Here is a 57,671-nt window from a genome sequence, read left to right as displayed (position 1 = left end):
TTATAATATTTATTTGCATTTTCTGTTAAAGAACATGCTGGATTAATGGGAATTTTTATTGAATTTACGGGTTCATGTAAAATATTATCAACGGTTATATGCGATTGATGTTGCCAGGGCATGGAAGCATATATCATTAATAAGTCTCCATATTCTCTATATACATCCATTTTGTTCGTTTCTTCCATTTCTATTTGCATACGATGTATTTTTTTCTTTTGTTTTTCTATACGTTTTTGAACTATTTTTTGTAATATCCGTTGTTCTCCGTTTAAGCTTTTACAATTCTCTTGAAATTTATTTAAATAGGTTTGAACATAAGGAACGTGAACAGGAGAAGAAGTAGATAAGCATTGTAAAAGCAAAGGGAATATGAGTTCTTTCGTTTTTTCATTTTCTTTATATACATAAACTCCATTTACTTGTTTTAATTCTATTCCCATTTGTTCTATTGCACGACACCACGTAAATCGATCACTTAACGATATTTCTGCTAATGTCTTGTTATGGTCAATTCCCGTCCGATAGGTCAATTCATTTAAAAGAATTGTACTCATGCCATTAAAATGACGCAACAACCATTTTCCTAACGTTTCTTCTACACTATTAGGAATCATGTCAGCCAATTCTTCTGAGGTAAATGAAAACGGATTCATCCTCATTGCATTAGGTGGAAAACCATAAGGTTCTTTTGGTGCAATTGTACGGAGTGCAGTAGTATTGCGTTTAGTTTTAATCAATGCTTCTAAAATAATATTATTTTCTGTAAAAATAACATTACTATACTTGCCCATTAATTCTATTTGAATTGTGCGTGTTATTAATTTTCCTGCTGCATTTAAAATATCAATATCAATAGATAATAAGCGATCTAAATACAATTGTTCAATAGAAGCAATTCTACCGTTTTCATAATACTTTCGTAAAAACATACAAAGTGCCGATGGCATATCAGGCATAGGTGGAATAACAGAAGAAAGATATATTCGTGGAGTAATATCTAATGTGATAATAAGATGATATGTTTTAGGCGTATTAAAAATACGAAAATATAAGGTACGTATATCAGGTTGATAAATTTTTGAAATTTGGCCACCGATTAATGCTTCTCGTAATTCATTGGTAATAACTTGTAAGGTAATACTATCTATATTCATATAAATCTCCTATTTTTTTATTTATTATATCATAATGAAAAGAACGACTAAATACATGAATTATGTTTCATTGTATGAAACAATTGCATTAAAATAATATAATATTAGTTATCATTATTTATTTTGTATAATGATACAATGTATCAAAATAAAAGATAAATAATAAACAATTTCAAAAATAAATAAAATAAAAAACTTGATTGTATAAAATTAAAATGGTATAATTCAACAAAACGTTATCTTTTTTTATACGTGAGGATAATGTTAATAAAATTATGATTTATAAAGAATAGAGGAAACAAGGGTACTCATTTTTTGTATTTCATATTGAAATAAGCAAGTAATCACGTATAAATATAAAAAAGAGGAGATTTTACCATGAAAAAAAGTAAAAATTATTGTCCGCTTTAGTGGCTACCATGGCTGTTGGCACGGCATGTGCTTTTGCTGCTAATCCATTCGTTGATGTACCAGCTAATAGCTGGGCATACCAATCCGTTGTAAGTATTGCCAATGCAGGTATCATTCAAGGTGTAGATGGTACGCATTTCGAAGGAAACCGCACGATCACTCGTTATGAAGCAGCTGAAATTACAGCAAAAGCAATGGCTAATTCACATAAAGCTAACGCACAACAACGTGCAGTTATCAATAAATTAGCTCAAGAGTTTGCAAATGAATTAAATGTATTAGGTGTTCGCGTATCTGAATTAGAAAATAAAGTAGGAAATGTAAAATTAGAAGGTAATGCACGTGTTCGTTACATTCATATCAAAGGACAGGTTGAAAAAGATGCTTCCTATGATTTAAAAACAGTACTTAAGGCTACTGCGAAAGTAAACGATAACGTTACTGCACAATATGGCGTTGAATACGTACAAGCTTTCAAAAGCACTGATAATGCTTCAGCAGCACATGCTGTAACTAAGGTCGCTAATTTGCAGGCTCAAGTCTGTCAAAAAGTAGGATTAACATTAGGTCGTCAGGATTTTACATTAGGTCAAGGATACTTATATGACAGCACATTAGATGGTGTAAAACTTACCTATAATCGTGATAATTTTGTTGCCACCGTGGGATATGGTAAATTAAAAGACGGCAATACTTTTGCTTTATTAAATCGTAAAGTGTCATTCCAACAAGTAGAAGGAACCGTCCAGAATAACACTTCCATTGGTGTATACCATGCAACGATTTTACCTAATCAAAATGGAATCGGACACAATGCATTAGGTGCATATGCTAAAGTAAAAGCAGATAAGATCACTGTATCTGGAAATTACGAACAGATAAAAAGTGATATCAAAGGTGCTAAAGCAACCAAAGTATGGTTAGGCAAAGTACAATATGGTACTGCTGATGTTCTCACCCCGAAATCTTGGGATGTATGGGTAGAATATATTAATGCTGATAACTATGCACTTGCTCCTAATAGCGGTTTATGGCGTGCTGCCGCATTAACAGCAAATGTTAAATCATGGGGTGCCGGCGTAGATTATGTCGTTGCCAAAAATATCAAATTCCAAGCGATGAGATCTTTTGCTTCTAAGAAAAAATCAAATAACGTAGGCTTAGAAGAAGAAACACGTGCACAAGTAGTATTTGCATTTTAATGATAAAAGATATAGCAGATCGTCTTTGACGGTCTGCTATATTTTTATGCCAAAAAATTGCTTTTTGATATTGCTATAAGTTGATAGAATAAGTGATATAGTGTATCATTAGAAATTAGATTAGTATATGTTGTAGTTTTTTGATAGATAGGATGAAATAGATGCTAGAATTTCCAATAAAACGAACTATTGTAATTGATGATACCAAAGCGAATAAGAAAAGTAAAAAAAGCAGCACAACTAAGAAAAAACTTATCATTCAAGGTACGGTAAAAAAAAGACCCGTAGCGAAATTAAAAAAACCTAAAGTGCCATCTAAGAATGCAAAAAATTTAGTTATTGTCGAATCTCCAGCTAAGGCCAAAACTATTGAACGATTTTTGGGAAAAGATTATAAAGTTTTGGCGAGTTGTGGACATTTATGTGACTTACCACGAAATCAATTAGGTATTGATCTGGAAAATGGATTTTTGCCTACGTATATAAATATGTGGGATAAACGCAAAATTATTGCTGAATTGCAAGCTGAATACGTAAAATCAAAGAATGTTTTTCTAGCGACTGACCCAGATAGAGAGGGTGAAGCCATTTCTTGGCATTTAGCTCATTTGTTAGAGATTGATCCAACTGCACCGTGCCGTATTATGTTTCATGAAATTACAGAAAAAGCAATTACGGCTAGTATTGCCAATCCGGCACCACTTAATTTGCCTAAAGTAGATGCCCAACAAGCAAGACGTGTACTAGATCGAATTGTAGGGTATTCATTAAGCCCCTTATTATGGAAAAAAGTGTGTAAGGGGCTAAGTGCTGGCCGTGTGCAATCTGTTGCAGTACGGCTTATTTGTGAACGGGAAGAAGAAATAAATGCATTTGTACCTGAAGAATATTGGAAAATTAGTGGTATTTATAAAACGGATGATAATATTTCTTTATCATGCGAATTGGTAAAGATCGATGGGAAAAAAGCGATTATTCAAAATAAAGAACAAGCTGATCAGATTACGCAAGCCTTATTATGGCAACAACATGGAGTTACTCATGCCACCCCTGATCGTATTGTAAAGATGGAAAAACGTCGTCGTCGCCGGCAACCACAGCCACCATTTGTCACGTCAACATTACAGCAAGAATGTATTGGAAAATTAAATTTTGGAGCAAAAAAAACGATGATGTTAGCCCAGCAGTTATATGAAGGATTAGAAATGGGGGAAGCTGGTCACGTTGGACTTATTACTTATATGCGAACGGATTCCACTCGTATTAATGAAGATATGATTCAAGCTGCTCGCACGTATATTCAACAAACTTATGGCGACAATTACGTGCCGGCTAAACCTCGTAATTTTAAAACAAAACAGGGAAGTCAAGACGCACATGAAGCTATTCGTCCAACCTCATTAGAATATACGCCTACGATGGTAAGTGCTTTTTTATCACGTGATCAATTACGTCTGTATACACTTATTTGGAATCGTTTTTTAGCTAGTCAAATGGAAGCAGTAGAAACAGAAAATATGACGCTTTCTATTCAAAGTGATATATATGAATTACGTGCTTCAGGTTATAAAGTTATTTTTAAAGGATTTACAGAATTATATGAAGATCAGAAAAAAGAAAAAGACGAAGAGTTGCCCGAATTAAAAAAAGAAACAATCGTGCAAGCCGTATCAATTACGCCAAGTCAACATTTCACGCAACCACCTGCAAGATATACGGAAGCGAGTTTAATTAAAACAATGGAAGAAAAAGGGATTGGTCGTCCTAGTACATATGCACCTATCATGGATACCATTCAACGGCGTAATTATGTTGAAAAAAAGGAAAAACAATTCATTCCAACGGAATTAGGTATAGTGACAATATCGTTATTAAAAAAATTTTTTGAACAAATCATTAATGTTGATTTTACAGCACATATGGAAAAAGAACTTGATGGAATTGAACAGGGGAATGTTTCATATACACAAGTAATAGGCGATTTTTATAATATTTTTAAACCTGAATTAAACATAGCTGAAAAAGAGATGGAAAAAGTGAAAGTTGCAGGCCAAGATTCAGGGCAACGTTGTGAAAAATGTGGGGCTCCCCTTGTGTATAAATTCGGTCGCTTCGGAAAATTTTTGGCATGCTCTAATTTTCCTACTTGTCGCAATACAAAGGCCATTATAGATGATCTCGGTATTTCTTGTCCGAAGTGTGGAAAAGGCACATTGATACGGCGTAAGTCAAAGCGAGGGCGTTTGTTTTATGGGTGCAGTGAATATCCCAATTGTGAATTTGTCCTTTGGAACGAACCTACTAATAAAAAATGTTCACTCTGTGGGTCTATGATGACTATTAAGCATTATAAGCGAGGGGCCGATAAGCTATTTTGTAGTAATGAAACTTGTGAAAATCATAAAAAAGGTGAAGTTATAAATGAAGAATAGTGTACTGGTTATAGGTGCCGGTTTGGCTGGTGTAGAAGCGGCATATCAATTGAGCAAACGTAATATTCCCGTAGAATTAGCAGAAATGCGTCCTTTACGTTCATCACCTGCACATCATACTGATTTATTTGCGGAATTAGTATGCAGTAATTCTTTTCGAGCTGCTAATGTCGAAAATGCTGTCGGTTTATTAAAAGAAGAAATGCGGCGGTTAGATTCATTAATTATGCAAGGTGCGGATAAACATCGTGTACCAGCAGGTGGGGCATTAGCTGTAGATCGCACGTCCTTTAGTCAATGGATTACAGATAAAATAACTAATAATCCATTTATCACCATTGTGCATGAAGAAGTAACGACGATTCCCACGGATCGTCTTTGTATCATTGCAACTGGCCCTTTAACAGACGGAGCAATGGCAGAACAAATTCAACAATTAACTGGAGAAGCGTATTTCCACTTTCATGATGCGGCCGCTCCGATTGTAACATTTGATTCATTAGATATGACTAAAATCTATCGAGCTGCTCGATATAATAAAGGTGGAGCCGATTATCTAAATTGTCCGTTTACTAAAGATGAATATGAAATTTTTTGGAAAAATTTGATAACTGCAGAATGTGCAGAATTACATGAATTTGAAAAAGATGATACCGTTTTTGAAGGATGTATGCCTATTGAAGTAATGGCAGGACGAGGGATGGAAACAATGCGTTTTGGCCCACTTAAACCAGTTGGTCTACCTTTACCAGAAACTCAAGAAATTCCTTATGCGGTAGTTCAATTACGTCAAGATAATAGCAAGGGCACCTTATACAATATAGTCGGTTTTCAAACCCATTTAAAATTCCCTGAACAAAAACGAGTCTTTTCACTTATTCCAGGATTAGAAAAGGCAGAATTTGTTCGGTATGGTGTTATGCATCGTAATTCATATATTAATTCACCAGTTGTATTATTACCAACATTACAATATAAAGAAAATCCATATTTATTTTTTGCAGGGCAGTTAACAGGAGTAGAAGGATATTTGGAATCTGCCGCAATGGGCTTATTAGCAGGAATTAATGCGGCACAGTTATATATGAAAAAAGACTGTATTCGTTTTTCTTCTCAAACAGCAATTGGTGGATTAAGTCATTATATTTCGCATCATCCTAATACTAATTTTCAACCCATGAATATTAATTTTGGTATCATAGAGCCATTAGGTGTGAAAAAGAAAATGAAGAAAAAAGAAAAAAATATGTTTTTAGCACAACGTGCATTACAAGAAATTGATACAATAAAGGGGAAGATATAAATAGTCCAATTGAAATGTTTCATTTCATGTACTACGATAATTTCTCTGTAATATAATAGGGAAATAGTCATCATTATGAATGGAAACGCTGATTGTCAAAGCCAGTGAATGTTTTAAAGATAAAAAACTAAAAAACATTGGATATAAATATGGATAGCGTTTGTGAAAAAGTCATTGAAACCGTAGAATACAAAGGAGATATATGAAAAATTTTACAAGATTACAAGTAAATCGAAAAGGTGAATTAGCGGCAAAACAAGGACATCCTTGGGTTTATGGGGCAGAAATAGTTAAGGTAGACGGTTCCTATCAAACGGGAGATTTAGTTCATGTATATTCTGAAAAAGGGAAATATATAGGAACGGGCTTTGTTAATGATATTTCTAAAATTCGTGTACGTTTAATTTCAAGTAATGCGAATGATATCTTTGATGAAGCCTTTTGGAAGCGCCGAGTAACCTATGCAATTGCTTATCGTGAAACTGTTATGGGGGAAGATTTTTCTTCTTGTCGCTTGATTTTTGGTGATGCCGATCAAATGCCTGGCTTGACAGTTGATTTATATACGGATATATTGGTTTGTCAATCCTTATGTTATGGTATGGATAAAATAAAGGATATTATTTTTAAAGCTATAATAGAAGTATTGCAAACAAAGGGCATTCACATCCGTGGAATTTATGAAAGAAATGATGTTAAAGTACGGGAATTAGATGGACTACCTATGTATAAAGGATGGTATAAAGCAGATTATATAGATACTCCTGATAGTACATTTATTTCCATTAAAGAAAATGACATTTTATATGAAGTAGATATTGAAAATGGTCAAAAAACTGGATTTTTTTTAGATCAAAAATATAATCGTCGCTGTGTTGCAAAATTAGCAAAAGGAAAACATGTATTAGACTGTTTCACCCATACCGGGGCCTTTGCTTTAAATATGGGGAAGGGTGGAGCAGCACGTGTTGACGCTATTGATGCTTCTGCGGAAGCCATTGCGATGACAATGAAAAACATTCAACAAAATCAGTTATCACACATCGTTTTTCCAAAACAAGCAAATGTATTTGAATTGTTATCTGAATTAGTAGAAACAAAAAATCATGATTATGATTTTATTATTTTAGATCCACCAGCATTTACTAAGTCAGGAAAAACCGTTGCTCATGCAATTCGTGGTTATAAAGAAATTAACATGAAAGCCATGCGGTTACTACCACGTGGAGGATACTTGGCTACTTGTTCTTGTTCGCATTTCATGAAAGAAGAATTATTTTGTCGCATGTTAAAAGATGCAGCTAAAGATGCACATGTGCATTTACGCCAAATAGAAGCACGTCAACAATCACCAGACCACCCTATTTTATGGAGTGTACCAGAAACGAACTATTTAAAATTTTATGTTTTTCAAGTGGTATAAATAAAAAAAAGACAACGTTAGGGGAAAACGTTGTCTTTTTTATAATTTTATATTAAAGAACAAATCGTTGACGTAATTGTTTTTTTAAATTGGCTATTTCTTGAGCTGCTTCTTGATAAATATCATGGGGATCTTTAGTTTGACGAGCTACAGTAGTTTCAATAGCCTTTTTGGCTACTGCAGCTGCAACGGCAGGTGCCACACGCAGATCAAAAGAGTCTGGAATAATATAATCACTACGTAATGTATTATCTGAAATTAATGATGCAATAGCATGTGCCGCAGCAAGTTTCATTTCTTCATTAATTTGCGTAGCACGCACAGCTAAAGCACCTCTGAAAATACCTGGAAAAGCCATGAGGTTATTAATTTGATTTGGTGCATCTGAACGCCCCGTACCTACAATCGTCGCACCTGCTTTTTTACCTTCTGCATAAGTAATTTCCGGGATGGGATTGGCTAAGGCAAAGACAATTGCATGACGATTCATTAAATGTATTCGTTTTGGGGTAAAAACACCTGGAGCAGAAGCCCCAATCAAAATATCTGCACCTACAAGAGCGTCTTCTAACGAACCGTGACGATTTATGGGATTGGTCTTTTGGGCTAATACTTTTTGCATAGCATGTAATCCAGGCATATTTTCATATAAAATACCATCTTTATCTACTAAGGTAATATTGGTTGCTCCTTCTAATAACAATAATTTCGTAATAGAGGCACCGGCAGCCCCAGCTCCATTTACTACAATATGAGCTTCTTGGATCGTTCGCTTTGTATAACGACAAGCACCCAATACACCTGCTAAAGCAACAATGGCTGTACCATGTTGATCATCATGAAAAACGGGAATAGTCATTTCTGCTTTCAATCGTTGCTCAATTTCATAGCATTTTGGAGAAGATATATCTTCTAAATTAATCCCGGCAAAAGAAGGTTCTAATAGTTTTACGGTTCTAATAAATTCTTCTGGATCTTTAGTATTTAAACAAAGGGGAACCGCATTAATTCCACCAAATAGTTTAAATAATAAAGCCTTTCCTTCCATAACAGGCATAGCTGCTTCTGCACCAATATCTCCAAGTCCTAAAACACGTGTACCATCAGAAATAACGGCAATTGTTGAACCGCGTCCCGTAAGCTCAAACGAAGCATCGGGATTAACCGCAATTTTTCTGCATGGTTCAGCTACACCTGGAGTATATAATACGCTTAAATCATCATGATTGTGTATATTCACACGAGGAACGATTTCCAAAATTCCTTTATTTTTAGTGCGAATTTGCATAGCTTTTTCATAAAACGTCATTATTTTCACCTCAATATTAGTTGAACAAACATAAAACATACAAAGATATCATATACCTGAATTGTTATTTCGTCTATTTATTTTATAAAAGAAACGCAACATATCCAATACGATATGTTGCGTTTTTATTTTATTTCCATTGGATTATCGAACGGCTAGGAATTTGAGCAGAAAAAATTCCTATTGTCATAAGGATACATCCGAACCATTCTAGGAGACTCATCCATTCACCGAGATACAATACTCCACCCATAGCACCAAAGATCATTTCAAGACTACAAATAAGCGAAGCTTCCGTAGGAGATACTCCTTTTTGTCCTAACATTTGTAAAGTAAAGCCAACGCCACTTGCTAATACACCAGAATAAAAAAGGGCGGGAGCAGCTGCGATTAAGGTGGGCAGGGTTATTATTTCTCCATGAAACCAAATTGCTACCATATTAATTAAACTACAACATAAAAATTGTCCTATTGCTAAATGAAGACCTGAAAAATAGCGAACAAAATATCCTACTAACAAAATATGGATTGACCAAAAAAATACACCTATTAATTGTAGCAGATCACCATAATTAATTGATGTAGAACTGCCACCATGAAAAGCTAATAAATATAGATCTATAACGGCAATGGGACAGCCTATAAGATGAGAAATGCGTAAAGGATGTTTTACACATAATCCTAAAATCGGCACAGTAATAATATATAAAGAAGTAATAAATCCAGCTTTACCAGCGGACGTATAAGAAAGACCAATTTGTTGTAACGCAGCACCACAAAACAAAATTATACTTAGGATGATAGATGCTTTATATAGGGAAAGTTTTTGTGGTAGTTTATCGAGCTGTTTCTTATTTTGGTTTGTCCACAAGATGAAGGGAAGTAATACACAAGTTCCGATAAGAAAACGAAATGCATTAAAGGTAAAAGGACCAATGCTTTCTGCTCCTAATCGTTGGGCTACAAAGCCACCACCCCAAACAATGGCTGTAATAAATAACATAAGTCGATATTTCATATATGAGTCCTTTCTTTGTATAATCAAATATATTATAACATATATTTTTTTGTATTTATAAATGATTTTTGTTACAACATTATATTTAATGAGAAAATTTTATCATAACTATATACGTACAAATAATGGACCGGTAAATATTGTTTAGAGCATATTAAATTTGTAAACATGAATTATATATATCATTATCAATATGTAGCATAATAAAAGAACACTATCTATATTAAAATATGGTATAATTAAATTAAACATTTATTTGGAGGCGAGCATCTTGTATACAAACGCATTAGTCACCGATTTATACCAACTAACCATGATGCAAGGATTATTTTTAGAAGGTAAGCATGAACAAATATGTATTTTTGATCGATTTTATCGAAAAAATCCTTTTCAAAATGGATATACGGTTATCGCTGGACTTAACCATGTAATTGACTTTGTAAAAAAATTACATTTTAATGAAGATGATCTTTCATATTTACGTAGTACGGGTTTATTTCAAGAATCATTTTTAACGTATTTAAAACAGTTTACTTTTACTGGTGATATCTATTCTATGCCAGAAGGTACTATCGCTTTTCCTCAAGAAGTACTACTTCGTATTCATGCCAAAAAAAGTGAAGCTATGTTATTAGAAACCTGTATTTCAATGATTTTAAATCACGAAAGCCTAATTGCTACAAAAGCACGACGTATACGCAGTGTTGCGGGAAAAGATACATTAATGGAATTTGGTCTACGCCGTGCTCAGGGAAAATCAGCGGGCGTATATGGAGCAAGAGCAGCTATGATTGGCGGTTTTAACGGTACGAGTAATGTTTTGGCAGGTGCTATGTTTCATATTCCTATTTTAGGCACTATGGCACATAGTTGGGTTATGAGTTTTCCTTCTGAACTAGAAGCATTTCGGGCTTATGCACGGCAATATCCTAATAATTTAATTTTATTAGTAGATACATATAATACATTGCGTCAAGGTGTTCCACATGCAATTGAAATTTTTCAGGAAATGCGTGCAGCAAATCGACTACCTAAAACATATGGTATTCGTTTGGATAGTGGTGATTTAGCATATCTTTCTAAAGAAGCACATAAACGATTAGCAGATGCAGGCTTTGCAGATGCTATTATTGCAGCTTCAAATGATTTAGATGAAAACCTTATTTCAGAATTAAAAATTCAAGGCAGCGTTATTAATTCATGGGGGATTGGGACTCATTTAATTACAGCTAAGGATGGTCCTTCATTAGGCGGGGTATTTAAACTAGTCGGACAATACGAAGGAAAAACATTTGTTCCTAAAATCAAAATGAGTGATAACGTAGAAAAAATATCGAATCCAGGAATTAAAAATGTCTATCGAATTTATGATAAAAAAAGCAGTAAAATGAAGGCAGATATTATTTCTTTAGAAGAGGAAATTATTGACCCTATGCAAGATTATGAATTAATACGTGATCGTGCCCCTTGGCGATTCCGTATGATTCATGGAGGAACATACGAAGTAAGGAAAATGCTCATACCTATTTTTCAACAGGGAAAATTAGTATATGAAACACCTAGTTTAGAAGAAGTTATTCATTATGCTGAAAAAGAAATCCATACCTTATGGCCAGAATATTTGCGATTAGTTAATCCTGAAGAAATGTGGGTGCAACGTAGTAAAAAATTAAATACAATAAGAGAACAGTTACTAGCAGAAGAATCGGCAAAATTTTTAAATATATGATGAAAAATAAATTGCTACTTTCTTAATTATGATAACATCTTCAAAGATAAATTAAGTAGGTCAAATTGTGACTATGTAGATTAAATAATCTTTTTTTTGTAAAAAAATAAATATTTAGTTAATACTCTTTTGTATTTACAGAAATGTCATGCATAAAAATACATTGCAGCCGTTACCTGGAATAATAAAATAGAACGCTTTTTTTTGCAAAAATGTATTTTTTTATCTATCCGTTGTTGCCTTAAAAGATAAATATGCGTATTCTTTAGATAATAAGAATGTAATATGTTAAAGGTGGTGTATAGATTGACGGAGATTGATAAAGATAGTAAAAAAGAACGTTTATTAGATTTATATACTCGTTTATTACGCGGGGAAGCATTACAAAAAGAAAAAGAAGCTAGCCATTATGGAGTAACCGAACGCAGTATTCAACGCGATTTACATGATATTATTGCATTTTGTAAGCACCAAAAAGAACATGGGCACTATATGGGACTGCGTTATAACCGCAAAAAATGCTCATTTCAATTAGAAGTTGAATCAGAATCTTGTTTCACATCAGAAGAAATTTTGGCACTATGTAAAGTGCTTTTAGGAAGCAAAGCATTTATTAAAGAAGAAATATCCAATTTATTGAATAAGTTCCTTAATGGTTGTGTTAATGCAGATGATAAAAAAATGATAAATCATTTAATTAAGAATGAATTATATCATTATATTGAACCTAAGCATAAAAAAAATATATTATCTATGTTATGGCGAATAGGCAAAGCAATACAATATAATCGATACATTACTATTGTTTATAATAATAAATATCGACAAAGTGTGGTCACACGTAATTTAAAACCACTCGCCATTTTATTTTCAGAATATTATTTTTATTTAATTGCAATCGTTCAAGATGACGAACATAATTTAAAAAGAAACACCAATTGGAACTATTCATCACCTATTGTTTATCGGATTGATCGCATTCAATCATTAAACATTAGCTCTAAACGATTTGTAATTTCTTATAGTCAACGCTTTGAAGAAGGCATTTTTCGGCGTAGAAGTCCTTTTATGTATGGGGGCAAACTACAATGTATTGTATTTACTTATGCTGGATATGATATTGATGCGATATTAGATAGATTGCCAACAGCAGAAGTAATATCTTATCAAAATGGAGTTTATACCGTACAAGCAACTGTATACGGAAATGGCATTGATATTTGGTTGCAAGGACAAGGTAAACTTGTACAGATAGTAAAAAAAGAGGAAATCGATGACAAATAAAAGTAAAAAAAGAAACTGTTCGCATTCTTGTTAATATATTAACAAGAATGCGAACAGTTAAGACGAAAACATAGGAAATAAGCGCCTCTACAGACCTCTGTTTTTATAACTTCCTATAATTTAACGTTATCGGAAATAATTATATATAAATACTTCTATTTTACTCACCTAGCTCATACCGAGCATTAATGCTTTTTAATTCCTTTTCACTACATTGTTCAATATAACTATATAAAAGATTTTCTAATATCACTATATCGGTTTTATTTATTTGTAATACTGCTGTCGTATTCCAATTATATTGTAAAAGTGTTTTCCATAAGGTACGAACAGATGGCATGAGTTTGTGCGGTAAAACGTTAATTGGTAAATTATCGCCTAAATAATATAAAATGCGATTTTTTTTCTTTCCTAGAATGCCTATTTGCATATAATTTACATCTGGATAATATCCGGCATATCCTATTAATTGCCAACCTGCAATAATCGTGACAATTCGTGGGTCTTTTTTTAAGAGGGTTTGCGTATAAGTACATAATAACTGATAAATTTGATGATCTGTTACACCTGGTGGGATTAATGATAATATCATTTCTATAAAGATTTGAGAATAGATAAAATAATCCAACGAAAGGTTTAATGTTGCTTTTGTATTAGTACATTCAAATTCGCTTAAAAAAAGTATTTGCTCTTCTTTTAGTATATTAAAAATAAGCGAACCTAATGGTAAAATGGTATGATTTCCTAATATTTTTTTCCCTCGCCTATGTACTATATGTAATAAACCTTCTTCTTTTGTATATACAGTAATATGCTGATATAAATCACTTTTTTTAATTTTTAATACAACACCATGATAAGTACGATTTATAGGTGTTTTATATCGTTTCATCATGTTCATTTTATTCTTTGTCTTTCGTATCTTTATACGGCTCTACATATAATCGGGCAATACGGAAACGCCGCAATTCTTTTACAGTAAATTTATAGGTCCCAATGATGACACTATCTTCTAATGCTGGTGTATGACCTAACATATAAAAAACATATCCGCCAATAGTATCTGCATCAACTTCTTCTAACATGGATAGGTGTAATAATTCTTCCACATCTTTTACTAATACCGTGCCGGCTAATTCATATGTTCCATTAGCAAAGGATTGTATTTCTTCTTTTTCTATACTATGTTCATTTTGAATAGTCCCTACAAGTTCTTCTAAAATATCTTCTAAACCAATTAATCCTACCGTGCTTCCGTATTCATCCACTACCATAGCTAAATATGTACGTTTAGAACGCATTAATTGCAACAACGAGGATACGGACATAATTTCAGGAATTATTAAAATCGGATGTTTTATAGTTCGCAAATTACGCTTTTTTTGTATGTATACTTCCATAAAATCTTTAATATGAACTAATCCTAACACATGATCTTTATCCCCTTCACATAAAGGATAGCGTGTATGACGAAAAGAACGAATTGTATCCAGATAATCTGCCATTGTATCCTGAGTATATAGGCAAACAATATCTTGACGAGGTACCATAATTTCTTTTGCCATGCGATCAACAAAATCAAATACATTATCAATCAATTCACTTTCTACCGTATCAATTTTTCCTTCTTTATGACTGGCAGTGACAAGCATACGTAATTCATCTTCGGTATGTGAGATATCAAATTCATTGGTTAACGTTTGATGAAATAAGTGTACTATACGTTTACTTATATATATACCTATTGCTAATAAAGGAGTACATATACGTTGCCAAATAAAAATCATTGTTCCAATTTTTAATAATACAGTAAAAGAATTATACAAAGCGATAGATTTAGGAATAAATGCACCCAAGATCCATGTTACGATTGTAATAAGGATACCGAATATAGTAATCAGTAAAATAACTAATTCCTTGGAGAGTATATAATTAAAAAATAATCCATAGCTATTTTTTAACACATAAAAAATAGCTATTCCACAAAGGGAAAGACTGATGATCACGCCTAATTGAGCGGCCCCTAAAAAATATTCAGGAGCTTGATAAAAAGGTAATAATTTACGGGCGTGTACCTCCCCTTCTTCAATACGTTCATTAATATATTCAGAGCGTAATTGAACAAAGGAAAATTTTCCCGCCACACAAATAGCACTTCCCACCAAGAAAAGAAGATAAATAATCCAGCCCTGTATAATCCCTTGAATTTCCATGTTAATACCTCTATTCTTTGGTATATCCTAATTCTCGTAATGCCGCGACCTTATTACGCCAATCAGCTTTTATTTTCACCCAAATATCCAAGTATACGGAAGAACCTAAAAGCGTTTCAATATCCTGTCTCGCTAATGCACCAACTTCTTTTAAAACTGAACCATTTTTACCAATTACAATTCGTTTTTGGGAATTTCGTTCTACATATATGTTTGTTCGAATATATACTTTATTTTTTGATCGTGTTTTCATTTCTTCTACGTATACTGCAATAGCATGAGGAATTTCTTCATTCATAACTAATAGTAATTTTTCACGAACAATTTCGGCAACTAAAAGTCGTTCTGGTTGATCTGTAATCATATCATCGGGAAAATATTTTGGTCCTTCCGGTAAGATTTGTTTTAGTTCATCTAAAACAACATCTACATTTTCGCCTCGTTTAGCAGAAATTGGAATAATTTGAGCAAAAGGATATAATTCACGATATGACATAATAGCTTGTAATACTTGTTCTTTCGTTAACAAATCAATTTTATTAATTAATAAAAAAACAGGCACAGTACAATTTTTTAATTTTTCGGAAATAAACATATCGCCTGGACCTTTTTTGTCAGTACCTGCAACTAAAAATAATACAGCTTCTATATCTTTTAAGGATTGATACGCTGCATCATCCATAAATTCTCCTAATTTATGTTTAGGTTTATGAATGCCTGGTGTATCTAAAAAAATCATCTGACTATTTTCATCTGTATGAATACATAAAATTCTATTACGTGTAGTTTGGGCTTTGTCTGAAACAATGGTCACCTTTTCTTTAATAATATGATTAATTAAAGTTGACTTTCCTACGTTTGGACGACCAATGACAGCAATAAATCCAGATAGAAATTTCTTCGTTTCCATAAACTCTCCTTTATAGCAATGAGAAATAATATATCATCGTGCTTGATGATTATATATTATTTCTACATTTATAACGTTTCTCCTTCACGGACATATCCTAATCGGCAAAGAATAAATTCTTCTTCTTTTCTCATTTCTTCTTTATCTTTTGGTTCCATGTGATCATATCCTAAAATATGTAACATACCATGAATTGTTAAATATGCTAATTCTCGTTCAAAAGAATGACCAAATTCAGTAGCCTGTTCTCGTACTTTATCCAATGAAATTATAATATCACCTAATAACGCTGTGTCAGGACCATCATATCCGTCATCTTCCCCTTCGTTTAAAGCAAAAGATAAGACGTCTGTAGGTCTATCTATATTTCTATATTGTTTATTTAACGTGTGTATATATTCATTTTGACAAAGCAAAATGCTAATTTCTGCTTGTGGACCTAAACCATATACTAACGCCGCTTCTTGACATACACGCTCAATAATTTCGTCATAAGCATTATTTTGTAAATTTGTTTTTTCATATGTAATAGTAATTTGCATAAAAATTATTCCTCCTATTTGGGTTCATGATATGCTTCATATGCTCGTATAATACGTGATACCATAGTATGTCGAACGACATCAGCAGCAGTAAGATGAACTATGCCTATCCCTTTGACAGAGGATAGTATCTTTACTGCCTCTACTAATCCTGATTGACGATGATCGGGCAAATCAATTTGTGAAACATCACCATTGACAACCATACGAGAATGATTGCCTAATCGAGTTAAAAACATTTTCATTTGTTCTTTCGTTGTATTTTGTGCTTCATCTAAAATAATAAATGAATGTTCTAATGTTCGCCCACGCATATAGGCCAATGGTGCTACTTCAATAATATTTTTAGCCGCTAATTTTTGGAATTTATCCCCACCAAACATATCCGCTAAGGCATCGTATAACGGACGCAAATACGGATCAATTTTATCTTGTAAATCGCCAGGTAAAAAACCTAATTTTTCCCCTGCTTCGACAGCAGGTCGAGTTAGTATAATACGTTCTACTTCTTGATTTCTTAGATAATATGCTGCCAATGCTACCGCCATATAGGTTTTTCCTGTACCGGCAGGACCAATTCCAAATGTGACAATATGCTTACGAATGGAATCAATATATGCTTTTTGCCCAAACGTTTTTGCCTTTATCAATCGTCCACGAGCAGAAGTATTGATTGTATCTTCATATAATTCTTTTAATTTTTGACCATTTCCTGCATGCAATTGTTGTACAATATAGCGAACATGCTGTTCTGTTATATATACTCGTTCTTGCTGTAAAAAACGTAATAACGTACTCGTTTGAATGACAATATCGGTTTCCTTTACATCTCCTTGTGCGCAAAGATTTGTACCTCTAATAGAAAAATGACAAGAAGGAAATTCTTTTTGTAAAAAATGCAAATAGACATCACCATGACCTAAAAGAGTGCGTAATTCTTCGATATTTTGACAATGTATAGTGATTTCGTGCATGCCTTTTTTACTCTCCTTTATGCTGTGTGAATTTGTGTACCCCTTTACCATTTAAATACGTACATAATTTGCCTTGCCATGTATCCTTTTTTTTAGCTCTGCCTCAATCATATCTCTGATTTTCCACCAGCCCATACCCCAATTTGCCATTTCCGTTGCTTCTTTTGGTGCTCTTCCTATTAAGCGTTGAAAAACTATATCTGGTCTCGTATATTCTAAAAAAGAAACGACTCTTTGGACATATTCTTCACAAGGCCATAATTTTATACGACCTTCTTTATACCATCTTGTCATTAACGTTCCCTTGATTAAGTATAACGCATGTAATTTTATTTCATGATTCGGTAATGCCGAAATAATTTTTGCGGTTTCAATTGTATCTTCCATGGTATCCCAAGGTAAATCTAATATTACATGAGTACAAACACGAAACCCATAATCACGAACCATACACAAAGCATCAATATATTCAGCCAACGTATGTCCACGATTAATTTTAACCAACGTTTTATAATTAGCGGTTTGTAAACCGAATTCGAGTAAAATATCAACTTGATAGGTTTGTTGAATTTTTTTTAAAACATCTAAGTATTCACGAGTAATGCAATCAGGACGTGTAGCAATAGCTAATCCCACAATATTAGGAAGACACGCTTCTACTAAAAATGAATGAAATGCCGTAATAGGTAAATAAGTATTAGTAAAATTTTGAAAATAAGCAATAAATTTATGTGCTTTATATTTAGGGGCAATATGAGCAATATTAGCTTTAATTTGTTCTGCTACGGAAAAAGAGGCCGGTAAATTTTCATAACCAGCACCAATAGATCCACAAAACACACAACCATTTCTGCCTAAAGTCCCGTCGCGATTTGGACATGTATCTGGAATACTGATAGGTAATTTATATACTTTTTCGCCGTATGTTTCTTTTAGATACGTCGAATAAACACGATATCGTTCGTTCATATAACTCCTCATATTAAGTGGCATATCTTACTACCATCATGAGTGAATAAACCTAGTATCACTCTGAAAAATATAATGTATATATATCAGTATAACACATTTTGATATTATAAAATATGAAAATCTTTTCTTTTTCGTTTTTTCATGGAAGTCTTTTAGATAAAAATATGGAATTTATCCTGTTACGATATCATTGGGTTAATGACATTATTTTATTTATTCTTAAACTAGCTATTCTATCTTCATCTACTGTTATTCCCTATTATTTTATGTTAGGATATACATAAATACGTTTTACAGGGAGGTTTATGTATGTTAACAATTGGTTTGGCCCAACTTCATATTCACGCTGGCAATCCTCGCTATAATTTAACTATAATGCAACAATATATCCAACATGCAAAAGAGGAAAATTGTGATATAATTATTTTCCCCGAGTTAGCAATTCCAGGATATTTTATAGGTGATTTATGGGAACAAACGGATTTTATTAATGAATCGATAGCTTGTGGTGAAGAAATTCGCAAAGCTGCAAATGGAATTATTATTATTTTTGGTAATGTTGCTATAGATAAAAACAAAAAACAACATGATAATCGCTTACGCAAATATAATGCTATGTTTATTGCACATAATCAATCGTTCATAGGCCCCTCCCGCTCGCCTTATCCTTTCTATATTAAAACATTATTACCAGATTATCGTGAATTTTCGGATCCACGGCATTTTACTTCGCTCATTCAAGTGGCCCAAGAGGAAAACTGTACAATTTACGACTTATTATCTCCAATTAAGTTAAATACGTCCTCGCCTCATCCATTACGGGTTGGTCCGCTTATTTGTGAAGATAGTTGGGATGATGCTTATCAGGTAAAACCAATGCTGAATCTACAACAAGAAGCCCCCATAGATTTATTTGTTAATATTTCCAATTCTCCTTTTACCATTGGCAAAACAAAAAAAAGGCATGAACTCTTTCATGAAAAGTTGAATATGCTTCATGCTCCTGCCGTATATGTAAATGTTACGGGAATCCAAAATAATGGTAAAAATGTTTATACCTTTGATGGCTCTTCTAGTGCTTATAATCAAGATGGAACACCGGTTTATACTTGTAAGACGTTTTCAGATGAACTAGCTATTTTACAATATGATGAAGTGAATCATCAATTTATTCCTCCCTCGGGATATATACAAAAAAACAACACAAGCGAAATTACTTCTATCTATGAAGCATTACACTACGGTATTCATACTTTCTTAACTACCATGGGAATAGAAAAAGTAGTTATCGGTATATCTGGTGGTATTGATTCAGCTGTAAATGCAGCTTTATATGCTCGTGTTTTGAAACCAGAAAATATATTGCTCGTAAATATGCCAAGTCAATATAATTCAGATTTAACCAAAAACCTTTCCCAACAATTAGCTGACAATTTACAATGCCCTTATGCGATAGTGCCTATTCAAGATAGTGTAGAATTAACATGTAGGCAAATTCAGGATATTCAAAATAATCAACCACGAGCAGCTGCGGCAAAGTTGCAACTAACCGATGCGGTATTAGAAAATATCCAAGCACGTGATCGATCATCCCGTGTATTAGCTGGAATAGCGGCAGCTTTTGGCGGAGTTTTTACTTGCAATGCCAATAAGGCCGAATGCACCGTTGGTTATGCAACTTTATACGGTGATAGTGCGGGCTTTTTAGCTGCCACAGCAGATTTATGGAAACATCAAGTATATGATTTAGCATATTATCTCAATGATAAGGTGTATAAGAAAGAGGTCATTCCCCAAGAGATTATTGATCTTGTACCTAGTGCAGAATTATCGGCACAACAAGATATTACTAAAGGGCAAGGGGACCCTTTATGTTATCCTTACCATGATTATTTATTTGCAGCTTTTATCGAAAAATGGAATCGTGCTACCCCAGAAACTATTTTAAATCACTACGCAAAGGGAACATTAGAGGAGTATTTAGGTTGTCCCATTAGTATTCATTCTATATTTCCTAATGCAGCTGCTTTTATTACGGATTTAGAATATTGGTGGAAGCGATTTTCGGGGTTAGGTGTGGCAAAGCGTATTCAAAGTCCACCTATTTTATCTGTTAGTCGGCGTTCTTTCGGCTTTGACTTACGAGAATCTCAATTGACTCCATATTATTCGCAAGCATATTTGCACTTAAAAGAAAAACTTCTTACATCTCAAAAATAATAACAAAGGCAACGCTTTATTACGCAATCTACATAACGAATACCCCAATACTAGTGTTTGTTTATGCACTTAATTTAGTATTGGGGTACTCTCCTTCTTATCTTAGAGATACTCTTCATTTATGCTGTATTTTCAATGCTATTATAACTTTTATTTTAATTTTTATACTATATTGGATATTAAAAACTGCCTCAGAAACTTATTTTTTAGTTATAACTTTTTGGGGCAGTTTTTTATATATTATGTTTTTCCTAAAAAAACAATAAAGCCATTACACTTCTTCCGGATCCAGCCAATAGTGACGCTGCAAAAGATATTCTGCCACATCGGACTTAAAAATATCCTTAATAACATCCGCCAATAAAACTTCTTTTTTTTCATCTACCTTAATAAATATATGTGGCTTTTTTAACTCCGTATCTTCCAATTCATCTTTTAATTCACGACTTTCTTTTTCCCAAATATTTTCAAATAATTGCCGTTGTGGATCATAAATAAATTCACATCGCGTTTGTGTATACAATTGTAATCCATCATTCATTTTTATTTTACTTTCGCCTAAACGAGCTCCACGCTGAATATGAATAGAAATCACCTGATAAGATAAATCTGGTAAGACCATATCTGCTAGCGATACAATTTGTTTTAGCAAAGCCTCAACCGGTTTAATTTCATCTTGGGTTAATACTCTTCCATCTACATAATAGCTATCATTTTCATACGTTAAAGCAAATGTACCCAAACTTGCATCGATAATATAATTTTTTTTACGGTAACTTTAAAATATTCCTGTAACAAAGGTGTTAAATTCATACGCCATCCCTCTCATCATTTTAATATTAATTATCAACTCCTTACATAGTATATCATATTCATAGCGTTTACGCACTGCATCATGTATATTCATATTATTTTTTATGCTGAAAATCTTTCCATAGCATGCTCGGTTGAATTCCTTCGTTATGTTGATATTTTCCACTCGTATATCCATCATATTCACCATCAATATCATGATAATAAATTTGACAAATTTCTACATTCGGGTAAATGCGAATAGGTTGAACACAAAAAATTTCTAATGTCCAAAAACCAGCAAAGCCAACATCGCCAAAACCAGCGGTAACATGAATAAATACCCCTAACCGTCCTACAGAAGATCGACCTTCTAACATCGGAATATATCCATCTGTCTTCGTGTATTCATTTGTTCTACCTAGATATAGTATATTCGGTTGTAATACATATCCTTCTTCGGGAATAATTATTTTTCGTGTACTATTCGGGGTTGCCATATCTAATTGTCGATTTTCATATACTAATAATTCATTAAATAATGATAAATTATAACTATTCGGATTTATCCGTTCTGGTAAAAATGGTTCAATGTGAATTTCTTTTCCCAAATGTTTTATAATTTCCCTTCCAGATAATATCATATATAACACACCTTTCTTCATATATAAAGCATATCTATATCATTAGCTTTGTCGAATATCAATTGCACGTAGTGGAGTTTGATTATTCGTAAAAGAAACAAGATAAAAACGAACAGGCAAACCTAAAGATAAAGATGTATGCAAAAATTCTTCTTTGCCAAAGAAAAACTCTTGTCCATCATATAATCGTACAAATCCCCCTATTTTCCCCGGTAGTATGCGTGAAATACTACCTTCATAAACCGTTTCTCCTAAATGTGCCGCCTGCAACCAAAATGCATCTAATAGAGGCCACACTTGTTCTAGTGTTAATGCAGGAAAAGAGGAAAGTTCTACGCGTTGTTGTAACTCTATGGGAATATGCCAATGATATTGTTTCTGTAAACGTAATGCCGCTGTTTCATGCCAATATGCGGCTTTTAAATCCATCACATGCTGTCGTAATATATCTGCTATTTCTATCAATACGTGAATTTTTTGTGCTCTTTCACCGGGCATAAGCATAGCCCGGCTACCTTCTGTAATAGCCTGATTCCATTGCTGTTTTTTTATATTAACAAGCATAAGTCCTCGATATAAAATCCAATGTCGATGATATACACTAAGTCCTTTCAAAATAGCGGCTGCTCGTTGTGTGTTATGATTATGCATTTCACACATAGACATACGATAGGAAAACCAAATTTCATTATCGTTATGACAAGGAGATATGCGCCGCAGTGCTTCTTGACAAAACTGAATGCATGTATCATATTGTTTTAATTTTAATAAATATTTCGTCTTTTGTACATACCACCATTCGCGGGGAGATTCATAAAACGTGACCGTTCCATCGGCATGTACTTTTTTTTCTTCCGCTGCTAGTTTATCTGGATTTAACAAGGATAAATAATAATCTCGTTGCTTATATGAAAAAGAAGAATCGCCTTGAAATGCTTGTAAAATTTTACGTACCGTTCGTTCATACGGGGTATATATATTTTGTTTACAATACGAAAAAATAGATGCAGCAGCTCGCAAAAATACCGTTTTATCCTGTTGCTGTGATTGAAACGGAAAGATATAGGTATAATATAAACACCAGCAATAGACATTATATAAAATATGATATTGGGGATACCGAATAATGCCTGCCCTTGAGATAATATGTCCTTTATGATATTGTTTTACTTTACGTAAACTATATGCATAAAAATAATAATCTTGAGGAGTCCATGTAGTTTGCTCGGATTCTTTTTCATAAAAACCTATAATATCATGATATTTTTGAGCTTTATATAGAACACGTATCTCGTTTATTTTCATAAATACACCTATTTTTTAAGATACACACCATACTGTATAATCTATATCATTATATCTACTATTTAGAGGCCAACTTTTCTGTATACGTACAAGTAGGATACCCACTACAACCATAAAAATTACCATAAGGGCCTTTACGTAACCGTAAGGGGCGAGAACACCGAGGACAATTATGCGGCGGATTAGACGTAATTCCTACATGCAATAATAATTGTTGCAAAAATTCAATTTGATCGACAAGAAAAGACTGCAAATTTTCTTTACCTTGACTCATATTTTGCAAGCGATTCTCCCAAATAGCCGTTGCATCAGGATAGCGCAATGCATCAGGCAATGCTTCTATTAATTCATAGGCAATATCAGTAGGAATTAAATATTTTTTACGACCTTCTTCCTTAAGAAACTTACGATCAATCAATTCTTTTATAATGATAGCACGTGTTGCTTCCGTCCCTATACCTTGTACTTCTTTTAAAATTTTTTTAACCTTTCATCTTTTACATATTTATATATTTCTTTCATAGCACCTACCAACGAAGCCGCCGTAAAACGAGATGGCGGTTTCGTCATTTTTTTCTCGACTGTTCCCGATTCATAGGTCACCTTATCGCCAACGCATGTAGAAGGCAAAAGATGTACTTTTTCATCCGAATTAGTATTAGCATACTGTTGATATAACGCTTTCCATCCCCATTCACGAACCGCCTTACCATGAGCAATAAAAATTTCTGCCGCCATGGTTAATTGCAATTGGGTGCTATCATACTCATAAGGTTTATAAAATTGAGCTATATATGCTTGTGCGATTAAATAATATATATGCTGTTGTATAGAAGTAAGGGTAGAAAAAGAGCAGGGCATTTTAGTTGGAATAATAGCATGATGTGCCGTAATTTTTTTATCATTCCATGCTAAACTACGTACCGTTAAATCAGCATTCTGACTCCATATAGACAATTCTCCTGCCGAAATACGTTGTAAGTTCTGTAAAATAACCGTGCGATCTTTCCATTGATTTAAAGGTAAATAATTACAATCAGAACGAGGATAGGTAGTTACTTTCTTTTCATATAACGCCTGGGCCGCTTCTAACACTTGTTGAGGCTCATACCCATATCGCTTACCTGCTAATATCTGTAAATCTGATAATGATAAGGGAAATGGAGGCATTTCCTTCTTTTTTTTGTTGAATACGAAAGAATCGTGCCAATAGGGTTTTCTTGTATCTTTTTTAAAACAACTGTAACTTCATCTTTCTTTAAACAACGACCTTGTTCATCTAGACCTGATTGCAATTCATTCGGTTTCCAAACAGCATGAATCATTCCATTTTGATGTATAACAGCTATTTTAATACCATAATATGCTAGTGGTATAAAATGATCTAACTCTTGTTGCCTCCTTACCACTAATGCCAATGTTGGCGTTTTAACTCTACCAATAGGAAATACCACTCGCTTATGCTTTTTTTCTTGTGCTGCCAACGTATAGGCCCTAGATAAATTCATGCCAATAAGCCAATCAGCACGACTTCGTGCTAAAGCAGAATCACGCAAAGGTGTAAAATTAGCATTATCTTGCACATGTGCTAATGCATACTGAATGCTATCTTTATCCAACGCATTCAATAAAATTCGTTGTACTGGTTTTTTATTCTCTACAAATTCTAATATTTCATCAATTAGCAACTGCCCTTCCCGATCAGGGTCACCCGCGTGGACAATACTATCTGCTTGGTGTATCAATTGTTTAATTATCGCAAATTGTTTTTTCGCTGTCGGTGAAATTAATAGTTTCCATGTTTGTGGAATAATAGGAAGATCTTCTCGTCGCCAATATTTATATCTAGCTTGATATGCATGGGGTTCTGCCTGCTGTAAAATATGTCCATATGCCCAGGTAACCACATCTTTACCGCAATAAATATACCCATTATGTGATTTTATTGGGCCTGATAAATTTTTAGCTAATTCTCGTCCCACGCTTGGCTTTTCTGCAATAAATAATTTCATTGAATTCACTTTCCCTGGAACAATATTATCATGAAGATTTTTGTAAAAGGAGATGCGACAATACACTGCCAAGCATCATTAATTGATGTATCTTTTTTTATACAAATGCCTGCATTTCTTCAAACGAAAGTAATGTAACCGAAAAAGGAAAATCGCTCAAAAAGCGACACACTATGGATTTGGTATCAGCAGTTGTACGAACATAACCAATCCCCTGTTTTCCATCTAGTGTTGTCACTACACCCACATGATCTAAACCCTCGAGTAAGCGAATAAACATGGTCATTTGAGATGGCTCAATTTGAAAATATACCCACTGTGAGTCAAGCATTTGTTTTCCCTACTTTACGGCGTAATAAAGAGTGCGGTTCTATACGTATAGGACTTGGTATCCCTACGCATTCTTTTGGATGACGTGCTGCATCAATAGGTAGCCCCTCTTCATTAACAAGTGTTTTGATCTCTATGCGTACAATATTTTCATGAGGTTGTAAAAATTCAACTTCTTGCCCTACTTTGAAGTGATTACGTTGCTCTATCCAAATAATTTGCTGCACTTCATCATATGACTTTACCACGCCTATAAATTCATGTGTTTGTGTATTCGAGGAATGGCTATATACCTGATCGGCTTCGGTTGGACGTGAAACGGCAAAACCTCTTGTATATGGCCGATGTGATATCTTTTCTAATTCTTCTACCCATTCAGGTTTTATCGTAAAATGTGATGGATCTTTTTCATAAGCATCCATCGCTTCTCGGTACACTTTTACTACTGTAGCCACATAATGTACACTTTTCATGCGTCCTTCAATTTTTAAACTTGTAAGTCCTGCTTCATACATATCAGGGATGTACGGTAACATACATAGATCTTTAGAATTAAAAATATAGGTTCCTCGTTCATCTTCCACGACAGGGAAATACTCACCGGGTCTCGTTTCTTCAACAATATTGTATTTGAATCGACAGCATTGAACACATTGCCCTCTATTAGAATCCCTATTTTGTGTAAAGTAATTACTTAATAAGCACCTACCTGAATACGAAATACACATAGCCCCATGTACAAATCCTTCAAGTTCAACGGGCACACGATCATGGATTTCATGAATATCATGTAAACTCACTTCTCGCGCCATTACGACGCGTGAAGCCCCTTGATCATGCCAAAACTTAACAGCCGCCCAATTAGTTGTATTCGCTTGTGTGGAAATATGTACAGGTAAATTAGGAACAACTTCTCTAACTATACCAAAAATTCCTGGATCAGCCACCAAAACTGCATCTGCGTGAAATTCATATAGTTGTTTTAAATATGAGGGCAATGCAGGTAAATCCTCATGTTTAGGGAAAATATTAACGGTTACGTACACTTTTTTCCCAAGTTTATGGGCATAAAAAATTGCCTCTTTCATTTCCTCAGGAGAAAAATTATCACTAAATGCACGTAACCCAAATGATTTTCCCCCTAAATAGACGGCATCAGCACCATATAAAAATGCTGCCTTTAACTTATCCATATTTCCTGCTGGTGCTAATAATTCCATGTGTTGCATTATTTTATTCTAATCCTTTCTCTATAACAAAGAATACCTTCTCGTTCATTCATAGTGATATCCCTTATATCGGGATACGGTCATGCCATCACCATTTTCAAAAAAAACTGTTGAAAATAATGTTTCATTTTCTATATAAGATAAAAATGTACGTATCCGTTGTACGGCCGTTCGATGTTTATGTGGTATTGTTCCGTCAATATATAACATATCGTGATACCGCACATTATCTGCTACGATAAGTGCTTGCTTTTGTAGATATGGCAAAATAAGTTGTAATTGCCGAATATATTGCCCCTTAGGACCATCTAAAAAGACAAAGTCCCATCTTTCATGTAATGTTTTCAATACGGAACAAGCATCACCTGTATGAAATCGAATTTGCTTTTCATAGGGGGTACGAGAAATAAAAAAATGAGCTTTTTCCATACGCTCGGTATTAATTTCTATTGTATCAATAATAGCACCTGGTGCCGCATATAGTAGCATTAGTAATGTTGAATACCCAATCCCTGTACCTATTTCTAGTATATGTTTCGGTTTATACTGCTTTACGATATGACATAACAAGGAAATTTCTGATTGACGAATCAATGGCACTTCCTGTTGTCTACCATACCGCTCCATCTCTAATAATAATCCCTTCATCGAAGATACTCCTGTATATTACGTAAATGTTCTTCATACGTAGTTGCAAAATGGTTATGTCCCTCGCGATCGGCTACAAAATATACATATGGCGTTTCTTTTTCTGATAACGCTGCTTCTAAACAAGGTAACCCTGGATTACAAATAGCCCCAGGCGGCAACCCTTCATACTTATACGTATTATAAGGTGAATCATATTGTAATTCAGATAGAGAATATCCCAATTTATGAGTTCCCATAGCATACGAAATACTTGCATCAGATTGCAATTTCATATGTATTTTTAATCGTTGATGAAATGTTTCGGCAATAGGTTTTCTATCTTCTCCATATCGAGCTTCTCGTTCTACTAAAGAAGCAAGTGCTACCCACTCAGATACAGTTAAATGCTGTTTTTTAGCTTTACTTCGCCATGTACTCGGTACTTTACGATCAAAATTTTTTAACATAACTTGCACAACATCCTTTGCCTTCGCATGATAAGGAATATCATACGTATCAGGAAATAAAAAACCCTCTGCTTTAAATACCACTGGACGTGTGCTTTTCATATATGGATAAAGCAAAGAATCCTGATTCGCTGCTTGCAAAAAATCTTTTTCAGATATACGACCTTTTGAGGCAATCACCTTAGCAATTTGCCTTACCGTATATCCTTCTGGAATAACAATACGATAAGCCTCTGAATGTCCGCTAGTAAGTTTATGAATCATTGCATAAAAACTCATATGAGAGGTAATAAAATATTCCCCTGCTCTCAATGTATGGGCATTACCTGTTATACGCACAATAAAAACAAAAAGCCGTGGATGACTAATATATCCTTGTTGATATAACTGCTGTGCTACTTGTACTGCTGTTTGATTATCTTGCACTTGAAAATAACCTTTGTTTTTATGCCAAGACCACGGCATAAAATATATGGCAAAAGCAATGCATATAACCGTAATTATCCCCAGTACTACGAGACCAATACTATATATTTTTTTATTTTCTTTAAACCAGATTCTCATATCCATGAGCTTATTATACATTATCTGTATAGTCCTTGCCAACTTTTCACTAAAAGAGATGGCATTTGCCATATTTTAATCTAATATTCAAAATCAAAAGAAGTCTTGCACATAGACAAGACTTCTTTCACCCAATTATTACCTATAATATTTTAGATAAAAATTCCTTGGTTCTTTCTTCTACGGGATGCGAAAAAAATTTGTTGCGGTGTCCCTTCTTCACAAATAATCCCTTCATCAATAAATAACACTCTGTCGGCAACTTCTTTAGCAAATCCCATTTCATGTGTAACAATGGCCATAGACATGCCTTCATGAGCTAATTCTTTAATAACATCCAATACTTCCCGTACCATTTCTGGATCTAATGCCGATGTTGGTTCATCAAAAAGCATAAATTTGGGTTTCATTGCTAATGCTCGAGCAATCGCTACTCGCTGTTGTTGTCCCCCTGATAAGGTATCAGGATAAGCATTTTTTTTATCTTCTAATCCAACCTTTTTAAGTAATTGCAACGCATGCACTTCTGCTTCTGATTTTGATTCGTGACGTATTTTAATCGGCGCTAAGGTAATATTTTCAAGTACTGTCATATGCGGAAATAAATTAAATCGTTGAAAGACCATTCCTACTTCTTTACGAACCGCATTAATGCTGTCTGCATCATCTATACCTACGCCATCTACGGTGATATGACCTGCCGTAGGTTCTTCTAAACGATTGATACACCGTAATATCGTACTTTTTCCCGAACCAGAAGGCCCAATAATGACCACTACTTCTTTATCTTGAATAGTTAAATCAATGCCCTTTAATACAGCATGATTACCAAACTTTTTTTCTAATCCCTCAATTTTTATCATCCGTCGCCAGCCTCCGTTCTAAATAACTAACTAATTGGGCAATACTCAAAGTCATAATTAAATAAATAGCAGCTACGGTTAACCAAATTTCAAAGGACCCATATGTTTTAGCAATAATTAATTGCCCTTTACGTGTTAATTCTTCAAAGCCAATAACAGAAACTAACGACGTTTCCTTGGTCATCGAAATAAATTCATTCCCTAATGGAGGAATAACTTTACGAAAAGCTTGTGGTAAAATAATATACCACATAGTTTGCATCCAAGATAAGCCCAATGACCGCCCTGCTTCCATTTGTCCTTTATCAACAGCTTGAATGCCCGCACGAAATATTTCCGAAACATAAGCGCCACTATTAATGGAGCAAGCTGCAACGGCAGCAACAAAAGGATTGATACGTTGACCGATAATCATAGGAAGTGCAAAGTAAATTAAAAAAATCTGTACTAATAATGGTGTGCCTCGCAAAATATTAACATAACAAATGGCAATACCTTTTATTATTTTTAGTTGCGAAAGGCGACAAATACTGACAATTAATCCCAAAATAAAGCCAATACCTACGGAAATCGCTGTAATTTCAATTGTAACTCCAGCTCCCGTAATAAGCAGAGGTAGCGAGTTCCAAATTAACTCAAAATCAAAAGACGACATAATAATTCTCCTTCATACTAATTTATGAATATTTATAACTATTTACGTTATATATTATAGTTGTATTTTTATGCGTTGTCAAATTATAAAATAAAAAATAGAGAAAAAAATTACGCTAATTCTCGACTTATTTCAAATTTAGTTACATATTATTGCCCTAATACATGTACTAACTCATATTTCTTTTTATCTAAGGTATTCTTTATTGATGCTGCTTTAGCATAAGGAGTTGCCATAATAACATTATCTCGTAGACCAATAATACAATTAGTATTGCCTTGTAGCCATGTGTCAATCGCACATTGTGCTAATTTCCCAGCCATTACAGCATCATAAGAAGAAGGAGAACCGCCTCGTTGAATATAACCTAACACCGTTAAATTCGTTTCAACTTGCGTGTGCTGTTGAATATAAGCAACGACATCGCTACCTTTGGCCGCACCTTCAGCGACAATAATAATGCTGCTCATTTTTTTTCTTTCATGCGAAGCGGTTAATTGTTGACAAATCCCCGCCAAATCAACAGGGTACTCTGGAATTAATACCATTTCAGCACCTACCGCTAACCCCGCCTCAAGTGCAATAAATCCAGAATTCCGTCCCATCACTTCAATTACGGCAACGCGTTCATGTGAAAATGCCGTATCACGAATTTTATTCACAGCAGTTAATACGGTATTAACGGCCGTATCAAAACCCAGCGTATATTGTGTTCCAGGCATATCATTATCAATAGTTCCAGGAATAACCATCGTATCAATACCTTGTCTACTTAGTGCTGCAGCACCACGCATGGAACCATCTCCGCCAATCACAAAAAGCATATCTATTTGTGATTGCTGTAAATAGTCCGCGGCTTGCTTTTGAGCTGATTCATGTAAAAAAGAAGGACAACGAGCAGTACGTAACATCGTCCCCCCCCGGTGAATAATTTCACCGACACTTCTCCTCGTGAGGGGAATAATTTCTTGGTTTAAAAGACCTTCATAACCACGCATAATACCATATACATCAATACCTTTGGATAAAGCATACCGAGTCAATCCGCGAATAGCAGCATTCATTCCTGGTGCATCACCGCCGCTTGTTAGAATTGCTATTTTCCGTTTCATTATTTCGCCTCCGTTTTTCCCGTTTTACAAAATTAACTTTTTTATCTCGAAGTGTCTTCGTAATCATTTGTACGATTTGTCCCGAACCGCCTCGAGTCGTATCAATAACAGCATCACAGTAGGGATAAATAGTTTCCCATTCTTTCAACATTTTTCGTACAAAAACGGATAAATTGTCGTAATCAACAGTAGGTCGTTTGCCAATATGGCGCTTAACTCGTTCTTCCACGCGAAAAGGTTCTGTTAATAAAGCAATAATAAATCCATGCTTATGTAATATACGATATGATTCAATCGTCATAGGAAAATTTCCGCCAAAGGAAATAACGGCTTCATGATAGCGGCTTACTTGTTGCAATATATTTATTTCACGCTCTCGAAATGCGGCTTCACCAGAAGAGGAATAAAATTCAGCAATGGTTTTATCTTCCGCTTGTTCGATTCTTCTATCTGTATCGACAAATTGCCAATTTAAATGATGTGCTAATTTTCTACCAATATGACTTTTACCACTGCCCATCATGCCAACCAAAACAATATTCCTTTTCATTACCGTACCTCCCTTCTCTATTTACAAACATTGCATTTTATTATAGCAAAAAAAAATAATATACACAAAAAAAGAAAGAATTTTATAACAACTACAAAATTCTTCCCTTACATACGTTATTCATTATAGATAACCACGCCTACATAAACTTACAAAATCACCATCCCCGATAATGATATGATCTAAAACCTGAATTCCCATGATATTCCCTGCTTCAGCAATGCGTTTAGTAATCGCAATATCATCAGGGCTCGGTTCTGGATCCCCACTAGGATGATTATGTGCTAAAATAACCGCTGCAGCATTATATTGTAAGGCCATCCGAAAGACATCTCTGGCTTTAGCTACACTCATATTCAAAGAACCTATAGAAATGGTCTGTATACAAATTAACCGATTTTTAGTAGATAAAAATGCTGCTATAAATCGCTCCTGCGGTAAATATCGCATATCTTCCATTAAATATTCTGCAATACAATCGGGATTATTAAAATCAGGAGAATTCTTTTTTACACGCTGTTTAACAATCCTTCGACCTAATTCAACAGCCGCACATAACGTAATGGCCTTATCTCTTCCAATACCATGAATTTTACACAAATCACGCACCGTTATTTCGCCTAAATAATAAATATTTTCTTGTGGTAATTGCTGTAATACTAAATCAGCAATCTCCAAAACAGAGTATCCTTTTATCCCTGTACGCAATAAAATAGCCAATAAATCTCGATCAGTTACTGCCTTTTTCCCTTGTTGAATAAACTTTTCGCGTGGTTGTTCATTTTTTGTACAGAACGTTGGTTTCATTATCACACCTGTGCTTGAACAAGCATTTCTTTTACCTCCGCTAGAGGTAATCCAATAACATTAGTAAATGATCCATGTATTTCTTTTATAAAGGAAGCAGCCCCACCTTGAATAGCATATGCACCTGCTTTGTCCATTGGTTCTTTCGTACGAATATACGCATCAATTTCTACAGCCGAAAGTATCCTAAATATGACACGTGTTTGTACTACTGTTTCGTATACTTTTTCTTGCCGCCGTAACACAACTGCAGTAAAGACCATATGCTCTTTTCCCGATAACTGCTGCAACATATGTCTTGCCGCTTCAACATGATGCGGTTTACCTAAAATAGTCGTTCCCAATGCAACAATAGTATCGGCTGCCAATACCCAATCATGACTATAAATACGACTAACTGCTGCGGCTTTACCACGTGCTTGCCGTAAACAAAATGCTGACGGATCTCCTTGAACAGGAATATCCTCTTCGTAAGACGAAGGTTTTATTTCATATACATATTGCAGCGTATTTAATAACTCTTTGCGTCGTGGCGATGTAGATGCTAACAGTAACACAATCGTGCCTCCTATTATAATTTTCTAGCAATAAACCAAGCAATAATAATACCGATAATACTCAACACATTCGGTGCAAAATGGAGACCAAAATTAAATTCTATAATATATAAATTAATGGCAATATTGTTGATATTAAAAATTTCGTGATGCTCCGTAAGTAAAGAAATCGTATTTCCTATTTCTGAAGTATTAATTAATTCCCCTATAATACCTCCAAAAATTCCACCTAACACTAAAATAACAATAATGACAAACGTACTTTGAGATGAAAATCGTTTCATGCTCTTCCTCCTTATCTCAAAAGTTGAGTTTATTATACAAGCTGTTCCACAAAGAGGCAATAGTTATGAGCGAAAATGACCGAAATTTCATCTAAAAATTAAAAATGAAATACTCGGTCATTTATATTTTATATATTCGTTATTTTTTTTGCATTTTTGCCCATGTATCTCGTAAACCTACAATGCGATTTACTACAATATGATCCGATGTAGTATCTGGATCGATGACAAAATAACCTTGCCGTAAAAATTGAAAAGAATTTCCTTGTTTAAATTCTTTAATATACGCTTCTGCCTTACTCTGATATTCAACTAAACTTTGAGGATTGATTTGCTCTAAAATATCTTTGTCCCCGTCTTCTTCATTGTCTGTTAATAAATAATCATACATTCTAGTTGTAATATCTACCGCATCTGCTGCTGATACCCAATGTAATGTCCCTTTCACCTTGCGATTGGCATTTTCTCCCGTACCGCTCTTACTTTCAGGATCATGAGTACAATGTATTTCAATAATATTTCCTTGTTCATCTTTTAACACACGTTCACATTTAATAATATATGCATACTTTAACCGTACTTCTTTACCTGGTGCCAAACGGAAAAATTTTCTAACTGGTTCTTCCATAAAATCTTGTCGTTCAATATACAATTCACGACTAAACGTTATTTTACGTTGTCCCATTGATTCATTTTCTTGATTATTATCAGCGATTAATGTTTCTGTTTTGCCTTCCGGATAATCGACTAACACCACTTTAATCGGATCGATTACCGTCATAATACGGGGAACTTTTAGCTTCAGATCTTCGCGAATACAATATTCTAGCAATGCACTATCAACCATACTATCCGCTTTAGCTACACCAATGCGTTCACAAAAATCGCGAATCGAAGCAGGTGTATATCCTCTTCTTCGAATGCCTGAAATAGTAGGCATCCGAGGATCATCCCAACCACGTACGACTCCTTTTTCGACTAACGCCCGTAATTTTCGCTTACTCGTAATCATATGGGTAACATTTAAACGAGCAAATTCAATTTGCTGTGGTTTTTGTCCTTCTGGATCTTCCCAGTCTTTTAATACCCAATTATACAATGGACGATGTGCTTCAAACTCTAACGTACAAATAGAATGAGTAATACGTTCAATTGCATCTGAAACAGGATGGGCAAAATCATACATAGGATAAATGCACCATGTATTTCCAGTTCGATGATGAGATGCATGTAAAATACGGTATAATACGGGATCCCGCATGTTAAGGTTAGGACTAGCCATATCAATCTTGGCCCGTAAAACCTTTTCCCCGTCTTGATATTTTCCTTCTTTCATTTCCTGAAATAATCGTAAATTTTCTTCTACACTACGATCGCGGTACGGACTTTCCTTACCAGGTTCATTAAAAGTTCCACGATAAGCATGAATTTCTTCCCCCGATAAATCATCGACATAAGCTTTTCCAAGCGAAATTAATTTCACGGCGTAATCGTATAAAATAGGGAAATAATCAGAGGCGTAAAACATACGATCATCCCATGAAAATCCTAACCATTCAACATCTTCTTTTATCGAATTAACATATTCCGTGTCTTCCTTTGAGGGATTTGTATCATCAAAGCGTAAATTCGTAATACCGCCATATTTTTTTGCAATCCCAAAATTTAAACAAATTGATTTCGCATGCCCAATATGCAAATACCCATTCGGTTCAGGTGGAAAACGGGTATGAATTCGATCTCCATATTTTTTTTCTTGTATATCTTTTTCTATACTTGATTCAATAAAATTTTTGTTTTTTTCCTGTTCCATGAACGGTCTCCCCTTTGCATATAATATGTAATTCTAACACAAAATAAAATTAGATTCTAGTAAAAAGACCTTTCCCTTTATTAGCGACGTGTAATCATTCGATACCACGCATAATAATAAGCCTTAAGCAATACTTTAAATTCAAAAAAGGTAGTCTTTCCCTGCGATTTTAAAAATTGGTGTACCATTTTTTTATGTGATGATTGATGGCAGGCTCGAAGAGATGATTCGCCCACAACACTACGATATTTACCATCTTCTTCCCACTCAAAACACAAATCATTATCTAAAGCATATAAAGATATTGCACCGGCAGCTATAAAAACCTTCCAATTATCTGCTTGAAAGCGTATGGGCGTATTCAAGTTAATAATTATTTCTGCTGCTTTTCTGTTAATAATATATGCAATAGCGCCACTAGCACGAAAACATTCATATATTTTTATGTCTTGATATGATTGAATCATTTTACCTAATCGTTTTCTTTTTCTTAAAAGCAATGCCGCTCCACCAGTTTGTTGACTAATAAATGTTTGCATAGCTGATAATAAAGAAGCTGTCATAGTTGTAGAAAAACAAACATCATCTTCAAATATACAAATCGCTTCTTCTTTTGATTGCAAAAATGCACGAAGAATATGCAAATGACTAGCCGCACACCCTACTTCTCCAGGAAGCATCGCCGTATTATTGGAGATTTCACCTAATCGTGCAGAAGACATTATTCGTCCATCAATACCTTGAAAAAAAATCGGTTTTATTCCTATTTTAGTAAATTCAGCTTGCGCATGTTCTTGACGTTTTTTTTCATTAGCCGTGGTTAATACATAGCATTTCATGCACGCCTACCTCCTCAATGCAATAATTCGGGATGCTTGATTACCCATGCCGTCCATTCACACCATGCTTGCCTTTCTTTATAAAAACAAGTAATTCCCTTCGTCTGTTCCATTTCCGTATCTTCTAACGATGACGCTATGGCGTCTTCATAATACCCAATCATATCAGATGTAAGCCAATGATAAGGGGTTATAACCGAATCAATAGGTTCTAAAAAGGACGGTGCGATCGAATAATACTCAAATCCTTCTGGTGCAATTAATTCTAATACGGTTGGCATAATATTCATATGTCCACCAATTTTAGTTTGATAAAACATAGACTGCTGTAAATCAGGATGATACATAGCAAAAGATGTACAATATTTTTCACGTAAAGTTGGATTTTTTTGCGAATACATTTCCGTGTTAAAAGGAATAATAAGTCGTGAATGGTCTCCTGTGACAATGATCAGACTATCTTCATCCAACGTCTGTACCTTACGTATAAATTGGCTCATATAATGATCGGCATACCAATACATACCTAAATTATTTAATAATTTTGAGTCCTGTCGAATATCCGCTGATAAATTAGGCATAATCCGATCTGGATCAAATCCGAATTTACCCACTGGAATCGTATAAGGGGGATGATTTGATGTCGTATAAATGAGATGGAACATAGGGATTTCTGGATCCAGTTTACAAATTTCTTCATATAACCCTTCAAAAAATATGTGATCATAAATACCAAGCCACGTATGAGGTGAATTACTAGGGCAAAATTCAGGGGCCCCTTTCTGTATTTCAAACCCTTGTGCTTTCCCAAACCGGCCAAGACTAGCCCAAGCCGTATTGCCGCCATACCAATAGGCCGTATGATAGCCCAATCTTTGCATTTGTGCCGCAAATGCAGTCGGTACTTGCTTTCGCTGAAATATGGGCATTTCATTAATTTCAAAATTAGCATCAAAAATACCTGAGAATAAACTTGCAAGTGACGGCTGTGAAATCAAGCCTGCCGGTAAAAAATTAGATACCGCTATCGTATGTTCACTTTGCCTAAATGCCTTTCCTCCATCTACTAAATGCAGGTCTTTGTATTTCTCATCAAAAGGAACTTGCGTATAACTTTCTCCTACAATGAAATATATATGCTTTGGTTTTCGTATTTTTGCACCCTTAGCATGACGCAGAAAAAACGACCAATCACGATTTTTCATTTGATCTGTTTTGCCAAATAACGGGATTAATATTTGAGTTGACTCTTCCTCCGTATGTTTTAAGATCTTTTTTTCTTGCTGTTTCAATACTAATTCAATCGCAATCAAATCATCAACAGTTGCTTTAGAAAAAAATGGATCATTTTTTAACAACGTAGGCATATTATTCCTAGATGGTTTAAACAAATGAGATAAATGTCCGCCGTATCGAATCCAATAGAATCCCACCCCAGCTAAGACAAAAAAGAAAAAGTTAACAAGATAGCGAAGGAAAGTATTATCAATCAAAAGATAGGGAATAACAGGTGTAACTAAAATACCAGCAGTAAGAAAATAAACAATTATACTATACGGAATGATCCCCAGTAAAATTATCCATCCATGGTATTGATGTAAAAAGATATCGACAAAATTACCCTTATCTGCATTTTTTCCTAATAACATCGTTTGATTGTAAATATCATGAAATTCTCCATAAAAAATCATCTTCCCCATAAATGCCACATATAAACATAAAGCATATACTACCACCCATAAACAGCGTAAAGAATCCGCTATATTTGCATATGAAACCACGAAAACACTAGGAATAGTAATACATAATAACGATAATAAATATACATAAGCATGAAAATCTAGCCCCCACAAAAATCCAAACCACAGGGATAGACGAACTTTTTTTATAATATAGAGCGTTTTTTTCACCATTTCCATAAAGATAAATAAAAAGAAATCGAAATATTGCAGAAATGATAACAGGAATAAGTATTAACTTTATATCCTGCTGTGCCCCCTCAATAAACATAGTAAACATTATTTCACCTCATTTTTTCTTATCTTTACCAATTAATTATACTATACCATATCACTATTATACATACAAATAAAAAGAAATTTTTTCAAAAGCACTTAAAAGCAGTAGTTTTGCGTTGACAAAAATAATCTAAAATGATAGAATAACTCAAACAATAAATTTAATTCATCGCGAGCAACCGAGGGACTGGCCTTATGACGTTGCGGCAACCCCCAGTTTGGGAAGGTGCCAAATCCAACGGAACATTCCGGCAGATGATGTTATGTGAGAATACAGACCATCATTCTTGTTGATGGTCTTTTTTATTTGTTTATTAAAAAAAAGGAGTTGATACTGTGATTCGTTTAGAGAATATCACCAAAACATATAGCGGTAAGGCAAAAGTAAATGCTTTAAAAGGTATTTCTTTAACTATCGAAGACAGTGAAATTTTTGGTATCATTGGCAAAAGTGGTGCCGGTAAATCTACACTAGTTAGATGTATTAATATGTTAGAAAAACCAACCGAGGGAAACGTCATTATTGACGGTAAAGATTTAACCACATTAACGGAAGCTCAATTACGAGAAGAACGAAAACATATTGGTATGATATTCCAACACTTCAATTTATTATCCTCTCGAACGGTATTTGAAAATATTGCCTTTCCTTTAGAATTAGCTGGAGCCTCCAAAGAAGCCATCGAGAAAAAGGTATCCGATTTGTTAGAACTGGTAAATTTAACTGATCGTAAATATAATTACCCTTCCCAACTTTCAGGTGGTCAAAAGCAACGAGTCGGTATTGCGCGGGCATTGGCAAGCGATCCTAAAATTTTGTTATGTGATGAAGCTACATCAGCATTAGATCCCCAAACGACAAAATCGATTTTAGATTTATTACAAGACATCAATAAGCGCTTAGGCATAACCATTGTTATAATTACACATGAAATGAGCGTTGTAAAAGATATTTGCCATCGTGTTGCCGTTATTGAAGGCGGTATCATCAAAGAATCCGGTCGTGTGGTGGATGTATTTTCGAATCCTCAATCAGAAACGATGCAAGAATTTGTGAAATCAGTTATTAATATGGAGTTACCAAAAGGACTAAAAAAATTAGGTATTTCTCCCCAACCTGCGCCAAACCTTTCCATGCTTGTGCGTTTGCGGTTTAAAGGTGCTTTAACAGGTGATCCGTTGGTTGCTTCAGTGGTTCGCAAGTTCAATATTAATGTTAGTGTATTATATGGCAATATTGATTATATCCAAAACGAACGCTTTGGCTATTTAGTTATTATTATATTAGGCGATATGGAAACACAGGCAAAAGCCTATTCCTATATCAAAACATTACCCGTAAAAAGTGAGGTGTTAGGATATGTCCCTAGAAATTGTTGATTTAATGCTCCAAGGAATTCAAGAAACATTAATAATGGTGATTGTTTCTACCATCATTGCCGCTATCATCGGTATTCCTTTGGGAGTTACATTAGTTATAACATCAAAAAATCATATTTTACAACATAAACATATTCATCAAATATTAGGAGCTATCGTTAATATTATTCGCTCTATTCCCTTTATTATTTTAATGGTTGCGATTATTCCTTTTACACGACTAGTCGTTGGTACTTCTATTGGCACCACTGCTGCTTGTGTTCCCTTAACCATCGTTGCCATTCCTTTTTTAAGTCGTTTAGTGGAAACGTCTATTCGTGATGTTGATTTTGGATTAGTCGAAGCCGCTGAATCTATGGGTGCTTCCCCTTTTCAAATTATTCGCAAAGTATTATTACCGGAAGCACTACCGACAATTATTAATAACGTTACCGTATTAATCGTTAATTTAATTGGTTCTTCTGCTATGGCTGGTGCTATTGGTGGTGGCGGCTTAGGTGATATTGCTATTCGTTACGGTTATCAACGCTTTCAAGGCGATATCATGTTAATTACTATTATTATTTTAATCGTCGGAGTAAATCTCATTCAAAGCATAGGCGATTACGCTTCTAATAAAAAAAATAAAAAGTAATCTATTTAGTTATACATATTAAATATTTTATAATTGACGCTACTATATTTTTATGCTAAAATAACAAAGCGTCATATGGAGCGGTATCGAAGTGGTCATAACGGGGCTGACTCGAAATCAGTTGGACCGAAAGGTCTCGTGGGTTCGAATCCCACCCGCTCCGCCAAAAGAAAACACAACGCAGATATTTATATCTGCGTTGTGTTTTTTTTATTGGCCTTCCCTTATTTTCTATTATCTCCATATAATACCTGAAATGATAATGCTAAATTTGTATTTTACGCTCATTTTAATTGTCAGGTCATTGAAGTTTCTGTATAATAGAAAAGTAGTTTTTATTTATTATAGTAAAAGGTTGTGATTATATGAAAGACGAAAAACAGAAATTACGCCGCAGCCTCAAAGCACGTCATATGAATATGATTGCCATCGGTGGTGCCATCGGTACAGGTCTTTTTGTTGCTGGTGGAGAAACAGTAAGTTCTGCTGGTCCAGGCGGTGCCCTTGTAGCATATGCACTTATTGGGGTTATGGTATATTTCCTCATGACTAGTCTTGGCGAAATGGCAGCGTACTTACCTGTCAGCGGCTCTTTTGAAACGTATGCCAATCGCTATGTAGATAAATCGTTAGGTTTTGCCTTAGGCTGGAATTATTGGTTTAATTGGGCAATTACCTTAGCCGCTGAATTAGTCGCTGGCTCATTAATTATGAAATATTGGTTTCCCGAATTACCTGCCTCACTATGGAGTGGTTTGTTTTTAATAGTCCTTTTTCTATTGAATTATCTTTCTACCCGCTCCTATGGTGAAAGTGAATTTATATTTTCAGGTATTAAAGTGGTCACTGTTTTAGTTTTCTTTTTGCTGGGGCTTGTCTTATTTTAGGTATTGGTCCTGGTGAATCTCCTGGTTTTACCAATTGGTTTATTAAAGATGCACCTTTTGTTGGCGGCTTTACCTCAATGCTCGGAATATTTATGGTCGCCGGTTTTTCCTTTCAAGGCACCGAAATGATTGGTATTGCAGCTGGTGAAAGTGAAGATCCAGAAAAAAACATTCCTCGTGCGGTTCATTCTATTTTTTGGCGAATTTTATTATTCTATTTTGGCTCATTTATTGTCATCGGATTTTTAATTCCTTATACCGATCCTAATTTGCTAAATACGGATATTGCCAATATTTCTATTAGTCCTTTTACCTTAGTATTTGAACGGTTTGGATTAGTTGCCGCTGCCTCTATCATGAATGCGGTCATCTTAACAGCCGTTTTATCAGCAGGAAATTCAGGTTTATATGTTTCAACGCGTATGCTATATGCCCTCGCGGAAACAGGGCAAGCACCAAAATGTTTTTTGAAACTAAACAAACGTGGCGTTCCTGTAAATGCGTTAATAGCTACTGCTGCCTTTGGTTTAGCTGCTTTTTTAACTTCTCTTATTGGTGAAGGAAAAGCTTATGCTTGGCTCGTTAACATTAGTGGCATGGCCGGTTTTATTACATGGATTGGAATTGCCCTTTGCCATTATCGTTTTCGCCGAGCTTACATCGCACAAGGAAAGGACTTACGTAAACTGCCCTATCGAGCAACTTTATTTCCCTTTGGTCCCCTATTGGCACTCATGATGTGTATTATTATTACGGCAGGACAAAATTATTCCGCCTTTCTCGGCACTCATATCGACTGGTATGGTGCATCCGTAGTATATATCGGTATTCCTATTTTTCTTATTGTTTTTCTATATCACAAACTCAAACACAAAACACATATTATTCCTTTAAAAGAAGTTGATCTTTCAAGAGATAAAGAATAAAAAAAAGTGGTGAGTAAGCATGCTTACTCACCACTTTTTTATTCTTTATTAATCGGCCAAATTAAAACGCAATGTCATTTTATGACTACCTGTGCAAACAAAATCTCCTAATAACGCTTTTGCTGCAGCAAATAATGCATCTGCCATTTCTTGATTCGCTTTTGTTAAAAATTCAACGGCATCCATACCACTTAAGTTCTTTTGTATAAATTCCTTATCATATTGCTGTTGCATGTGACGTAACGTCGCACTCATCTTCTTTTCAAAATCATAATGCTGAGTACCGAAAAATGTATAATTACGGTCGCCAATAACTGCCATTGTTTGAATTAACCAATACATATAATTAGGATCATATTTTATAGGTGTATCCCGATATGATGCAGGCGTATCTGAAATAGCTGTATAAAAAGGCACCATACAATTATATGGATTAGAAGCCATACCTACCCATTGAATACCAGAAATATCAGCAGGTACATTCGGACGCATTTGTAAAACATGTACTTCCATATTTCGATTTAATCCAATAGCACGATATTTTTTCCTATCAGCTTCACTACCGGTTCCATATGGATCATACGGAGTTCCTTCATAATGAGATGAAAGAGCCCATTTTATATCTTCAATAGAAATCTTTTGCTTAGGATAACAAATAAAAGGTAAATCTGGGCAATCAGGATCATCTACAAAGGGATATTTTTCATGATAAGAACGTGTTGTATCCGAAAAATATTTTTGTACATACCAAGCACGCGGATTATTATATTGCACATCTTTATAATCGGAACTTCCCAAAGTATGACGCAAATTTAATTCATCAAAATCAGGATTTAAATGGTTACGTTCAATAAAATCAGGTAAATCTTTGCAATATAATACATCAGGATTATCAAAATCAAATACATCTATATTCAATCGATTCGGAGCTACCACATAACAATCATCAGGAATACGAATCGCTGCCCAATGGTGTCCACCATAGGTTTCCATATACCAAATTTCATCGGCATTACTAAACACCATACCATTGGGTTCAAAAGTACCATATTGTTCTAATAATTGTCCCATGCGTAAGACGCCTTCCCGCGGCGTTTTGATATATGGCAAAACAATAGTTAATAAATCAGCTTCTCCCAACGATGCTTCCACATACGGATCTGCTCCCAAAACACGCGGATTACTTGTAATCGTTTCAGTTGCTGACATAGCAACATTAGCACTATTAATCCCAGATGCCCCAAAGATACCATGTTCTAAAATAGCATTTGGTGTAGCCGTGTACCGTAAAGGATTCGGCGGTAATGGAATTTCTACATTGCCCTTGAATGTATAATACACTTTGGGTTGATTTTCTGGTTGAACCACGACAAATTGTTGCGGTTCTGGTTCATCGTGCCCATCTTCATTACGAGCTACTAACGTAGATCCGTCTAACGAAGCGTATTTCCCAACTAAAATAGTAGTACAACTTGAAAATTCAGACATTATATTCATCTCCTTTTTACTACTATCATAATGTATATTAATCAATTTGTCACTATATATTGAAACTTCTTTTCAATTACGTAACGTTTATTTTATGCTATTCTTTTTTTGCAACCCCTTTTCTTCAATGAAATCAGAAAGCATATCTGCCGCTGTTGCAGTAATGTTAATACAATATTTGCGATATTCAGGGGTCCCAAATTGTAATTTATTCAAGCTACGGCAACAAGTTGTACCAAAATGTTTTTTAAACCGATTATGAAATTCCCCCGTATATTGATAGACTTCCGGTAGCGGTTTTTCTGCTGGATCTAATCGACCAACTAATGCTCCCAATACTAAACAAGCGCCACTTAATGCACCGCATACACAGCCAGAACGGCCCAACCCACCACCTAAACCAGATACCATACGAATGGCTTCCTCTGGTAATTGTAATTGCATACTGTCATTACAAGTCTTAACAATAGATTCAACACAATTATTTCCTTCTAAATGATATTTTTTAGCTAATTCGTATTCTTTTTTCATAATAATATACCTCCTTTACAATTATTTTCTACGTCGAAAATAAATAATAATAGCATAACAAATGGAAATTCCTAATAAGGTAACTACTAAACGACTGCCATGATTACGGAATAAAATAAAATCATGTCCCACGAGCACTTCAAATGCCACCGATGGCAATTTTCCAATCAAACATGCTGCTATATATTCTTTATAGCGCAAACTACTAACTGCACCTAAAGCCGTAACTACTCCATTAGGTGCATAGGGAATTGCTCTTGCTAAAAGCATGTTAGAAAAAGTACTATACTTATCTAATTTAAATAAAAGATGCTTATGTGTTATCCATTGTTTGACAGTACTATGAAATAACGTTCGCATTAAAATAAAACTAATTGTTACTCCTATCGTTTCTGATAGCCAAGAAATCAGCGTACCTCCTACAAGGCCAAAAATCACACCGTTTGCAGCAGAAATAAATATAGATGGCAATACCCCTACCATTGTCACAAAAATAGTAATAAAGCTGCTAATAACAACCGCCCAAACGCCAAAAGAATGTATATACTCTACGGTTCCCTCAATATTCCCCGTAATAGCTAAATGCCATATAGTTTCATAAAAATCAGGAAAATACCAATGAATTCCTATTAATAATAAACCCAGAAGTGCAAATAGACTTAATTTCAAATGTGATTCCCTGAAAAAAGATGTATTCATCATATAGTTATCCGTTTTTTACCCCTTAGTCTATGTTTTTTTTGCTAACCGATCATGTTTTAACTTTGTTAAATACATAGAGCCACCAACAATACATATCCCCCCTAGAATGGTCATGGTTGTCATCACTTCATCAAAAATAGCAAAACCCCAAAAAGCGTTAAAAAATACGGCAATATAAGCCACAAAACTAACTACAACTGGATTCGCACAAGCATATGCATCGGTCATTAACACCTGAGCAATAACCGTAATAACACCTAATCCAATATATAAAAACCATTCCCACGCCGTAGGTACTTGAAAATGTCCTCCCATCAAGATAATTCCTGACAAACAAGCACAAGCAAGAAAATAAAATACAATTTCGTATTGATGATGTTTACCTGATCCGGTTAATTTACTAATAGTTGTATAGGCAGCTGCTGCACAAATAGCTTGAATTAAAACAAAAATAGAATATACATTAAAGGATGAAAAATTCCATGGTCGTACAACCATACATGCCCCTATAACAATTACTACCAATGGAATAAAACTATTTTTCGGCATCATTTCTTTTAAAAAAACAGCTGCAAAAATCATTACAAAAAACGCCGACAATTGCGATAAAATGGAAACATCTGCTAAGGGCATTCCCCCCAATGCAATGAACAGACAAATCATCCCGGAACCACCCATAACACCACGAAAAAGCAAGGTGCCTCTATCTTCTTTAGAAAAGTGAATCCCCTGTGCTTTCATCATTACTAAAATAATAATGGCACTAAATAGTCCTCTGAAAAAAGCAATTTCTCCAGTTCCCATCGTATACGCGAGCTCTTTCACAATAACATTTTGAATGCTAAAGGAAAGCGCCGATAAAATCATATATATAACCCCTTTATTCATGCATATCACTTCGCTTCTTCATAAAATCAGCCGCTTCTAACACAGCTGATTCTAACTGTGATGAACTGACCGCTGACATAAAGCGACGTTTTTTATGGGACAATTCATGAAGTGCCCTAGGAATAGCGATTCCCGTCATATCTTGTAATTGTAATAATGCCGTAAATGGATCAGTGGTATTTGCCAAACCTAATGCTTGATGCACGGTAAGTGGAAATTTGTATGGATGGGCCGTAGCCATTAATACCGTATGTCTTGAAGGTAGCAAATGGTTGCGTTTATGTTTTTGATATACGGCATATCCCACCGCCGTATGCGGATCCAATAAATAACCATCTCGATCATATACGTGACGAATACTTTCTAAAATTATTTCGTCGCTTGCATATCCACCTAGCATTTCCTTTTGAATTTGTTGCAATATTTCCGTAGGCACGGTTGCTTGTTTATTATTCTGTATTTGTTCCTGCCAACGAATCATATGAGTAGTATCTTCTCCCATCACATAATATAAAAATCGTTCTAAATTACTTGAACGAACAATATCCATAGAAGGACTAGTCGTTTTATAGAATGGACGTTTTTCATTATAAATTCCCATCTGAAGAAAATCAGTTAAAATGTGATTTTCATTTGATGCACAAAGAAGGGTGTGAATAGGTATCCCCATGCGTTTTGCCATGTAAGCAGCCAAAATATTGCCAAAATTCCCCGTTGGAACAACAACATTAAATGCTTCTCCCTGGGTTATGCACCCCCGTTCTATTAATTGAGCATACGTCCATACGTAATATACAATTTGCGGCAATAATCGACCTATATTAATGGAATTGGCACTAGAAAAAATATAACCCCGTTGTGCTATTTTTTCCCGTACCTGCGAATCTGTAAATACTTCTTTGACAAATGCTTGTGCCTCATCAAAATTTCCTTGTAATCCCAATACGTGAACATTGTTTCCTGTTTGTGTTTGCATTTGCAACGCCTGCATAGGACTTACACCATCGTGCGGATAGAATACAATAATAGAAATGCCCTCAATATCTTTAAACGCCTCTAATGCTGCTTTTCCTGTATCTCCACTAGTAGCGGTCAAGATTAAAATATCTTTTTTTTCATTAGTTCTTTCTTTAGCAGCTACCAGTAAATGCGGAAATAAAGATAACGCCAAATCCTTAAAAGCCAAGGTGGGACCGTGAAATAATTCGGCCACCGTTAAATCTGTATCTAATGAATGAAACGGCACTACTTCTGCTGCTGCAAATCGGCCATTTCCATATGCTTTATGAATCATAGCACCTAACGTATCTTTATCTATTTCTGAAAAAAAGTAAGACAAGACACAAGTGGCTATCTCTTCATAAGAAAGCCCCTGCCATTCTTTATGGACTAATACTTCCTGAGGAAATGTTTCTGGTACATACAGTCCCCCATCCATAGCTAAACCATGCAATAAGGCCTCCATTGCATTTACCGTTACTGATGAACGTGTACTTTTATATTTCATGAGTAGCCTCCTAGATGTTATAATAATTTATTTTTTATTATAACATAAGAATAGCCTCTTTTAAATGAGGCTATTCTTTTTATTACTCTACACAAGACCTTATTTTCACTATTATATTGTAGCACTATATTAAAGAGGATCTACATCAATCAAAACACCTTGTTGTTGTAAAATGTTTTGTGTTCGTATATAATCCTTTATTTCTTGTAAATCTTTTCCCTTAATTAATAAAATAACTCTATATTTATTTCGTATTTTTTTAATTATATCAACAAAAGGACCAATCAACTCTGTCTCTTTTTGTTGATTCACTATCGGCTGCAATTGCTGCGATAACGCATTTGCTGTTTGCCATACGCGAGACTCCTGCTGATCTTGAACTAAAATTTTGATCATATCATGAAAGGGTGGATATAAAAAAGCTTTTCTATATTCAATTTCTTGCTTATAAAAAGAAAGATAATCTTGTTTCTTTGCATTTTCAATCACATAATGTTCTGGTGCATATGTCTGCATGACGACTATTCCTGGTTTATCTCCTCGGCCAGCCCTTCCTGCTGCTTGAGTTAATAATTGGAACGTCCGTTCTCCTGCCCAATAAGCAGGAACATTTAATAGACTATCTGCCGCCAAAATTCCTACAACAGTTACATTAGGGAAATCATGCCCTTTGGCAACCATTTGTGTACCTAATAAAATATCTGCTTCCCCTCGCCCAAAAGCTGCCAAAATATTTTCTCCTTGGTGCTTGCATACGGTTGTATCTTGATCCAAGCGCATGACACGAGCCGTAGGAAATAACTCATGCAGCTCCATTTCAACTTTCTCTGTACCAGAACCAAAAAATTTAATATATTTACTATTGCATTGAGGGCAGCACTGCGGGATAGGCGACGTGGCTTCACAATAATGGCAACGTAATACTTCATTGTCTTTATGATATACCATCGGCACCTCACACGTTTGGCACATAACGACAAATCCACATTTTCGACACATAACAAAAGTTGAAAATCCTCGTCGATTTAACAAAATAATCGCCTGTTCATGTGCAGCTAATGCCTTTTTTAACTTATCCATGAGGGTATATGAAAGGACACTATAATTTCCCATGTCCAACTCACTGCGCATATCCACTACACATACTGATGGTAAATTTCTTCCTGACACACGTTGCGATAATGATAAAAGAGTATATTTTCCCTGCAAGCTTTGATAATAGTCTGTAATTAACGGCGTGGCACTTCCCAAAACAACAGGACAGCCATAATAGGCAGCACGTTTCTGTGCAACTTTAACCGCATGATACCGTGGGGCTTCATCTTGTTTATAAGACGTATCATGACATTCATCTATAATAACTAATCCTAATTGCTGGACTCCCGTAAAGACCGCCGAGCGAGCACCAATACAAATATGTGCCAAGCCTTCTTTCATTCGCAGCCACGCTTCTTTGCGTTCTCCCTTAGACAATTTGCTATGCATAATGACCACTTCATCACCAAAACGTGCTAAAAAGCGCTGTACCATTTGCCCCGTTAAGGCGATTTCAGGAACTAAGACCAATACTTGCTTTGCTTTAGCCAGTACATCTGCCGTTAATTGAATATATACTTCCGTTTTTCCACTACCCGTTACCCCATGCAATACGTAGGTTTTCCCCTCTATATCTTGGCGTACAGTATGTATTGCCGACACTTGTTCACTTGTTAATTTCCATGGTGAATAAAAAGATGACATCCCCTCAGCTGAATTAGATTTCTTCAACCGTTTACTGATACCAATACACCCAGTTTGAGATAATGCGAATACCAGTTGACGCTGAAATCCATCCTGTGACAATTGTTCTAACGTACATTCTTTATGCTGTTCCATATATGCCAATAAAGCCTTTTGCCTTGGCCGGCGTACTAATATACCTTCATTATCCGCATGTACCCACTGTACTATCGTTTCTTGTTTATCGACAATATTATTTTTAATCGTAGCTCGCACACGAATAATATGTTGGTTAATAAGCCGCTCTATTGTGGGCTTACCAAAAATAGAAATAGCTTTTTCATACGAACACATAGAAGAAGAAATAGACTGCACAATTTTTTGATCATGTACATCAAGGTCTGTTATGCCCGTGTTCACAACAAGATAAGATTGACGAGTGATCCCCTTTTTTTCTACCATAAATAGACGAAAAGCATCAGCCATGGTACATAAATAATACGAATGAATCCAAAGTGCCGTTTGTACCATTTCTTCTTGAAATCCACTTTGCTGTGATAATACTTCTAATATTGCTTTTAAAGAAAAAGAAAAATCACGCTCATTTGCTTCTCTAATGCAAATAACAATACCTTCTTCTTTTCGATATCCAAAAGGAATTAATACACGACTACCAACAGTAATATTCAATCCTTCAGGTATGAGATAGGAAAACGTTTGTTGTAATTGTTTAGCCGTTGTATTAATAATAATATCTGCAATCATATTGTCGCCTCATCTGCACATAAAGATAAGGGCTTGATATACAAGCCCTTATTCATTTTATCATATTCACTTTATATTCTCTAGTATATATCAGCAATGCGTTTAATTATAAACCAGCTTCTTTACGCAACACATCTGCTTTATCCGTACGTTCCCATGGTAAATCTAAATCATTCCGTCCGAAATGTCCATATGCAGCCGTTTGTTTATAAATAGGACGTAATAAATCTAACATTTTAATAATGCCAGCTGGACGCAAATCAAAATGTTTTTCAATTAACTGTACAATTGTTTCGTTATCCACTTTACCTGTACCAAATGTATCTACATGGATGGATACAGGACGTGCAACCCCAATCGCATAAGCCAATTGTATTTCGCATTTATCCGCTAAACCTGCAGCGACAATATTTTTCGCAACATAGCGTGCCGCATATGCAGCGGAGCGGTCTACCTTTGTAGGATCTTTACCAGAGAAGGCACCACCTCCATGCCGTGCCATACCACCATACGTATCTACGATAATTTTACGACCGGTTAAGCCTGAATCTCCTTGTGGACCACCAATAACAAAACGACCCGTAGGATTAATAAAGAGTTTGGTTTTGTCATCAAATAACCCATCCGTTAATTCTGGTTTTAATACATACGCAATTAAATCTTTTTCAATTTGTTCACGTGTTACTTCTGGACTATGTTGTGTCGAAATAACAATCGTATCAATATGTACAGGTTTTCCGTCTTCATATTCTACAGTAACCTGTGTTTTGCCATCAGGACGCAAATATGATAAGGTTTTATTTTTACGAACTGCTGCTAATCGACGAGATAACCGATGTGCTAAAGAAATAGGCAAAGGCATATAATCATCAGTTTCATTTGTAGCATAGCCAAACATCATACCCTGATCGCCTGCACCAATAGCATCAAATTCATCTGTCTTACTTTCTTTATATTCTTTGGCAGCATCAACACCCATTGCAATATCGCCAGATTGTTCATCTAATGAAACAAGAATACCACAAGTATCACAATCAAAACCATATTTTGCCCGTGTATACCCAATATCACGCACAGTATCACGAATAATACGTGGAATATCAACATAACAACTTGTAGAAATTTCTCCTACCACATGAATAAGACCTGTTGTTAACACTGTTTCACATGCTACACGAGCATGTGGATCTTTTTCCAAAATCGCATCTAAAATGCCATCAGAAATTTGATCTGCCATTTTATCAGGATGGCCTTCCGTTACAGATTCAGAAGTAAAAAATTCACGATTTTTAGCCATTTTATTCCTCCTAAAAAAAATTCCCCTCTGGTAAGAGGGGGAACAATACCCATCTTCCAGTAGTATAACTGTTGGAATTAGCACCTTTCTATCGAAGGTTGCTGCGGCATCACAGGGCCAATCCCTCCGCCGACTCTTGATGGAACTATATTTCATTATACAAATTAAGTATATACTATGCCTATAAATAATGCAATAGTAAGTTTAATTTTTCTTTACCCTAAGCGTGCCGTTTTTCCCAAATAGAAATAGCTCGTTCCATAATAATCGTCGCTAATTCAAATTTATCCATTTTAGGCAACGCTTCTTGTGTACCATCAGCAAATAACAAGGTAGCAATATTCGTTTCGCCACGAAAACCGGCACCTTCCACACTGACATCATTAGCAACTAACATGTCTAAATTTTTTTTCTGTAATTTTGCCATTCCATATTCTACAATATTAGTCGTTTCTGCGGCAAAGCCCACCAAGATTTGCTGGTGCTTACGCTCACCTAAAGAATGCAAAATATCTGGATTTTTTTCTAATTTTAATTCTAACCGATCGTCTGTTTTTTTTATTTTATTTTTTGCCGGACAAGAAACACGATAATCAGCTACAGCTGCTGCTTTAATAACCATATCACAGTCATCATATAATTGGTCAACAGCGTCCTTCATTTCGCGTGTCGTTGTCACGTCAATACGTTTAGAAACCCCACGCGGTGTTTCTAAATTCGTTGCTCCCGTTATTAAGATGACTTCCGCACCTGTAAGTGCTGCCGCTTTGGCAATAGCAAATCCCATGCGACCGCTGGAATGATTACCTAAAAACCGCACGGGATCCAACGGTTCTCTAGTTCCCCCTGCTGTAACAATAACTTTTTTCCCGTAAAACGAGTCGTGCGACTAAGCTGAAATTCAATTTCTTTAATGATATCAACTGGTTCAGGCATTCTCCCCTTACCTTCAATACCACATGCTAAGTAACCACTATCTGGCTCCATGCTGAGATATCCATACTGAGATAGACGCTGTAAATTAGCTTGCACAATTTCATTAGCATACATATTACTATTCATTGCCGGTACCAATAATATGGGAGCTTGCGTAGCCATAATAACCGTACTCACTAAATCGTCAGCAATACCGTTTGCAATTTTACCAATAATATTTGCCGTAGCTGGCGCTACCACCACTATATCAGCCCACCGTGCTAACGAAATATGTTCCACATTAAATTCAGGCGTTTCGCCAAACAACGAAGTAGCGACAGGATTGCCGGAAATTTCTCGCAACGTTAATGGTGTAATAAATTCCGTTGCATGTGCGGTCATAATACATTTTACCTCTGCACCTTGCTTACGCAACAAACTAGTAATACTCGCTGCTTTAAATGCAGCAATTCCACCAGTAACGGCTAACACAACATGTTTATTTTCTAAAAGCATGATTGCCTCCTGATTATTTGATACTATTTTTGGGCGATTCAAACGTTATTTTACCTTCTTTGATTTCTTCCATCGCCAGGGAAACAACCTTATTCGTCGGTACATCCACTAACGGGGTGTCCCCACTAGTAATTTCCCGTGCACGCTTAGCGGCTAAGGTTACCAATGTATATTTACTATCTACTTTTTTGATTAAATCTTCTAAACTTGGCTTAATTAACATATTATCTCCTCCGTTTTAATAGGCATTTAAAATTTTTTCTCTTTTTTCTTGCAATCGTATTACCTTACATTGCTCGGCCTGAACAATAGCAATTGCTTCTTTGATAGCCTGAGATAAATCATTATTGATAATAAGATAATCATATTTAGAAATCCACTGCAATTCTTCTTTCGTTTTATGAAGCCTCTTACAAATAACTTCTTCTGTATCTGTATGGCGCTCACGCAAACGTTTTGCTAATATATCAAGGCTAGGTGGTACGATATAAATACAAACGCAATTTGGATATTGTGCACGAACCTGCATCGCACCTTGAATATCTATTTCCAATAACACATGTTTTCCCTGTGCTAATAGTCCATATACATGTTCTTTAGGCGTACCATAATAATGATCATATACCTTGGCATATTCTAAAAAAGCTTGCTTCTTTAATAATGTTTCAAATTCACTAGCCGAAGTAAAATAATAATCGACACCATCTTTTTCTCCTACCCGTGGTTGACGTGTTGTCATAGAAATCGAATAATTTACATTAGGAAAATTTTTACGTAATGCTTCACAAATCGTTCCTTTACCTGCACCAGATGGTCCTGAAAATACGATCAGCAATCCCGTATCTGCCATATCTTTCATCTCCTTATTCTACTGTATCTTCTGGCTCCACTGTAACAAGTCGATGCGAAATCGTTTCTGCTTGTAATGCCGACAAAATAATTTGTCCATTATCCATAATTAGTAATGCTCTCGTTTTACGACCAAACGTAGCATCAATTAATCGATTTCCTTCACGTGCTTCTTGAATCATCCGCTTAATTGGTGCTGATTCAGGACTAATAATGGCAACAACCTTATTTCCCATGACCATATTGCCAAACCCAATATTTAATAAATTAAAACTCATACGCTCACCATCACTCAATATTTTGTATTTGTTCTCGTATCTTTTCAATTTCATTTTTTAACAACATGACCCAAGCTGTTACGTCTATATCAGTTGTTTTAGAACCCAACGTATTGACTTCCCGATTCATTTCTTGTAACAAAAAATCTACCTGTCGGCCAATTGGTTTTTGTAAAGTCATGAGCTTTGTTAATTGTACCACATGGCTGCGAAAGCGTACAACTTCTTCTGTAAAATCAACCTTATCTGCATGAATCGCAACTTCTTGTAAAATACGATTTTCATCCATAGCATACTCTTTATTAGCAAAAATAGCTGCAATTTTTTCCATAAGTCGCAATTTATATGATTTTATAATATGCTCTTTCCGTGCGGTGATATCATCAATTACCTGTACTAATCGTTCACATCGTTTTTGAAGGTCTTCTTTTAAATGTGCCCCTTCTCTAAGACGCATGTCTAATACACCTTGTATAGCATCTTGCAACGCATCTGACAAAATGGAAGAAAATAATTGTTCTTCTTCCTGTGACCATACACGAGGTGCAATTGTAACCCATTCTGTTGATAATTGCATCACATCTTGCAACCGAATTGGTTCTTGTTCAAACCCCACTGATTGAGCCTTTTCTAACCCTTCTTTATAGGCTTGCAATAATCCCTTATGTACAATAACTTGTGGATTTTCCTGTTCGCCTTCTCGAATAGTGACATATACATCCACTTTTCCTCGAGAAATATGCTCTTTTAATTGTTTCCGAATTTGTTCTTCCCAAACCAAATATCGATGAGGTAAGCGTATATTAAATTCTAAAAAACGCTGATTAATCGTTCGTATTTCTATTTCTACTGCACACTGCTCCGTCGTCGCTACACCCCTACCATATCCTGTCATACTTTGCATGTAAAAACCGCCTTTTAAAATAAATTATATAAATATATATTATTGTATCACATTTACAACATTTGAAAATCTGCAATCTAATATTTTTTCCTATACCTACAATAACCTCTTCTATTAGATAAGTTATAACAATATACCAATTGGCAGTATTCCCATTCAATAGTATACTAATAGTATTATATGTAGCATAAATGTTATATGTAGCATAAATGATATCAAATAGAGGCAACTTATGAAACCAATTGCTATTATTGCTGAATTTAATCCTTTTCATCAAGGACACGATTTTTTTGCTAACCACTCTTCGTTCGCATGTTACTACAACTACACCACTTATCATTATATTAAGTGGTTCCTTTGTACAACGCGGAGAACCAGCATTATTTACCAAGTGGCGTCGTGCAGCTTGGGCAATTCAATCTGGTGCAGATGTAGTACTAGAATTACCCACTGTATATGCCCTCTCAGCCGCACCAGCATTTGCAGCAGGTGCAGTTCGTTTAGCCGCACGGATAGGCTGTCAACAACTTGCCTTTGGCTCCGAAATAGGCACTGCTCACGACTTTTATGAGATATACCAAAAACGCAAAAAAATAGAACAAGTCCCTTTTTCTCCAGGAAACTATACATATGGACAATATATAACCAATCAACTTCGCCCTTTGCTAACGCCAACCCAACAAAAAATGCTCGGTTCTCCTAATGCGTTACTTGGAATCGAATACGAAGCAGCTCGTTCTACATATGCTTCAAAAATGGAATTGTATCCTATTTTGCGTAGTAATCGGCACGATAGCATGACCATAGAAAAGGGATTTGCTTCAGGGTCCTTATTACGTAAAGCCTTTCAAAAAAATGATACCGCATTCCTTCACGCATATCTTCCCCCAATAGTAAAAAATGACCTCAATGATATCCGCTCCCAAGGCGAATATACAGATTATACGCGCTACGGCGATTTTATTCTTTATGCACTCCGACAACAATCACTTGATACATTACGAACATTACCCGCTTTTTCTGAAGGACTGGAACAACGTTTTTTACATATTGTATCTCACAGTAGCACCTGGCACGATGCCTTATGTAAATTAAAAACAAGACGCTATTCTTATCGTCGCTTATGTCGCATGGGATCTTATATCGTCTTACATCCAGCAGCCAGCCTATTTCAGCAAGCTTACAAAGAAGGGCCCCCCTATGCTCGTATCCTCGGTCTATCTCCCGTAGGACGAAAATTTATCAAGCAATCTTCAGCTGTGATCCCTTATGTATCCAAAATTCCACCATTTTTAAAACAGGCCTCATTATATGCCAAAGAAATGATGTCCTTGGATATGCAAGCCACCGATTTACAACATTTATCATTCGTAGGTTCTCCTTTTCATACAGGAAATATCGATTTTTATCATCCCCCTTATATTCTACCAGATTAATATCACTATCAAGATGCTGAAATGCTATACCATAACGCTTTTTAAAAATGAATAAGGTATATTGTTTAAACTATTTATTTATGTTATACTTATTATCAATCAACGCGTATAAAGCATAATCACTAAGTGAGTTAAAAGAGGTGTCTTAATATGACTATAACGCTAAATATGTTTCAATCTTTAGCGGCGATAATTGCAGTGTTTTATGTCGGCGTCTTTTTTTGTTCTCATATTTCCATATTGCGCCAATATTGTATACCTGCTCCCGTAGTAGGTGGTTTACTATTTGCAATAGTACATTGCATCTTATATACACAAGGAATCGTCCAAATTAGCTTAAATGCAGATATGCAAAACCTTTGTATGATGTTATTTTTTACCAGCGTCGGCTATACGGCTAGTATCACTTTAATAAAAAGAGGGGGCTTATTAGTAATAAAAATGGCCGTTGTCACCGTTCTCATTATTTTGCTACAAAACATAATTAGTTTAGCTATTGTTCATGCCTTTCATATTAATCCCCTTCTAGGCTTGGCAACAGGGTCTATTCCACTCATCGGTGGACATGCTACAGCGGCGGCTTTTGGTCCCCTGTTAGAAGACCTAGGCCTTGCTAATGGTACTACCATTTCTATTGCTGCAGCTACATTCGGATTAGTAGCTGGAGGTATTATCGGTGGTCCCGTAGGAGAAACACTAGTAAAACGCTTTTATCTACACAGTTTTGCCGCCGAAGAACGTTTAGATCCAGAATTAATGCGTCCCGAACGAGAACAATTAGAGGCTATTGCTTGTCAACAAGACGATCCTACCGAAATTTTAAGTCATGCCTGCCGCTGTGGTCAATCGATTAATAATCAGTGTTTTATGAATGGTATGGCTCATTTATGCTTGGCCATGGGATTAGGCACGCTGATCAGCAAATTTTTTGTTATAGTCGGACTTATTTTTCCTGCATATATCGGTTCTATGTTAATGGCTGCAATTATCCGTAACCTATCTGATATAACCCATATTTTTCCTACTTATCAACGGGAAAGTGAAGTTTTAGGAAATATAGGATTAACCATTTTTCTAACCTGTGTACTCATGGGATTAAAGTTGTGGCAGTTAGCTTCTTTAGCTGTACCAATGTTTGTTCTATTAGGCGTACAAATTTGTTTCATAGGTATATTTGCATATATCTGTGTATTTCGCTTTATGGGTAAAAATTATGAAGCAGCAGTTATGTCTTCTGGTGTTTGTGGCTTTGGTTTAGGTGCAACGCCAAACGCCATTGCCAATATGACTGCAATGACCACTTTATTCGGACCTGCCCCTGCCGCTTTTTTTGTCATTCCGTTAATTGGTTCCTTAATTATAGATCCCGTAAATGCTTCTATTCTAATGTTTTTTATTAATTTATTCCGCTAATGCCTAACTAGTATTAGCAAAACCTATTTACTTAACCATAAAATGATGTAAAAAAAGCTATGAGCA

The 57,671-nt window shown here is 35.1% G+C and carries 47 protein-coding genes, 1 tRNA gene, 5 pseudogenes and 2 riboswitches (1 of these 55 running past the window's edge); of the genes and pseudogenes, 13 read left to right on the top strand and 40 right to left on the bottom strand.

Annotation, left to right across the window (positions count from 1 at the left end; genetic code table 11):
- Positions 1–1,157, bottom strand: partial view of an NFACT family protein gene (locus tag HMPREF1040_RS04615; RefSeq protein WP_007392763.1) — the 5' portion only. 568 nt of this gene lie to the left of the window's left edge; the window shows 1,157 of its 1,725 coding nt (coding positions 1–1,157); the start codon lies at positions 1,155–1,157; the stop codon falls past the left edge of the window.
- Between the two features lie 398 nt (positions 1,158–1,555).
- Here HMPREF1040_RS04615 and HMPREF1040_RS04610 point away from each other — a divergent pair, with 398 nt between their 5' ends.
- From HMPREF1040_RS04610 to HMPREF1040_RS04595, 4 genes are all read left to right on the top strand, one after another.
- Positions 1,556–2,770, top strand: coding sequence for an S-layer homology domain-containing protein (locus tag HMPREF1040_RS04610; protein WP_036257617.1), 1,215 nt, complete (start codon positions 1,556–1,558; stop codon positions 2,768–2,770).
- Positions 2,771–2,931: 161 nt separating this feature from the next.
- The gene (gene topA, locus HMPREF1040_RS04605; protein ID WP_007392758.1) at positions 2,932–5,202 is read left to right on the top strand and encodes a type I DNA topoisomerase; all 2,271 of its coding nucleotides are present in this window, start codon (positions 2,932–2,934) and stop codon (positions 5,200–5,202) included.
- Positions 5,192–6,505 carry a methylenetetrahydrofolate--tRNA-(uracil(54)-C(5))-methyltransferase (FADH(2)-oxidizing) TrmFO gene (gene trmFO / locus HMPREF1040_RS04600; RefSeq protein WP_007392765.1) on the top strand — a complete coding sequence of 438 codons (1,314 nt, stop codon included), beginning with the start codon at positions 5,192–5,194 and terminating at the stop codon, positions 6,503–6,505. Before topA ends, trmFO begins: the two co-directional genes overlap by 11 nt.
- Positions 6,506–6,707: 202 nt before the next feature.
- Entirely contained in the window at positions 6,708–7,928 is a 1,221-nt protein-coding gene (locus HMPREF1040_RS04595) for a class I SAM-dependent rRNA methyltransferase (RefSeq protein ID WP_007392741.1), read from the top strand.
- Positions 7,929–7,980: 52 nt separating this feature from the next.
- Here HMPREF1040_RS04595 and HMPREF1040_RS04590 read toward each other — a convergent pair whose 3' ends face one another.
- Positions 7,981–9,240: an NADP-dependent malic enzyme gene (locus HMPREF1040_RS04590; RefSeq protein WP_303659940.1), complete on the bottom strand. Its 1,260-nt coding sequence runs from the start codon at positions 9,238–9,240 to the stop codon at positions 7,981–7,983.
- A 127-nt stretch (positions 9,241–9,367) separates the two neighbouring features.
- A complete protein-coding gene (locus HMPREF1040_RS04585; protein WP_007392794.1) occupies positions 9,368–10,255 on the bottom strand; it encodes a DMT family transporter in 888 nt (295 codons plus the stop codon).
- 271 nt (positions 10,256–10,526) lie between these two features.
- Between HMPREF1040_RS04585 and HMPREF1040_RS04580 the strand changes: the two genes are divergently transcribed.
- Both HMPREF1040_RS04580 and HMPREF1040_RS04575 read left to right on the top strand, forming a co-directional pair.
- Positions 10,527–11,984 carry a nicotinate phosphoribosyltransferase gene (locus tag HMPREF1040_RS04580; protein WP_007392740.1) on the top strand — a complete coding sequence of 486 codons (1,458 nt, stop codon included), beginning with the start codon at positions 10,527–10,529 and terminating at the stop codon, positions 11,982–11,984.
- Between the two features lie 306 nt (positions 11,985–12,290).
- Positions 12,291–13,268 carry a YafY family protein gene (locus HMPREF1040_RS04575; RefSeq protein WP_007392732.1) on the top strand — a complete coding sequence of 326 codons (978 nt, stop codon included), beginning with the start codon at positions 12,291–12,293 and terminating at the stop codon, positions 13,266–13,268.
- A gap of 160 nt (positions 13,269–13,428) precedes the next feature.
- Here HMPREF1040_RS04575 and HMPREF1040_RS04570 read toward each other — a convergent pair whose 3' ends face one another.
- The 6 genes and pseudogenes from HMPREF1040_RS04570 to HMPREF1040_RS04545 form a co-directional block, all read right to left on the bottom strand.
- The gene (locus tag HMPREF1040_RS04570; protein ID WP_007392716.1) at positions 13,429–14,163 is read right to left on the bottom strand and encodes a DNA repair protein RecO; all 735 of its coding nucleotides are present in this window, start codon (positions 14,161–14,163) and stop codon (positions 13,429–13,431) included.
- Positions 14,164–14,170: 7 nt separating this feature from the next.
- The gene (locus tag HMPREF1040_RS04565) at positions 14,171–15,481 is read right to left on the bottom strand and encodes a hemolysin family protein (protein WP_007392797.1); all 1,311 of its coding nucleotides are present in this window, start codon (positions 15,479–15,481) and stop codon (positions 14,171–14,173) included.
- A gap of 10 nt (positions 15,482–15,491) precedes the next feature.
- Complete coding sequence (gene era, locus HMPREF1040_RS04560; RefSeq protein ID WP_007392767.1) at positions 15,492–16,391, bottom strand: GTPase Era; 900 nt, start codon at positions 16,389–16,391, stop codon at positions 15,492–15,494.
- Between the two features lie 68 nt (positions 16,392–16,459).
- Entirely contained in the window at positions 16,460–16,933 is a 474-nt protein-coding gene (ybeY, locus tag HMPREF1040_RS04555) for an rRNA maturation RNase YbeY (RefSeq protein WP_007392780.1), read from the bottom strand.
- Between the two features lie 14 nt (positions 16,934–16,947).
- Positions 16,948–17,907: a PhoH family protein gene (locus HMPREF1040_RS04550; RefSeq protein ID WP_007392748.1), complete on the bottom strand. Its 960-nt coding sequence runs from the start codon at positions 17,905–17,907 to the stop codon at positions 16,948–16,950.
- Positions 17,908–17,914: 7 nt separating this feature from the next.
- Positions 17,915–18,876, bottom strand: a pseudogene (locus HMPREF1040_RS04545) (TIGR01212 family radical SAM protein).
- 312 nt (positions 18,877–19,188) lie between these two features.
- On the opposite strand from HMPREF1040_RS04545, the gene nadE reads away from it, so the two are divergent.
- Complete coding sequence (gene nadE / locus HMPREF1040_RS04540; protein WP_007392772.1) at positions 19,189–21,099, top strand: NAD(+) synthase; 1,911 nt, start codon at positions 19,189–19,191, stop codon at positions 21,097–21,099.
- Positions 21,100–21,370: 271 nt separating this feature from the next.
- Here nadE and HMPREF1040_RS04535 read toward each other — a convergent pair whose 3' ends face one another.
- The 19 genes and pseudogenes from HMPREF1040_RS04535 to HMPREF1040_RS04450 form a co-directional block, all read right to left on the bottom strand.
- Positions 21,371–21,841: a hypothetical protein gene (locus HMPREF1040_RS04535; protein WP_141557798.1), complete on the bottom strand. Its 471-nt coding sequence runs from the start codon at positions 21,839–21,841 to the stop codon at positions 21,371–21,373.
- A gap of 166 nt (positions 21,842–22,007) precedes the next feature.
- Positions 22,008–22,535: a dCTP deaminase gene (gene dcd / locus HMPREF1040_RS04530; RefSeq protein ID WP_007392806.1), complete on the bottom strand. Its 528-nt coding sequence runs from the start codon at positions 22,533–22,535 to the stop codon at positions 22,008–22,010.
- A gap of 42 nt (positions 22,536–22,577) precedes the next feature.
- Positions 22,578–23,840, bottom strand: a complete 1,263-nt coding sequence (locus HMPREF1040_RS04525; RefSeq protein WP_007392727.1) for a hypothetical protein — start codon at positions 23,838–23,840, stop codon at positions 22,578–22,580.
- A 58-nt stretch (positions 23,841–23,898) separates the two neighbouring features.
- The gene (locus tag HMPREF1040_RS08320) at positions 23,899–24,258 is read right to left on the bottom strand and encodes a topoisomerase DNA-binding C4 zinc finger domain-containing protein (protein WP_007392788.1); all 360 of its coding nucleotides are present in this window, start codon (positions 24,256–24,258) and stop codon (positions 23,899–23,901) included.
- A gap of 53 nt (positions 24,259–24,311) precedes the next feature.
- Positions 24,312–25,852, bottom strand: a pseudogene (locus HMPREF1040_RS04520) (DNA topoisomerase).
- Positions 25,853–25,949: 97 nt separating this feature from the next.
- The gene (locus HMPREF1040_RS04515; protein WP_007392731.1) at positions 25,950–26,183 is read right to left on the bottom strand and encodes a DUF4911 domain-containing protein; all 234 of its coding nucleotides are present in this window, start codon (positions 26,181–26,183) and stop codon (positions 25,950–25,952) included.
- The gene (locus tag HMPREF1040_RS04510) at positions 26,176–27,402 is read right to left on the bottom strand and encodes a U32 family peptidase (protein WP_036257630.1); all 1,227 of its coding nucleotides are present in this window, start codon (positions 27,400–27,402) and stop codon (positions 26,176–26,178) included. Before HMPREF1040_RS04510 ends, HMPREF1040_RS04515 begins: the two co-directional genes overlap by 8 nt.
- A 54-nt stretch (positions 27,403–27,456) precedes the next feature.
- On the bottom strand, positions 27,457–28,059 hold the full coding sequence (locus HMPREF1040_RS04505) for an O-methyltransferase (protein ID WP_007392804.1): 603 nt from the start codon (positions 28,057–28,059) through the stop codon (positions 27,457–27,459).
- Positions 28,056–29,093 (bottom strand): endolytic transglycosylase MltG, encoded by a 1,038-nt coding sequence (gene mltG / locus HMPREF1040_RS04500; RefSeq protein ID WP_007392796.1) that lies wholly within the window; start codon positions 29,091–29,093, stop codon positions 28,056–28,058. Before mltG ends, HMPREF1040_RS04505 begins: the two co-directional genes overlap by 4 nt.
- A gap of 121 nt (positions 29,094–29,214) precedes the next feature.
- Positions 29,215–29,935: pseudogene (locus HMPREF1040_RS04495) on the bottom strand (amino acid ABC transporter ATP-binding protein).
- On the bottom strand, positions 29,922–30,590 hold the full coding sequence (locus tag HMPREF1040_RS04490) for an amino acid ABC transporter permease (RefSeq protein ID WP_007392782.1): 669 nt from the start codon (positions 30,588–30,590) through the stop codon (positions 29,922–29,924). The pseudogene HMPREF1040_RS04495 and the gene HMPREF1040_RS04490 overlap by 14 nt, the downstream one beginning before the upstream one ends.
- Before the next feature lie 149 nt (positions 30,591–30,739).
- On the bottom strand, positions 30,740–31,702 hold the full coding sequence (pfkA, locus tag HMPREF1040_RS04485) for a 6-phosphofructokinase (protein WP_007392761.1): 963 nt from the start codon (positions 31,700–31,702) through the stop codon (positions 30,740–30,742).
- A complete protein-coding gene (locus HMPREF1040_RS04480) occupies positions 31,665–32,252 on the bottom strand; it encodes a shikimate kinase (protein WP_007392801.1) in 588 nt (195 codons plus the stop codon). The genes pfkA and HMPREF1040_RS04480 overlap by 38 nt, the downstream gene beginning before the upstream one ends.
- Before the next feature lie 123 nt (positions 32,253–32,375).
- Positions 32,376–33,059, bottom strand: coding sequence for a DNA repair protein RadC (gene radC, locus HMPREF1040_RS04475; RefSeq protein ID WP_007392752.1), 684 nt, complete (start codon positions 33,057–33,059; stop codon positions 32,376–32,378).
- A 2-nt stretch (positions 33,060–33,061) separates the two neighbouring features.
- Positions 33,062–33,616 (bottom strand): nucleoside triphosphate pyrophosphatase, encoded by a 555-nt coding sequence (locus HMPREF1040_RS04470; protein ID WP_007392779.1) that lies wholly within the window; start codon positions 33,614–33,616, stop codon positions 33,062–33,064.
- A gap of 14 nt (positions 33,617–33,630) precedes the next feature.
- Positions 33,631–33,900, bottom strand: coding sequence for a DUF4321 domain-containing protein (locus HMPREF1040_RS04465; protein ID WP_007392770.1), 270 nt, complete (start codon positions 33,898–33,900; stop codon positions 33,631–33,633).
- Between the two features lie 139 nt (positions 33,901–34,039).
- Complete coding sequence (locus tag HMPREF1040_RS04460; RefSeq protein WP_007392781.1) at positions 34,040–35,713, bottom strand: glutamine--tRNA ligase/YqeY domain fusion protein; 1,674 nt, start codon at positions 35,711–35,713, stop codon at positions 34,040–34,042.
- A gap of 80 nt (positions 35,714–35,793) precedes the next feature.
- Positions 35,794–36,552 carry a glycosyltransferase family 25 protein gene (locus tag HMPREF1040_RS04455; RefSeq protein WP_007392756.1) on the bottom strand — a complete coding sequence of 253 codons (759 nt, stop codon included), beginning with the start codon at positions 36,550–36,552 and terminating at the stop codon, positions 35,794–35,796.
- A 14-nt stretch (positions 36,553–36,566) separates the two neighbouring features.
- Positions 36,567–38,252, bottom strand: coding sequence for an LTA synthase family protein (locus HMPREF1040_RS04450; protein WP_255261333.1), 1,686 nt, complete (start codon positions 38,250–38,252; stop codon positions 36,567–36,569).
- Between the two features lie 481 nt (positions 38,253–38,733).
- Positions 38,734–38,832, top strand: a riboswitch (SAM riboswitch).
- A gap of 74 nt (positions 38,833–38,906) precedes the next feature.
- Here HMPREF1040_RS04450 and HMPREF1040_RS04445 point away from each other — a divergent pair.
- The 4 genes and pseudogenes from HMPREF1040_RS04445 (at position 38,907) to HMPREF1040_RS04430 (ending at position 42,397) form a co-directional block, all read left to right on the top strand.
- Entirely contained in the window at positions 38,907–39,950 is a 1,044-nt protein-coding gene (locus tag HMPREF1040_RS04445; RefSeq protein ID WP_007392746.1) for a methionine ABC transporter ATP-binding protein, read from the top strand.
- Positions 39,931–40,584 (top strand): methionine ABC transporter permease, encoded by a 654-nt coding sequence (locus HMPREF1040_RS04440; protein WP_007392793.1) that lies wholly within the window; start codon positions 39,931–39,933, stop codon positions 40,582–40,584. Before HMPREF1040_RS04445 ends, HMPREF1040_RS04440 begins: the two co-directional genes overlap by 20 nt.
- Positions 40,585–40,661: 77 nt before the next feature.
- Positions 40,662–40,750, top strand: a tRNA-Ser gene (locus HMPREF1040_RS04435).
- 199 nt (positions 40,751–40,949) lie between these two features.
- Positions 40,950–42,397, top strand: a pseudogene (locus HMPREF1040_RS04430) (amino acid permease).
- A gap of 48 nt (positions 42,398–42,445) precedes the next feature.
- On the opposite strand, the gene HMPREF1040_RS04425 reads toward HMPREF1040_RS04430, so the two are convergent.
- The 12 genes and pseudogenes from HMPREF1040_RS04425 to HMPREF1040_RS04365 form a co-directional block, all read right to left on the bottom strand.
- The gene (locus tag HMPREF1040_RS04425) at positions 42,446–43,885 is read right to left on the bottom strand and encodes a C69 family dipeptidase (RefSeq protein ID WP_007392766.1); all 1,440 of its coding nucleotides are present in this window, start codon (positions 43,883–43,885) and stop codon (positions 42,446–42,448) included.
- A gap of 87 nt (positions 43,886–43,972) precedes the next feature.
- The gene (locus tag HMPREF1040_RS04420) at positions 43,973–44,416 is read right to left on the bottom strand and encodes a C-GCAxxG-C-C family (seleno)protein (RefSeq protein ID WP_007392783.1); all 444 of its coding nucleotides are present in this window, start codon (positions 44,414–44,416) and stop codon (positions 43,973–43,975) included.
- 21 nt (positions 44,417–44,437) lie between these two features.
- A complete protein-coding gene (locus tag HMPREF1040_RS04415; RefSeq protein WP_007392762.1) occupies positions 44,438–45,118 on the bottom strand; it encodes a TVP38/TMEM64 family protein in 681 nt (226 codons plus the stop codon).
- Between the two features lie 27 nt (positions 45,119–45,145).
- Positions 45,146–46,006, bottom strand: a complete 861-nt coding sequence (locus tag HMPREF1040_RS04410; RefSeq protein ID WP_036257609.1) for a DMT family transporter — start codon at positions 46,004–46,006, stop codon at positions 45,146–45,148.
- Positions 45,999–47,513, bottom strand: coding sequence for a threonine synthase (thrC, locus tag HMPREF1040_RS04405; RefSeq protein ID WP_007392791.1), 1,515 nt, complete (start codon positions 47,511–47,513; stop codon positions 45,999–46,001). Before thrC ends, HMPREF1040_RS04410 begins: the two co-directional genes overlap by 8 nt.
- 129 nt (positions 47,514–47,642) lie before the next feature.
- Positions 47,643–49,997, bottom strand: a complete 2,355-nt coding sequence (priA, locus tag HMPREF1040_RS04400; protein WP_007392773.1) for a primosomal protein N' — start codon at positions 49,995–49,997, stop codon at positions 47,643–47,645.
- Between the two features lie 106 nt (positions 49,998–50,103).
- A complete protein-coding gene (gene metK, locus HMPREF1040_RS04395) occupies positions 50,104–51,294 on the bottom strand; it encodes a methionine adenosyltransferase (protein WP_007392749.1) in 1,191 nt (396 codons plus the stop codon).
- A gap of 46 nt (positions 51,295–51,340) precedes the next feature.
- Positions 51,341–51,440: riboswitch (SAM riboswitch) on the bottom strand.
- A 74-nt stretch (positions 51,441–51,514) separates the two neighbouring features.
- Positions 51,515–52,725, bottom strand: a pseudogene (gene coaBC, locus HMPREF1040_RS07835) (bifunctional phosphopantothenoylcysteine decarboxylase/phosphopantothenate--cysteine ligase CoaBC).
- A 13-nt stretch (positions 52,726–52,738) separates the two neighbouring features.
- Positions 52,739–52,948: a DNA-directed RNA polymerase subunit omega gene (gene rpoZ / locus HMPREF1040_RS04380; RefSeq protein WP_007392789.1), complete on the bottom strand. Its 210-nt coding sequence runs from the start codon at positions 52,946–52,948 to the stop codon at positions 52,739–52,741.
- A gap of 15 nt (positions 52,949–52,963) precedes the next feature.
- The gene (gmk, locus tag HMPREF1040_RS04375; RefSeq protein WP_007392728.1) at positions 52,964–53,575 is read right to left on the bottom strand and encodes a guanylate kinase; all 612 of its coding nucleotides are present in this window, start codon (positions 53,573–53,575) and stop codon (positions 52,964–52,966) included.
- A 13-nt stretch (positions 53,576–53,588) separates the two neighbouring features.
- Positions 53,589–53,852: an extracellular matrix/biofilm regulator RemA gene (remA, locus tag HMPREF1040_RS04370; protein WP_007392795.1), complete on the bottom strand. Its 264-nt coding sequence runs from the start codon at positions 53,850–53,852 to the stop codon at positions 53,589–53,591.
- Positions 53,853–53,862: 10 nt separating this feature from the next.
- A complete protein-coding gene (locus tag HMPREF1040_RS04365; RefSeq protein WP_007392798.1) occupies positions 53,863–54,756 on the bottom strand; it encodes a YicC/YloC family endoribonuclease in 894 nt (297 codons plus the stop codon).
- Positions 54,757–55,046: 290 nt separating this feature from the next.
- Here HMPREF1040_RS04365 and HMPREF1040_RS04360 point away from each other — a divergent pair, with 290 nt between their 5' ends.
- Positions 55,047–56,192 (top strand): nucleotidyltransferase family protein, encoded by a 1,146-nt coding sequence (locus HMPREF1040_RS04360; RefSeq protein WP_255261332.1) that lies wholly within the window; start codon positions 55,047–55,049, stop codon positions 56,190–56,192.
- A gap of 150 nt (positions 56,193–56,342) precedes the next feature.
- On the top strand, positions 56,343–57,605 hold the full coding sequence (locus tag HMPREF1040_RS04355) for a sodium/glutamate symporter (protein ID WP_007392739.1): 1,263 nt from the start codon (positions 56,343–56,345) through the stop codon (positions 57,603–57,605).
- Positions 57,606–57,671: the final 66 nt, after the last annotated feature.

This window comes from Megasphaera sp. UPII 135-E (assembly GCF_000221545.1).
Taxonomy (GTDB): domain Bacteria; phylum Bacillota; class Negativicutes; order Veillonellales; family Megasphaeraceae; genus Megasphaera; species Megasphaera hutchinsoni.
This window is presented reverse-complemented; position numbering and strand designations above follow the sequence as displayed.

Excerpts from the sequence above, each read along its gene's own strand:
- topA (WP_007392758.1), top strand. The coding sequence starts at position 2,932 with ATGCTAGAATTTCCAATAAAACGAACTATTGTAATTGATGATACCAAA.
- trmFO (WP_007392765.1), top strand. The coding sequence starts at position 5,192 with ATGAAGAATAGTGTACTGGTTATAGGTGCCGGTTTGGCTGGTGTAGAA.
- HMPREF1040_RS04595 (WP_007392741.1), top strand. The coding sequence starts at position 6,708 with ATGAAAAATTTTACAAGATTACAAGTAAATCGAAAAGGTGAATTAGCG.
- HMPREF1040_RS04585 (WP_007392794.1), bottom strand. The coding sequence starts at position 10,255 with ATGAAATATCGACTTATGTTATTTATTACAGCCATTGTTTGGGGTGGT.
- HMPREF1040_RS04570 (WP_007392716.1), bottom strand. The coding sequence starts at position 14,163 with ATGATGAAACGATATAAAACACCTATAAATCGTACTTATCATGGTGTT.
- HMPREF1040_RS04565 (WP_007392797.1), bottom strand. The coding sequence starts at position 15,481 with ATGGAAATTCAAGGGATTATACAGGGCTGGATTATTTATCTTCTTTTC.
- era (WP_007392767.1), bottom strand. The coding sequence starts at position 16,391 with ATGGAAACGAAGAAATTTCTATCTGGATTTATTGCTGTCATTGGTCGT.
- ybeY (WP_007392780.1), bottom strand. The coding sequence starts at position 16,933 with ATGCAAATTACTATTACATATGAAAAAACAAATTTACAAAATAATGCT.
- HMPREF1040_RS04550 (WP_007392748.1), bottom strand. The coding sequence starts at position 17,907 with ATGCACGAAATCACTATACATTGTCAAAATATCGAAGAATTACGCACT.
- nadE (WP_007392772.1), top strand. The coding sequence starts at position 19,189 with ATGTTAACAATTGGTTTGGCCCAACTTCATATTCACGCTGGCAATCCT.
- dcd (WP_007392806.1), bottom strand. The coding sequence starts at position 22,535 with ATGATATTATCTGGAAGGGAAATTATAAAACATTTGGGAAAAGAAATT.
- HMPREF1040_RS04525 (WP_007392727.1), bottom strand. The coding sequence starts at position 23,840 with ATGAAAATAAACGAGATACGTGTTCTATATAAAGCTCAAAAATATCAT.
- HMPREF1040_RS04515 (WP_007392731.1), bottom strand. The coding sequence starts at position 26,183 with ATGCTTGACTCACAGTGGGTATATTTTCAAATTGAGCCATCTCAAATG.
- HMPREF1040_RS04510 (WP_036257630.1), bottom strand. The coding sequence starts at position 27,402 with ATGGAATTATTAGCACCAGCAGGAAATATGGATAAGTTAAAGGCAGCA.
- HMPREF1040_RS04505 (WP_007392804.1), bottom strand. The coding sequence starts at position 28,059 with ATGAAGGGATTATTATTAGAGATGGAGCGGTATGGTAGACAACAGGAA.
- mltG (WP_007392796.1), bottom strand. The coding sequence starts at position 29,093 with ATGTATAATAAGCTCATGGATATGAGAATCTGGTTTAAAGAAAATAAA.
- HMPREF1040_RS04490 (WP_007392782.1), bottom strand. The coding sequence starts at position 30,590 with ATGTCGTCTTTTGATTTTGAGTTAATTTGGAACTCGCTACCTCTGCTT.
- pfkA (WP_007392761.1), bottom strand. The coding sequence starts at position 31,702 with ATGAAACGGAAAATAGCAATTCTAACAAGCGGCGGTGATGCACCAGGA.
- HMPREF1040_RS04480 (WP_007392801.1), bottom strand. The coding sequence starts at position 32,252 with ATGAAAAGGAATATTGTTTTGGTTGGCATGATGGGCAGTGGTAAAAGT.
- radC (WP_007392752.1), bottom strand. The coding sequence starts at position 33,059 with ATGAAACCAACGTTCTGTACAAAAAATGAACAACCACGCGAAAAGTTT.
- HMPREF1040_RS04465 (WP_007392770.1), bottom strand. The coding sequence starts at position 33,900 with ATGAAACGATTTTCATCTCAAAGTACGTTTGTCATTATTGTTATTTTA.
- HMPREF1040_RS04460 (WP_007392781.1), bottom strand. The coding sequence starts at position 35,713 with ATGGAACAGGAAAAAAACAAAAATTTTATTGAATCAAGTATAGAAAAA.
- HMPREF1040_RS04455 (WP_007392756.1), bottom strand. The coding sequence starts at position 36,552 with ATGAAATGCTATGTATTAACCACGGCTAATGAAAAAAAACGTCAAGAA.
- HMPREF1040_RS04450 (WP_255261333.1), bottom strand. The coding sequence starts at position 38,252 with ATGGGGAAGATGATTTTTTATGGAGAATTTCATGATATTTACAATCAA.
- HMPREF1040_RS04440 (WP_007392793.1), top strand. The coding sequence starts at position 39,931 with ATGTCCCTAGAAATTGTTGATTTAATGCTCCAAGGAATTCAAGAAACA.
- HMPREF1040_RS04425 (WP_007392766.1), bottom strand. The coding sequence starts at position 43,885 with ATGTCTGAATTTTCAAGTTGTACTACTATTTTAGTTGGGAAATACGCT.
- HMPREF1040_RS04420 (WP_007392783.1), bottom strand. The coding sequence starts at position 44,416 with ATGAAAAAAGAATACGAATTAGCTAAAAAATATCATTTAGAAGGAAAT.
- HMPREF1040_RS04415 (WP_007392762.1), bottom strand. The coding sequence starts at position 45,118 with ATGATGAATACATCTTTTTTCAGGGAATCACATTTGAAATTAAGTCTA.
- HMPREF1040_RS04410 (WP_036257609.1), bottom strand. The coding sequence starts at position 46,006 with ATGAATAAAGGGGTTATATATATGATTTTATCGGCGCTTTCCTTTAGC.
- thrC (WP_007392791.1), bottom strand. The coding sequence starts at position 47,513 with ATGAAATATAAAAGTACACGTTCATCAGTAACGGTAAATGCAATGGAG.
- priA (WP_007392773.1), bottom strand. The coding sequence starts at position 49,997 with ATGATTGCAGATATTATTATTAATACAACGGCTAAACAATTACAACAA.
- metK (WP_007392749.1), bottom strand. The coding sequence starts at position 51,294 with ATGGCTAAAAATCGTGAATTTTTTACTTCTGAATCTGTAACGGAAGGC.
- rpoZ (WP_007392789.1), bottom strand. The coding sequence starts at position 52,948 with ATGTTAATTAAGCCAAGTTTAGAAGATTTAATCAAAAAAGTAGATAGT.
- gmk (WP_007392728.1), bottom strand. The coding sequence starts at position 53,575 with ATGGCAGATACGGGATTGCTGATCGTATTTTCAGGACCATCTGGTGCA.
- remA (WP_007392795.1), bottom strand. The coding sequence starts at position 53,852 with ATGAGTTTTAATTTATTAAATATTGGGTTTGGCAATATGGTCATGGGA.
- HMPREF1040_RS04365 (WP_007392798.1), bottom strand. The coding sequence starts at position 54,756 with ATGCAAAGTATGACAGGATATGGTAGGGGTGTAGCGACGACGGAGCAG.
- HMPREF1040_RS04355 (WP_007392739.1), top strand. The coding sequence starts at position 56,343 with ATGACTATAACGCTAAATATGTTTCAATCTTTAGCGGCGATAATTGCA.